Genomic DNA, 57,135 nt, shown 5'->3' with positions numbered 1-57,135 from the left:
TTTGTTGAATACCTTGGGCGTGACCAAGCAATCGCTTAATCGTGTGTTGCGCACCATGATCGACGATGGTCTTGTCGAAAGCAAAGTTGGGCGCAACGACCGGCGCGAACGGCATTTGTATCTCACTGAAGAGGGGGCGGCATTGGAGCGGCAACTGTCTGATGCCCAACGTGCGCGAATGCGGGCCGCCTACAAGCAAGCCGGTCCCGAAGCCGTTGCCGGATTTCGAAAAGTGCTTGAGTCGATGATGGACCCTGAGATGCGCAGGCAGTATCACCGTCTGAGGGAGGGCCGGTCATGAGCGAACTAGACGCGCATTTGTTGATCGTTGACGACGATGAACGTATCCGCATACTTTTGCAGAAGTTTCTGATTAGAAATGGCTTTTTGGTCAGCGCAGCCCGTGATGCCGCCCATGCTAGGCGTATTTTGTCAGGTCTCGACTTTGACCTGATCGTTTTGGATGTGATGATGCCCGGCGAAGACGGTGTGAGCTTGACACGCGGTATTCGTGAAACCTCTGGCACGCCAATTCTACTTCTCACCGCGCGGGCAGAGACCGAGGATCGCATCAAAGGGCTAGAGGCGGGGGCCGATGACTATCTCGCGAAACCGTTTGAACCCAAAGAGTTGCTCTTGCGGATCAACGCTATCTTGCGCCGTATGCCGGAAACAACGTCTGATGATGCGGTTCCCAAGCTTCTGAATTTAGGCGATATTCGTTACGACATCGAACGCGGTGAAATGTGGCGTGGCGAGGACCTTGTTCGCCTAACCGCTACAGAAAGCCAGCTGATGCGGATTTTTTCCGCCCGTCCCGGAGAAGCAGTGAGCCGCGCCAACTTGGTCGAAGAGCTTGGCCGCGACAAAGGCCAGGCCCAAGAACGTGCGGTCGACGTTCAAATCACACGTTTGCGTCGCAAGCTTGAGGCAGACCCAAAACAGCCGCGTTACCTGCAAACAGTACGCGGCGCTGGCTACATGCTGGCACCGGATTGAACTCAAAACACCTAGGGGAACGTCATGACGACAGCACTCATCACGCATGCCGATTGTCTTGAACATGTGACGCCAGATGGCCACCCGGAACAGGTGGCCCGGTTAGAGCACATATTGCACGCTTTGGCGGGGCTTGATTTGGAACGGGTCGGGGCACCTTTGGCCGAAGATGGCGACATTTTGCGGGTTCATCCACAGTCTCATATTGATCGGATCAAGGCGGCGGTTCCCAGTACCGGACATCACCAATTGGATGCGGATACATGGTTGTCGCCGGGCTCAGTTACAGCGGCCTATCGTGGTGTTGGGGCTGTGGTCAAAGCCGTCGACATGGTTCTGGGCGGTGAGGTTCAAAACGCGTTCTGTGCTATTCGACCACCCGGGCACCACGCGGAAACGCAAACGCCGATGGGGTTTTGCCTGTTTGGCAATGCGGCTTTGGCGGCGAAATATGCTTTGGATCACCACGGCCTAACCCGCGTTGCGGTTGTTGATTTCGATGTGCATCACGGCAATGGCACTCAGGATTTGCTGTGGGATGAAGAGCGCGCCTTGGTTATCACCAGCCAACAGATGCCGCTTTGGCCGGGCTCAGGCGATCGCAAAGAACGAGGCAAACACGGTCAGGTCGTCAACATCCCTTTGCCGCCTGAAAGCACCGGCACCGAAATGTGGGCCGCCTATGAGGCCAAGGTTTTCCCGAAGCTGCGGGAATTTGCACCTGAGCTGATGATCATCTCTGCCGGTTTTGACGCCCATCAAGATGACCCTTTGGCCCAGTTGAATTGGTCTACCGAAGATTTCCGTCGCCTTACGCAAGAACTGTGCAAAATCGCCGGAGAATGTGCACAAGGACGCGTGGTATCGACTTTGGAAGGCGGGTATGATTTGCAGGCCCTCGCGGCGTCAACTAAGGCGCATGTTGAGGCATTGATGGAGGCAGGCACATGAGCGACGACGCGATTGCAGAGATGACATTTGAACAGGCCATGGCCGAGTTGGAACAGGTGGTTGGCCAATTAGAGCGCGGCGATGTGGCGCTTGAGGCGTCGATCAACCTCTATGATCGTGGGGCCAAATTGCGCGCCCATTGCGAGGCGAAGCTCAAAGAAGCCGAAGAAAAAGTTGCCGCGATCACACTGGATGGTGATGGCAACCCGGCGGGGTTGAAGCCGCTAGACGCGTCCTGATCCAGTGCAGAGTTTCACCGTGACCCGCACCCCTGACAAGGGCATCATGCCGTTTCCTGAGGCTTTGGCCCATGCGTCGGAATATGCCCAAGGTCAGATTTTGTTTCATCTGTCTGGGCTGGATAGCCCAATCGCGGATGCAATGCGCTATGCGGTGGATGGGGGCAAAGGGCTTCGGGCGTTTTTGTCTATTGAGAGCGCTCGTCTGTTTGGTTTTGATCGCTATGATGCGGCACCGGCTGCTGGCGCGATCGAAGCGTTGCATGCTTATTCGTTGATCCATGATGACATGCCTTGCATGGATGATGACGATCTGCGCCGTGGCAAACCAACCGTGCACAAAAAGTGGAACGAAAGCACCGCTGTTTTGGCGGGTGACGCATTGCAGGCTTTGGCGTTTCAGTTGGTGTTTCATGTTCAAGCCTCAGCAGAAAACCGGCTGATCTTGTCGCAGCAATTAGCTGTTGCGGCTGGCATCCGTGGCATGGTTGGCGGTCAGGAAATGGACATCTTGGCCGAAACCGCTGAAACACCTCTGTCTTTGGACCAGATCACGCAGTTGCAGGCCGGAAAGACCGGGGCTTTGCTCAAATGGTCCTGCAAGGTTGGTCCGACCATGGCAGGCGATGCCGGGCATCAGCTTGACGTCTATGGCGATGCTCTTGGCCTTGCCTTTCAAATCTGGGACGACGTCTTGGATGTCGAAGGCGATGCCGACGAGATGGGCAAGGCTGTCGGCAAGGATGCCGGTCGTGGCAAGGCGACATTTGTCTCCCACCTTGGTCTAGACGGGGCGAAACGCCGCGCTTCTGATCTGGTGACCGAGGCCTGTGATGCGCTATCTGTTTACGGTGATGATGCCGAATGCTTGCGAGAAGCGGCGCGCTTCGTTATCTCGCGACGTACCTAACGCCACCCCGGAGGCAGCCATGTCAACCAAGCCAGAAACCCCGCTTTTGGACCGCGTGCATGTGCCCGCCGACCTCAAAAAATTCTCTGATGCGGAGCTGACGCGGCTGGCGCATGAATTGCGGGCCGAGACAATTTCGACGGTCTCCGAAACCGGTGGCCATTTGGGCGCGGGGCTTGGAGTGGTCGAATTGACCGTCGCCTTGCACGCCGTGTTTGATACCCCACAGGACAAGATCATCTGGGATGTGTCGCACCAATGTTATCCGCATAAAATCCTGACTGGGCGACGCGATCGGATGAAAACCATCCGCCAAGAGGGCGGCATTTCCGGCTTTACCAAGCGGAGCGAAAGCCCCTATGACCCGTTCGGCGCGGCGCATAGTTCCACCTCGATCAGCGCGGCTTTGGGCTTCAAGGTTGCCGCCGATTTGGGCGGGCATAGCGCCACGGGACATGGTGACGCGATTGCGGTGATCGGCGATGGCGCGATGACCGGCGGCATGGCCTTTGAGGCGATGAACAACGCCGGGCACCTGAAAAAGCGGATGTTTGTGGTGCTGAACGACAATGAAATGTCGATTGGCCAACCCACCGGCGCGCTGTCGTCCTACCTGACACGGCTCTATTCCGAAGCACCCTTGCAAGATTTCAAAGCCGCTGCCAAAGGTGCGGTAAGCTTGCTGCCGGAACCCTTCCGGGAAGGGGCGAAACGGGCCAAGGAAATGCTCAAAGGCATGGCCCTTGGCGGGACTTTGTTCGAAGAGCTAGGCTTTAGCTACGTCGGGCCGATTGATGGCCACGATATGGATCAGCTTTTGCCGGTTCTGAGGACCCTGCGCGCCCGCGCCACCGGGCCGATCTTGCTGCATATCGTCACCAAAAAGGGCAAGGGTTATGCCCATGCGGAACACGCGCCCGACAAGGGACATGCCCGTGCTAAATTTGATGTGGTGTCCGGAAAACAGCACAAGTCACCGTCAAATGCACCAAGCTACACCAAGGTTTTTGCCGACCAGCTGATCAAGCAGGCCGCTGATGATCAACGTATTTGTGCGATCACGGCGGCGATGCCGGATGGCACCGGGCTTGATTTGTTTGCTGAACGCTACCCCAGCCGAACCTTTGATGTTGGCATTGCCGAACAGCACGGCGTGACCTTTTGCGCGGCCCTCGCGGCGGGTGGGATGAAGCCGTTTTGTGCGATGTATTCGACGTTTTTGCAGCGTGGATATGATCAAGTTGTGCATGATGTCGCGATCCAACGTTTGCCCGTGCGCTTTGCGATTGATCGCGCCGGATTGGTTGGGGCCGATGGGGCCACACATGCGGGATCTTATGACATTGCCTATATGGCCAACCTGCCGGGCATGGTGGTGATGGCGGCGGCGGATGAGGCCGAGTTGTGCCACATGGTGGCGACGGCGGCGGCCCATGATGACGGGCCAATTGCCTTCCGCTATCCGCGTGGCGAAGGCGAAGGCGTGGACATGCCCGAACGCGGCGAAGTCTTGGAGATCGGCAAGGGCCGGATGATCCAAGAAGGTGCGCGCGTTGCGCTCCTTAGCTTTGGAACGCGATTGGGTGAAACCCTTAAGGCCTGCGAGGCGCTTGAGGCGCGCGGGATCAAACCCACCGTTGCCGATGCCCGCTTTGCCAAACCACTAGATCGGGACATGATCCTGAGTTTGGCGCGCGAACATGAGGCGCTGATCACCATCGAAGAGGGCGCAGTTGGCGGCTTTGGCAGCCATGTGGCCCAACTTTTGGCGGACGAGGGCGTATTTGATCGCGGGCTGAAATATCGTTCGATGGTTTTGCCCGATACCTTCATCGACCAAGCCAGCCCCAAGGCGATGTATGATGTCGCTGCGATGAATGCCGAACATATCGAAGCCAAGGTGCTCAACGTGTTAGGTGTCGAGGTGTTGGACAAACGCGCCTAAGAGCGCAGGCTCATAACGGCAACGCCGAGCATTGCATAGATCGCTAGAGTAAAACTGCTACGCAGGCGTTTGACCCTTTTGATCACAAAATCATCCCCAAGGATGTAGACGGGGAGCCGTTGAGGTGCCGTGATGCTGAGCCATTGGATGTGGCTCATTTCATTGAACCAGTTCGGAAATGGCCATCCACCAAGGCGTTCGCCGAGACTTTGTTCCTGCATGATTGTGTCGATAGCGTTCGGGTATGTTTTGCGAATATGCCGACGCAGTCGCCAAAGCGTGAATATGTGGAACAAGGACAGAAGCGAGTTGATAAAACTCATGGTGTTTCGGATCGAAGCAGCGCCGTCAGACCGCTTTTGTAACCCGGATAAAGCAAATCGACACCCAGCTCTTCTTTGATCCGGGTGTTTGAGACTTTCTTGTTTTCCGCGTAAAAGCTTCGCGCCATGGGCGACAGATTAGCAGTTTCAAAGTCGACCTGTTCGGGGAGCGGCAGGCCCAATAGTTCGGCGGCATAGGCGATGACGTCTTGCGGCGGGGCCGGATCATTGTCGCAGACGTTGTAGATTGCGCCGGGGTTTGGGGCGTTGATCGAAGCCGCAAGAACCTGGGCAATGTCATCCACATGGATGCGGGAAAACACCTGATCCTTTTTGATAATGCGCCGTGCCGTTCCTGCGCGCACCTTGGCGAACGGTCCGCGACCGGGGCCGTAAATCCCGGCGAGGCGAAAGATATGGAGCGGCAGGTCGGGGATGGATTGCCATGCGGCCTCGGCGGCGACCCGGATGTCACCTCGATGCGTCGACGGGGTGAGGGGGGTGGTTTCATCCACCCAGGCCCCATCGTGATCGCCGTAGACGCCGGTTGTTGAGAGATAACCGACCCAAGTCAGCGCCTTTGCGTGGGTTTCTATGTCGGTCCCAATTGTGTTGAGCGTTGGATCGCCCGCGTCATCCGCCCCGGCAGAAATCAACATATGGCTGGCTTGGTCCAAAGCCGCGGTCATGTCTTTGGGCGTCCAAAGAACCGGCTCGACGCCTTGGGCGCGGACAGAATCAGCTTTGTTTGGGTCGCGTATCGTTCCGAGCACGCGCCAGCCTTGTGGGATCAACCGGCAGGCGAGAGCGCTGGCAGTGTAGCCATGGCCCAAAGAAAAAAGTGTTTTGGTCATGGGACATAGGTGGCCTGAAACAGGTTTCGTTGCAAGTGTTACGAAAAATGCTTTTCAGATTAGACTTCGTAACATATCCTATTGAAGAAGGTTTAGGAGGAAAGCCGCATGTACTCCCAGGGATTGATCGGTGCAGACGGATCTACTGAGGAAACTCAAGAGTTTCTGGATGCGTTTCAAAAACGTATTGATGCAGAAGAGAAAATTGAACCCAATGATCCGATGCCGGAAGGGTATCGGCGGACATTGGTGCGCCAGATTGGCCAGCACGCGCATTCCGAGATTGTTGGCATGTTGCCCGAGGGCAATTGGATCACCCGCGCGCCGTCACTGCGCCGCAAGGCCGCTCTGCTGGCTAAGGTGCAAGACGAGGGCGGGCATGGGCTTTACCTCTATTCAGCGGCTGAAACCCTTGGCGTGAGCCGGGAACAGATGACCGAGGAGTTGTTGAGCGGAAAGGCGAAATATTCGTCGATCTTCAACTACCCGACGCTAAGTTGGGCGGACATGGGCACCATTGGGTGGCTTGTGGATGGCGCGGCGATCATGAACCAAATCCCGCTGTGCCGGTGTTCCTTTGGCCCCTATGCGCGGGCGATGATCCGGGTGTGTAAGGAAGAAAGTTTCCACCAACGTCAGGGCTATGAGATTGTCATGTATTTGGCGCGGGGCACAAAAGAGCAGCGCGACATGGCGCAGGATTCATTGAACCGCTGGTGGTGGCCATCCTTGATGATGTTTGGCCCACATGATGCCGATAGCGCCCATTCCGAACAGTCGATGGAATGGAAAATCAAACGTTTCTCGAATGATGCACTGCGTCAGAAGTTCATTGACGCCACCGTTCCACAAGCAGAGTTCCTTGGCCTGACGCTGCCTGATCCGGACCTGAAATGGAACGATGAAAAAGGTGGCTATGATCACGGCCCGATTGATTGGGATGAATTTTGGCGCGTCGTCAAAGGCGACGGTGTGATGAACCGTGACCGGGTCAAAGCGCGCAAGAAAGCTTGGGATGACGGTGCTTGGGTCCGTGAGGCCGCATTGGCGCATGCCGCCAAGCGCGAGGCCCGCAAGCAGGCGGCTGAGTGAATTTGAGATGGCTGGGTGACGTGCGTGTAAACACGACACCCCACCCGCCATCCCGCAGCGGCATCACACGCCGTCGATTATAGAATTTGGGAAGAGGATAGAGGTCATGGCAAACGAAACGCCACTCTGGGAAGTATTCATTCGGCCACGCAACGGGTTGAGCCACAAACATGTTGGGTCGCTTCATGCGGCGGATGAGGTTTTGGCGCTAAATGCCGCGCGTGACGTGTACACCCGTCGCAGCGAAGGCACGTCGATATGGGTTGTACGGTCGTCACAGATCGTTGCAAGCGACCCCGATCAGGCAGAAGAAAACTTTGAGCCAACAGGTGACAAGATTTACCGCCACCCAACGTTTTACGACATCCCCGAAGAAGTGGGGCATATGTAATGGCCCTGTTTGATGCGGTTTTAGAGCTGGCCGATGATCATCTGGTGCTTGGCCATCGGATTTCGGAATGGTGCGGTCATGCGCCGATGTTGGAAGAAGACCTTGCCATGCCGAACATGGCGCTGGACCTGATTGGGACTGCGCGGGTGTTGTACGACCATGCCGGCAAGCTTGAAGGGCAGGGCCGGGACGAAGACGTGTTGGCCTATACACGCGGCGAACGCGAGTATCGCAATTGCCTTTTGGTGGAACGCGAGAACGGTGATTTTGCGGTCACAATGTTGCGCCAATTCTATTTTGCCGCCTTCATGGAGCCCTATTGGCAAGCCGCTGCCAATAGTTCCGACGCGGTCATCGCCGGTGTCGCTGGCAAAGCCGTGAAGGAAATGGCCTATCACATCCGTCATACGGGTGAGTGGGTGATCCGCTTGGGCGACGGCACCGAAGAAAGTGCCGCCAAAATGCGCGATGCGGTTGATGAATTGCACCGCTATACCGGCGAGCTTTTCGAAGAGGGCGCCGCCGAGGGCGAGGACGCGTTGCCAAGCCGCGCGTCGATCCGCCCGGCGTGGGAGGCCACGGTTGCGGGTGTCTTTGCCGAAGCAAATCTGGAAATGCCCGAGGTGCGCTATGCGCAGACCGGTGGCCGAAACGGTATTCACGGCGAAGCCTTGGGTCATATGCTTGCCGAGATGCAGGTTTTGGCGCGGGCGCATCCGGGCGCGGTGTGGTGATCGCAACCGACACCAGGCAAGTGGCATGGGAGGCCGCCGCGGCGGTGCCCGACCCTGAGGTGCCCTGTGTGACCGTCGCCGATCTGGGCATTTTGCGCGATGTGCAGATGCACAACGGCGTGGCGGTGGCGCAAGTCACCCCGACCTATTCGGGCTGCCCGGCGACCTTGGCAATCGAGTTGTCGATCGAGGCCGCCTTGCGCGACGCTGGGTTTGAGGCGCGGATCGAGCGGGTGTTATCGCCCGCTTGGACCACCGATTGGATCACGTCCGAAGGCCGAGACAAGCTACGCAAGTTCGGAATTGCTCCGCCCCAAGACGGGCAGGGCAAGGCCGCGCTGTTTTCGGCCCCCGAGGTCACATGCCCACGCTGTGGAAGCCAAAACACCCAGCGTATCAGCGAATTTGGTTCGACTGCCTGCAAGGCACATTACCAGTGCAAAGCCTGCGCCGAACCTTTCGACTATTTCAAATGTATCTGAGGAGAGATGCATGTTTCATGATCTGAAAATTGCCGCCATCCGCCCAGAGGGTGAGAATGCGGTGGCCGTTTCTTTTGACGTGCCTGACACCGCCGCCGAGGCGTTTCAATTTGCACCCGGTCAATACCTGACCCTACGTGCCGATGTGGATGGGGCCGACACGCGCCGCAGCTATTCCATTGCCTCGGCCCCCGGTGCGCCGCTGACCGTTGGTATCAAGCGGGTCGATGGCGGGGTGTTTTCCACCTTTGCACAATCGCTTAAACCCGGCGATAGCCTTCAGGTTATGCAACCCGAAGGCCGGTTTACCTACAAAGGTGAGGGCAAGGTTGTGCTGATCGCTTCGGGATCTGGTATCACACCGATGGTCTCGATTGCTGCGCAGGCGCTCGAGCAGGGGGCAGAGGTCGCGCTGATCTATGGCAACCGCAACAGCGGCACAATTATGTTCCGCGATGCCTTGGATGATCTCAAAGATCGCTACGTTGACCGGTTAACCCTGATCCACGTACTTAGCCGCGAACCACAGGATGTGGCCTTGCTTAATGGGCGCATTGATGGCGACAAGGTGATGGCGCTGTCGAAGGCTGGGGCCATTGATCTGGCCGGTGCGGATGGCGTGTTCCTTTGTGGTCCGGGGGAGATGATTGAAAACGTCACCGCCGCGCTGGGCGATACCGTGGCGTCGGACAAGGTCCATCACGAGCTGTTCTACACCGAAGAGGGGCCGCGCCCCGAACGCTCAGCTGCGGCCCAAGCCGCCGCCGAAGCCGGAGTAACGGTTGAGGTGGTTTTGGATGGCGCCCGCCGCGCCTTTCAGGTCGAGGCACAGGATGATGACGTTGTCTCTGCCGCCGCTCGCCAAGGGTTGGAACTGCCCTTTAGCTGCAAGGGCGGCATGTGCTGTACCTGCCGCTGCAAGGTTATCGAAGGTTCCGCGGAAATGGCCACCAACTATTCGTTGGAACCATGGGAAATGGAGGCGGGCTTTACGCTTGCCTGCCAAGCACGCCCAACGACTGACAAGCTGGTTTTGGATTTCGACGCCGCCTAAGAGCGACCGTTTGCCCTGCCATCTTGCCGGTTAAACACTGGCGGGATGTCTTGGGGCAAGCGGGTCGTTCCGGTGCAATCGGCAAGGAACGGCTCAGCCAAAAACCGCTGACTGAAACAGGATCAAAGATGACCTATGGTCAGCTTATGTACCCTCACGTGTTCTTGGTCGGTGCCTTGGTTCTAACCGCATGTTCCAACGCATCGAGTATGTCCCAATCGGTGCCAGAGCCCGTCCCTGCTCTGGCACCAACCCCTTATAATCCCCCGCTTTATCCCAATGAAACGCCGGAATTGCGGGCGCAGATCAATACATGGGCGGATCACTATGATCTGCCGCGTAGCTTGGTTCACCGTCTTGCCATTCGTGAAAGCACCCATCGGCCTTGGGCGCGCAACGGTCCATACTACGGTTTGTTTCAAATCCTGCCGCAGACGGCCCGCACCATGGGTTATCAAGGCTCCGCCGACGGTTTGTTGAACGCGGAAACCAACCTTGAATTTGCTCTGAAATATCTCAAAGGGGCCTATATCGTTGCGGACGGTGATCCGGACGCGGCCATCATGTGGTATGCCAAAGGGTATTATTACGAGGCCAAGCGCAAAGGGCTTTTGGTGGAAACCGGGTTGCGCCCGGGGTGACATAGGCCCGGCAATTTTGATTGCTGACACCTGATCATTTCGCGTCAGGCAGCCACCAATTTACGTCTTTTGAAGGTCGGCCGCCAAAACATAACCCTCGCCGCGAATAGATTGGATCAATGACGTCTGACCTGCACCGCCGTCGATTTTGCGCCGCAAGCGCGACACATGGGCGTCAACGGCGCGGTCGGTGATGGCCACGGAATGTCCATAAAGCTCTGCCATGAGCCGATCACGGCTGATGATCTGACCCGCCTTTAGGGTCAGCATTTTGAGCAGCGAAAATTCGGTGCTGGTGAGGGTGATGGTGCGGTCTTCGGCGATATGGCGCAACCCGCGTTTGGTCAGGTCAAATTCCAACCCGGCAAAGATTGCTGTGCGAAATTCGGCCACTTCTTCGGGCTGAGATGGGGTTTCAAGACGCCGTAGTACCGCCTTGATACGGGCCAATAGTTCGCGTGGTTCACAGGGCTTTGTGATGTAATCATCGGCCCCGATTTCCAGCCCAAAAATACGGTCAAACACCTCATCGCGCGCCGAGAGCATGATGATCGGCGTTTGGGCCGTTGCGCGAAATTCCTTCGCAAGGTCGAACCCATCCGCATCGGGTAGATTGAGATCAAGAACAATCAGGCTGGTATGATTTTCGTCAAAAAGCGCGCGGGCTTGGGCCCCGGAACTGGCGGTTTGTGTCTGATAACCGTGCTTTTTCAGGAACCTCGCCAAAAACGAGGTTAGCTGCATATCATCGTCCACTATGAGAATTGTTTGACCCATCTCATATCCCTTGCGGCCCCCAGCGCTAACATGGCGCAAGTTTTCAGGATCAGCAAGGCATCGCCCATGACATCGCAAGCCCAGTCGTCGCACCGGTTTTACCTTGTCGGGTTTTTGGCCGGCTTCTTGCTTTTGGTCACGGTTCTCCTTGGCGTGTTCCTCGGGACAGAGACACGCCGCCAGTTTCACGAGATCGAGGCCAGCTGGACGACCTATGATGGGGATGTCGGGCAAAAGGGCGTCTGGATTAGTTCCATTCGCGGCTATCTTGGTTATGGCGGGATCATCCACAACTTTAAGAACTATGTGCTGCGGCAGGATGAAACCTATCTCAAACGCGCCGAGGTGCAGGTCAGCCAGTTTCGTGATGTTGTTGACACCTATTTGGGGCAAACCACCGATCTGGTCGAAAGGCGGGCATTGCGCACCGTGCGCAGCACAATTGACGCCTATTCGGACAAATTTGACGTCGCGCGGAAAGGCGTTGCGCAAGGGATGAGCATTTCGGACATTGATGCCCTGGTGCGCATTGATGACAGTGCGGCCAAACTGGCCTTGGTCGATCTTGAAGCGGTTTGGACCGAGTCGCGGGTTGTGTCGACCCGACGGATTTTCGCGGCGGTCGGGCAAGGGCAGACGCTTATCGGTATCGGGTTTGTGTCTATCATTGCTCTGGTTTTCGCGGCTTTCGCCATTGGTCTCATGCTGTTCTTGATGTTTCGCGACATGGGCCACACCTTGCAACGCCTGTCCGGTGAACTCACCGCGCGCCGCGAGGCAGAGGCGAGCGAAAAGCGTCTGGCCAGCGTGGTGGAGCAAAGCCCGGCGACGATTGTGATCACCGACACAGACGCCCATATTCTATATGCAAACCAACGGTTTCGGGAATTGACCGGTTGGCGTAGCGATGAAATTGAAGGCAAGACGCCCAAGATTTTGCAATCGGGCGACACCAACGAAACCACCTATGCCGATATGCGCGCCGCCTTGGCCAAAGGGTTGGAATGGCAGGGCGTTTTTCGCAACCGCAAGAAGGATGGCACCAGCTATTGGGCCGACACGCGGATTTTGCCACTGGTTGGGCCGGATGGCACGGTACAAAATTTCATTGGGATCGGCGAGGACATCACCGAGCGCCGCGAGGCCCGTGAACAGGTGGCTCGGGCGCAAAAGCTTGAGGCGGTGGGCCTTTTGGCGGGGGGGATTGCGCATGATTTCAACAATGTTCTGACCACCATTGTTGGTGCGGCGCATCTGGCGGCATTGGATGCGCCCGAGGGCAGCGACATTGCCGGAGAAATCGAACAGATCGAGATTGCCGCGAAACGGGCGCAAAGCCTTGTGCGTGGGTTGTTGTCGTTTGCGCGTCGTGAACCGGGGCAACCACAGCCGGTGAACATCTGTGGCGTTGTTCAGGAGGTGTCGAAATTGTTGCGCGCGTCATTGCCGCCTACGGTGCGGATCAGCTCGTGTGGGGCCGAGGACGCCGTGATGGTTCTGGCCGATCATACCCATCTGCACCAAATCGTCATGAATCTGACCCGCAATGCGGCCGAGGCGATTGGGGCCGCCGAGGGCACTGTCACCATTGCTGCTCACCCGGTTGAGGATATGCCAGAGGGGGTGATTTCCCGCCGAGACGGATGGGTGTGTCTGAGCATTTCCGACAATGGGCCGGGCATGTCATCAGAAACGCGCGCCCGTTTGTTTGACCCGTTCTTCACCACCAAACCATTGGGCAAAGGCTCGGGCCTTGGGCTGGTTGTGGTGGCGGGTTTGGTCGAGGAAATGGGCGGGCGGATTGAGGTTGATAGCGCTCCGGGAGAGGGCGCGCGCTTCTCAATTTACCTTCCGGCGACAGATCAACCCGAAGCGGTTGGTATCCTGCGCGATGGGTCGCCAACGCCACGCGGGCATGAACGGATCATGGTGGTTGATGACGAAACCGAGATCGCTGCGACCTGGCGACGTATGTTGATGCGGCTGGGGTATCGGGTTGAGGCCTATACATCACCGGTCATTGCGGCGGAAAAGCTATTGGCCGATCCCGGGCGTGTTGATCTCTTGGTCACCGATTTGGTCATGCCGGATTTGAGCGGCGAAGCGCTGAGCGAAAAGGCGCGATCGGTACGCCCCGACTTGCCGATTATTGTCTGCACGGGGTATGCGCCATCCACCGTCAAGATCACCGGACCGGCCCCACGCGTTTTGGACAAACCCATTGATCCCGACCACTTGGCCCGCCGGATCAGGGACTCCTTAGACGGTAAATGATGCACATCAATACACCCAAAGTCACAAACCGTCACAACTGGTCACAGACAGTCACCCTGTACGCAACACTTGTCGCAAACATCCGCGTTAAAATTGTGCTGGAACACCCCGATTTGCCTTGCGTGATCGGGCTGCGAGCAAGGGCGACACGCTTTGGCCAGCAAAACCGCCGCTCTTGTTTTACCGAAACCGTCGTCCGACCAAGGGGCACTTTGGGCATGGCGACACCAAGAGGAGGCCCATGATGATCCGAACTCTTACCGTCATAGGGGCGTTGCTTGCCGGTTCGGCAGTGATGGCCCAAGACAGCGTTCCCATCCCGCCTATGGATGTGAATGCCGCGCGCGCCGAGCTGGGCAAGCGCATGTTCTATGACCCGCGCCTATCCGGTGACACCAGTCTGGCCTGCGCCAGTTGTCACCAACCCGACAAGGCCTTTACCGATGGTGAGGCGCTGTCGCTGGCCTATTCCGGAGCGGGCCATTTTCGCAATGCACCCACGCTCGCCAATGTCGGGTATCGCGATGCTTGGCTACATGATGGCCGCTTGGGTACCAACCTGAACGATGTTGCGCGTGAGATGATCACCGAGACCTATCTGATGAATATGGACATGCGGATCATGCAGGAACGCATGAAGCAAGATCCGAAATATGTGGCAATGTTCGCCGCGGCGGGCATGTCCGAGCCGTCCAATGGCGGAGCCCGCAATGCTTTGATGGATTTTATGAAAACCATCGTGTCGCGCGGCGCACCCATTGATAGCGGCGACCTTAGTAGCAGCGCCGAACGCGGGCGCCTTATTTTTGAGGGCAAGGGGCAGTGTTCAAGCTGTCATTCCGGGCCGCGCTATACCGACGATCAGCCCCATAACACCGGTGTGCCAAGCAATCCTGACATCTGGGCGGACCCGGAGCGTCATTCGGCCTTTGTCACCTATGGCAAATTCATGGGTGTCGAAAATTACATGAACCTGCGCGAGGATTTGGGGGCCTATATCCGCACCCACACGCCCGACACCAAGCGCACGTTCCTAACGCCGACCCTGCGCGAACTGACCTACACCGCACCCTATATGCACAACGGCGTGTTCGACACGCTCGAAGAGGTGGTGGAATTCTACAACGCCGGGGGTGGGGATGATCCGCTTAAGGATAGCCGCCTGAAACCGCTTGGGCTTGCAGCTTCTGAGAAAACCGATCTGGTCGCGTTCCTCAAATCCATGTCGGGCGAAACCTATGATGTCGACGAGTATGTCTGGCGCGAAGATGACTTCGGCTACCAGCTTATCGACGACTGGCGCAACGTCGCAAACTGAGGGGCGAGACCATGTTGAAAACCGCAACCGCAATCGCCGTCGGTCTGGCCATTTTGGCCGCACCTTTGGCCGCTGAAAAACCGCGCCCCGACGGGCTGTCTGCGCTGGGCGAGGTGCCGATCCCGGCCTCGAACCCGCAAAGTAACGCCAAGGTCGAGCTGGGCAAAATGCTGTTCTTTGAACCGCTCTTGTCGGGCAATGGCAATATGCCGTGCTCGGCCTGTCACCTGCCCGATGCCGGTTGGGCCATCCAGGCCCCAATAAGCTTTGGCTATCCCGGCACAACCCATTGGCGCAACTCACAAACCATCGTCAATTCGGGCCATTACAAAAAGCTGTTCTGGGCCGGTTCTTCTGGCTCGCTTGAGCATCAGGCGCGCTCGGCCGCGCGGGGTGGTGTGGCTGGCAATGGCGAAGATGACATGATGGAAAGCCGTCTGGCTTTTGTTCCGGAATACCGGGAACGCTTTGCGGATGTCTTTGGCGATGATTGGCCCAATATCCGTCACGCCTATGATGCCATCGCCGCCTTTGAACGTACGATCAACCAAACTGACACACCGTTTGACAACTACATGCGTGGTGACGATACGGCGCTTTCCGATCAACAGGTGCGTGGCTTGGAGCTCTTTGCCGGCAAGGCCAACTGTATCTCCTGTCACAACGGCCCGCTGCTCTCGGATGAGAAATACTACAACACCGGTGTGCCGCCTTATTCGGGTTGGGACGATGATGAGATCGCGCAGATCACCTTTCGGTTTGAGATTTTCGCCAAGGGCGCAACCGAAGAGATGTACCGCGAGATCAAGGATGATCCGGGGCTGTATTTCCGCACCAAGGAAAAATCCGACAAGGGCAAATTCCGCACGCCGAGCCTGCGCTACACCAAATACACCTATCCCTACATGCACAACGGCATGATCGAGACCCTCTCGGATGTGGTGGATTTCTACAATGCCGGGGGTGGCGAGAATGAGTTCGCCGCCAACAAATCTGCGCTCATTGAACCGCTTGACCTATCCGACGACGAAAAGGCCGATCTGGTCGCTTTCCTTGAAAGCCTGTCGGGGGATGAAATCCTGATTGAAGAGCCGGATTATCTGGAAATGCAACCGCTGCCTGCGGTCGCCAATTGAGGGAGACAGGATATGAATGACCTAGACCCAAAACTAAGAGCTGCCATCAACGGCGAGAACGGCGAAGCCGCCAAAGCAGGCACGCGCAAATGCCTGATGAACCGTCGCCAGTTCTTGTTGTCCTCGGGCCTGACCACCACCGTTGTGATGGTGGGTATTCCGGGGCTAAGCGAGGCCGAAACCCCGGCGGTTGTTTCGACCTATCCGCGCAAGCTTGTCGGGAAACTGTCCGAACTGAAGGTCGATGAGCCCATGTCGTTCGAATATCCGGACGAGGGCCAATATGCCGAAAGCATTCTGGTCAAACTGGGGACCAAAGCCGGTGGCGGGATTGGCCCTGATGACGATGTTGTGGCCTTTAACTACACCTGCACCCACCAGGGCGGGCCGCTTCAGGGCACTTACAAAGCTGCCGACAAGGCGCTTGGCCCCTGTCCCTTGCATCTGACCACCTTTGATCTGACCCGCCACGGCATTTTCATCGCCGGGCAGGCCTATCAATCGCTGCCGCAGGTGCTTCTCGAGGTTGAGGGCGATGACATCTACGCCGTCGGCATGTTTGGCCTGATTTATGGCCGTTACGACAATCTTCAGGGCTAAGGAGGGAACCCCATGTCTACACCATATTATGTCCCCGAAGAATCCGTGCCCCTGCCACCGCCGGATGCGGATGTGCTCACCACGGCGTGTGATTACTGCATCGTTGCCTGTGGCTACAAAGTCTACCGCTGGCCGGTACGTGGCGGTCGCAATGGCGGCCCCGCCGCGGATCAAAACGCCTTTGGCGAAGATTTCCCGGTCTCGCCGCTTGGCCCATGGGTCGCGCCGAACCAGCACAATATCGTGCTTCATAAAGGGGAACCGCATCACGTTGTCATCATCCCCGACAAAGACGCCGAACATGTAAACCCGCAAGGTGACAGTTCGATTCGTGGTGGGGCTTTGGCGCAAAAAGTCTATAACCCTCAGACACCTACGCGGGATCGCCTGCAGTCGCCAATGGTGCGGATGTTTGGCGTTTTGATGCCGGTGACCTGGGATTTCGCTCTCGAAATTGCCGCCGAAGTTGGCAAACATGTGCTAGAGAAACACGGAACCAATTCCTATGCGGTCAAGACGTTTTCCTATGGCTACATGGAAAACACCTACGCGATTACCAAATACGCGCTGGGCAATGTGCGGACCGCGAATTTCACCTTCCACGATACGCCTTCGGACGTCTCCTCGACCCCTGGTTTCCGCGATGCGGGCTTTGACAATTTCGGCCCGGCCTATGAAGATTGGGCCAATGCTGACACGTTGTTGATGTGTGGCACCGACCCCTATGAGACCAAGACGATCCTCTTTACCGATTGGATCAAACCGGCGATTGAAAGCGGTCAAAAGGCGATCTTTATGCTGCCTCGTCGGAGCACCGGCACCGCCTTTGCCGAGGCCAATGGCGGTCTTGTTCTTGATATCCAGCCCGGCACCGACCTTCCCGTCGTCTTGGCGATTGCCCGCGTCATCGTTGAAAACGGTTGGCAGGACAAAGAGTGGATTGAGAAGTGGGTGAACAACAAATGGGAAAGCTCTTCGGGCTTTGGCCAAGGGACGCGCAACACCCCATGGCAGTGGCGCACAACTTGGGGCAAGTTTCAGACCGACGGCTTTGAGGATTGGACAGACTGGTTAATGGCGCAAGAGGAATCTGTGCCAGAAAAAGCCGCTGAAATCGCCCAGATTGATGTGGCCAAGATCTACACCGCCGCCGAATGGATGGCGAAACCGCGCGAAGATGGCACGCGGCCCAAAACCTCGATCATGATCGAAAAAGGGTTTTATTGGTCCAATAACACCGGCAACACCCAAGCGATCTCGGCGCTGGGCATCACGGTTGGGGCCGGTGGCCGCCCCGGTCAGGTCATTGGCCGCGCCGGTGGGCACCAACGCGGTGGGCTTCGCGGTGGGGGCTATCCGCGCAACAAGTCGCCCGAAAAACTCCCCGGTCGTCGCCGTCGAGCTATGGATTGTGACCGCTATTTCATGTCCGGTCACACCCGGTTGGCGCATGTTATCGGCAACACCTGGGTTCAGGCGATGTGCGGTTCGCAAAGCCTGCAGGCGAAGTTCGAGGAACTCACCGTGCGCAACCCGCATCAGGTCATGTCGTTTGACAAGCAAGAGATCATCGACACCCTAAAAGCCCGCGCCGATAGCGGTGGTACCGTGGTTTGGGATCAAGACATCTATCTGGTCGATCCCATTGGCGCGCGTTATGCCGACATCGTTTTCCCGGCTGCGGGCTGGGGTGAAGACACCTTTACCCGTGCCAATGGTGAACGACGTCTTCGTGTCTATCCCAAGTTCTACGACAGCCCCGGCGAAGCGAAACCCGATTGGTGGATCATTGCGCAACTGTCCAAGAAAATGGGCTACGAGGGCTTTGATTGGCAAAACTCCAACGATGTTATCGAAGAAGGGGCGCGCCATTCACGCGGGTCGCGCAAAGACTTTAACATGGTCTTGGTCGCGGCGCGGCGCGAAGGGAAAACCTTGCATGAAAAGCTAGGTGAATTCGGCACTGCCGGTATTCAAGGCCCGGTACTGATGCACGATGATGGCACGCTCGAAGGCACCAAACGCCTTCATGATACCACCCGAAAATTGCCGGAAACCGGGCCTGCCGGTGCGAATATGTTCAACAAGAAACTGACGCATTTCAATTCGCAAACCGGCAAGTGCAACATCCAAAAAGCGCCGTGGAACCTATTTTCATCCTATTGGGAGTGGCTCAAACCGCGCGAAGAGGATGATGAAATCTGGATCACCTCAGGCCGGATCAACGAGCGGTGGCAATCGGGCTATGATGACCGTCGTCGCCCCTATATTGTCCAGCGTTGGCCGGAAAACTGGATCGAAATTCACCCGGACTTTGCCGAGAAACACGGCATTGAAAGCGGTGATTACGTTCAGGTTTACTCCGACCGTATTCCGGTTCAGAAAGACACCATTGTCGGTGTCGAGGGTGATGATTTCGACTTTGCTAGCCTGATGAAAAATGGCCATATCGAGCTTACCAAGGCTTCGATCACCGCTGTTGCCATCGTCACCCCGGCGGTCAAGTCGAACATGGGCTACATGGATTTCTTGCACACCTCGCAACCCGCCAATGCTTTGGCAGGTCGTGTGGTCGATTGGATCAGCGGCAACTACAACTACAAGATGGGTGTGGGGAACGTGCGGAAAATGGGCGAAAGCCCCTACAAGCACCAATTCCGGTCGATGTCTTTTGCCCGGCGTGACATCGCCTAACTCGACCTAAAATGCCCGGCTGTGATGGTCGGGCATTCCCCGAACTTGAAATTCTCTGAGGTCCAAGATGTTGAAACGCATGGTTTTTGAAACTGATGGCTTTGATCCTGCCCCTACGCTTTTGCACCATCTTGAGACTGGAAATGACGTTATTCGCACCGATGCTGTCCGCGCCATGGCCGGGCTGGTTCCCGGTGATGACCGGGTGCGGCGCGCCTTGTTGGCTGCTTTGCGCGACGATGACCCCGATGTACGCTCCGATGCGATGGATGCGCTGAGCGGTTTTGCCCAACCCGAAGATGCGCCCACAATTCGCGAGAGCCTGATTGGTGATCCGGTCCGAGAAATCAAACTAGCGGCGATTGCTTTGCTGGTGCAATTGCAAGATCGCGACGCGATTCCGGTGTTGCACAAATTGGCGCTTGATCGTTGCGAAGATGAAATCGCCTGGGAAGACGGTCTCGGCTTGTGGGATGAATGGTTGGACATCCAAACCGCCTGCATTCGGGCATTGGGTGATTTGCAAGCCACTGACACTGTGCGTGATATTCTAGCGGCACGGGATGATGAATATGGCCAAAACCTTGACCTTCCGGTCTGTGACGCCCTGTCCCAGATGGGGTCCGACGGGATGGTTTGGCTGCTGAGTATCGCCCAAACCGAAACGGGGCTGGCGCGCAAGCGTGTATTGGAAACGCTGGCCCGCATGGACAGTGATGCCTTGGAACCGCATCTTGATTTCCTGCTCAAGGATGACAATTTTGATGTGCGGAAATTGGCTTTGCCGCACATGCCGGTCGATGACCCAAAGCTTGCTGAACTGGCGTTGAATGATCCGCATCACGAGGTGCGTTTGGCGGCCCTTTTACGCGGCGCGGCGGCATTGCCGGACATCGCTGTGGCCGGGGTGTCAGATACATCACCCGCCGTGCAAGCTGCGGCTCTCGACCATTTGACCACCCCAGTTGATGACACGTTGATGGAGGCGTTGGAACCAAATCTTCAGGCATGGCTTGTGACCGATGACGGGGTGCTGTCCACCGCCGTGGCGCGCAACTGGCTGCGCTTGGGAATGGAGAGCACCGATCCCTTGGAGATGTTGATCCGCAATCCGGCCCGCCCGCTTGGTGCGCGTTTGGCAGCGGTGGATTCGCTTGCTGGACTTGAGGATGTGGCGGCCACCGACCGTCTGATCGCAATGTTGCCCAACCCCGCGCAACAGGTGCGTACCAAGATTTTGACCCATCTGCTCACCCGCGCCGCAACGGGGGACAGCGCGGCGCTGGATGCTCTTTCGGCAGCGGCCGAAGGGCTATTGTTGAGCCAAGACCTTCCCGGTGAGCTGGAAAAAACCGAAGCACTGCGCCTACATGTCACCAAAGACGGCGAGATTGCCGAAGTCTCCAAAGCACCCGAAACGCATGGTAATATGTCGACACTAGAGGCGATCCAAATCAATCGTACCGCCCCCAAAGAACGCAAGGGAAAAGGCAAGAAAACCCGCAAGCGGCAACCCATCGAAGGGCCCGCGGATGTGGCGCATGACCTATCCCGTCAGGCGCTGGGGCTTATCGGGCAATTGTCTGGCGACCAGATCGGCGAGGCGATCCGCGTCATGATGGGCAACGGTCATGACGACCTGCGCCTTGGGGCGTATCGGGCGGTGGAGGCGCGTGCCGCGCAAGGGGTGCTCAGCCAAGAGGATACCGCCCGCATTGCCACCGGGATGATGGATCGCACCCAGATCATTCGCAGCATTGCCGCCCATTTGGCCGGGGGCATTCCTGAACTTCACCAGCAATTATCGGCCCTGATGTCCGATCCGGATGCCTTGGTACGGGTCGCGGCGGTCCCTGCGATTTCAGACCCGGCCGTTCTCTTCGATTGCCTCAACGACCCGGATACACGCGTGCGTCAGGCCGCGTTTGAGCGCCTATTGCAAGGGGGGGAATATGGCAATGCGGCTTTGCTATCGCAACTGATGGCCGTCGAAGCCATTGGTGTCATTGGATATGGTGGCGGGCAATCGGCCTCTTTCTTACGAGAAGTTCTTGCCCGATTGGGTCAAGACGACCTACCTGCAAAAGATGTACATGTCCTGCTGATGTCTTTGGCCTGATCCCAACGATGATCTTCGGCCTATTGTTCGGATGATGCGTGACTCTGGTGACGGCGGTGCCCTTGTCAAATCGGGTGGACGAAACCGGATTGTCATGCAGATTTCAAATCGGGCATTTCGGCTTTACTGGAATGTGCACTTGACTAGAGCGGCAAAGATAGCTGTGCCTTTTTCCGCGTTTGCGCAATGGCTTCAAAGGGTTGGCCAAGCCTCTCTTCGGCAAGCAATACAACTTCGGCTGAGGCCCGCGCATCCTCTCCGGCGTCGTGGTGGCTGAACTCAAGGTCAAGCGCGGTCTTTAAATGGCCAAGCCCATGTCCGCCGTTTCCTTTAAATTCAGGCCAGGCGGTTCGCGCAATCCGCACACTATCGCTCCAACTGAGGTCTGGACTAGGCATTCGATATTGGCGACAGGAGGCGGCAATCGCTTTGCTGTCGAATTTGCTATGCTGGACAAGGTGATAAGGCGTTAGGAAAGGTAATAAAACCGTCCAAATCTGTGGAAATGTCGGGGCTCCGGCGACGGTTTCGGGGTCAATGCCATGCAGTTGGACGTTGAACGCATCAAAGCGTGTTTCAGGGTCAACATAGGTAACATAGCTGTGCACTTGATTGCTATGATCCACACAGGCCAACCCGATCTGACAAATGCTGGCGGCTTGGCCACAGGCGGTTTCGACATCCAAGGCAATGAACCGAAAAGGGCCAGAGGGCAGGGGGGCGATCATGAGCGGGTCTTTCTGTATCTGCGCCTAGCCATATCACAGAGTGGCGAAAAAGCAGCCCGTTGAGTGACCAAAACCACAACAGCACAGCTCAGATCAAAACCCCGTTGCGCACGCGGCGTTTTGACACTTGACCTTCCTGTCACTGGAAGCCCTACCTTCCAGTCAAAGGAAGCCCATATTCGGGCTATAGTCCAAGGTGCATCATGACCAAATCACTCACAATCACCCTGCCGGTGTCCGGCATGTCCTGCGCCTCATGTGCGGGTCGGGTCGAACGCGTCTTGTCGACGTCTGACGGCGTGACCACCGCCTCGGTCAACCTTGCCTCTCAAAACGTGTATGTGACGTATCAGGCCCCTGCGGACCTTGCGGCCTTGACCAAAACGCTGGACACCGCCGGATACCCCGTCCGTTTGCCCGAAACCACTCTGGCGATTTCGTCCATGTCCTGCGCCTCATGCTCGGGGCGGGTGGCGCGCGGGCTCAGCTCGGCACCGGGCGTGGTGGATGCGCATGTTAATCTGGCGACGGAAACCGCGACGGTGCGTTTTGTTCCCGGTGCAACAAGTCCAACAGAACTGGCCAAACAGGTCACTGACATGGGCTACCCGGCAGAGGTCAAATCCGATGAGATGCCCGATGTTAGCGACGGTGCTAAAGACGGCATCGCGCGGTTGGCGCAGCTCACACTGATCGCGGCGCTTTTGGCCTTGCCGGTCTTTGTGATCGAAATGGGCGGCCACATGGTTCCGGCGATGCATCACTGGATCAATCAAACCATCGGTGCGCAAACCAGCCGTTTGATCCAGTTTGCCTTAACAAGCGCCGTTCTCTTTGGCCCCGGTTTGGGCTTTTACCGCACCGGTCTTCCGCAATTGCTCAAAGGAACGCCCGACATGAATTCCCTGGTCGCGCTGGGAACGGCGGCGGCCTATGGGTTTTCTGTGCTGGCAACCTTCGCGCCGGGTCTTCTCCCGGCGGGGGCCAATCATGTCTATTTCGAAGCGGCTGCCGTGATTGTGGTTTTGATCCTATTGGGCCGGTGGCTCGAAGCCCGCGCCAAGGGGCGCACTGGCGCGGCGATCCGCAAACTTATCGGCTTGCGGGCGAAAACGGCGCGGGTATCGCGCGGTGCCACCGTTATTGAATTGCCAATCGACGAGATTGTCGTTGGCGACGAAATCCACACCCGTCCGGGCGAAAAAATTGCCACCGATGGCAGGGTTTTGAACGGTGCCTCCTTTGTCGATGAAAGCATGATCAGCGGCGAAGCCATCCCGGTTGAAAAGACCGCTGGTGACAAACTTGTCGGCGGAACAATCAACGGCACGGGTGCGTTGGTTTTTGAGGCCACCGAGGTCGGCAAGGACACCATGCTGGCGCAGATCATATCCATGGTCGAACAGGCGCAGGGGACCAAGCTTCCGATTCAGGGCGCGGTGGATCGCATCACCATGTGGTTTGTACCAGCGGTCATGGCGGCGGCGGTTGCAACCGTTTTGGTGTGGCTCGTTTTCGGCCCATCCCCGGCGCTAAGCCACGCTCTGGTTGCCGGGGTTGCGGTTTTGATCATCGCCTGCCCCTGCGCCATGGGTCTGGCAACGCCAACCTCGATCATGGTCGGAACCGGGCGTGCCGCCGAAATGGGGGTGTTGTTTCGCAAAGGCGATGCGCTGCAATCCTTGCAAGAGGTGACAACCGTGGCTTTTGACAAGACCGGTACCCTGACCGCAGGCCGACCCGAACTTGTCCAAATCACGCCTGCGCCGGGGTTTGACGCCGAACGTGTCTTGGCGTTGACGGCCTCGGTCGAAACACTGTCCGAACATCCCATCGCCGGGGCAATCACCCGCGCCGCTCATGCGCAATCTCTGCCCATGTTCGAGGTGTCCGAGTTTATCTCAGAGACTGGATACGGCGTGTCTGCTCGCGTTGATGGCCATCATGTTTTAATCGGGGCGGATCGGTTTTTGCAAAACAAAGGCATAGAGTTGGGCGCGCTTCGGGATGAGGCAACCACGCTTGGCCAGCAAGGGCAAAGCCCGCTTTTCGCGGCCGTTGATGGTGCGGTCGCCGCTCTTTTTGCTGTGGCTGACCCAATCAAACCAAGCACACCGCAGGCGATCCAAACCTTGCAAGCTTTGGGGCTTCGCGTCGCGATGATCACCGGTGACAATCAGGGGACTGCCGATGCGATCGCCGCCGATCTTGGGATTGACACCGTGGTGGCCGAGGTGCGGCCGGATGGTAAAATTGAGGCGCTTAACGGGCTGCGCAAACACGGTAAATTGGCCTTTGTCGGGGATGGCATCAATGATGCCCCGGCCTTGGCCAGTGCGGACATCGGCATAGCTATCGGCACCGGCACCGACATCGCGATCGAGGCCGCTGATGTGGTTTTGATCTCGGGTGATCTGTCGGGGGTGGTCAATGCCTTTGATCTGTCGGCGCGGGTCATGCGCAACATCCGGCAAAACCTGTTCTGGGCCTTTGGATACAACACCGTGTTGATCCCCGTGGCCGCCGGGGCGTTGTACCCGGCCTTTGGGCTTATGTTGTCGCCGGTCTTGGCGGCTGGGGCGATGGCGCTTAGCTCGGTCTTTGTGCTGTCCAACGCTCTGCGCCTGCGCTGGGTTCCCTCCGCGACATCGGATCGCAGCGTTCCCAAAGGTGAACTGACCCCTTTGCCGCCCACGGGTGGTGCCAAGACGGAGGCGCAGGTATGACGCTAACAATCGGAGAGGTCGCCAAGCGCATTGGCCTGCCCGCCAAAACCATTCGCTACTACGAAGACATCGGCTTGGTTGATCCGCTGCGAGATAGCAATGGCTACCGGGTGTTTCGCGATAGCGATTTGCACAAGCTGACCTTTCTGGGTCGGGCGCGGGCCTTGGGCTTCACGATTAGCGATTGCCGCACGCTTCTGGCGCTATACGAAGACGAAACCCGCGCCAGTGCAGATGTCAAAGCGGTTGCTCAAAAACATTTGGACGAGATCGAGGCCAAGATCACCGACCTGCAAGCCATGCACGCCACCCTAAGTCATTTGGCAAAAGAATGCTCAGGCGATGGCCGCCCCGATTGCCCAATTTTGAACGGGTTAAGCGGCGATTGATCCCTACAAAGGGCGCTGTTTTGAACGGTCTTGGTTCGCGACAAGGTGACAAAGGCGTGGTTGCTCGGCCCGATGGCGTAACAGAGAAAGACCGCTCATTCCGCCAATGCCGATTGTAGGAGCGCCCGTAATACTGCCCGTTGTGGGGCGGACAACCCACTCAATAAACGTATTTCGACTTGCGTCACAAGGGTTTGCCCTTCGCGTAGCCGTTCCTCCCCTTTTGGGAGCAAGTACAATGCCTTGCTGCGCCGATCCGCGGGCATATCACGCCGCTCGATCAACCCATGGGCAACCATACGATCCACCATCCGACCGAAGGTGCTAACGTCAAAGCCCAAACGCGCTGCACAGGCCTTTTGACTATGTCCCGGTTCCACCGAAATTCGGATAAGGGTCGAGAATTCTCTGAGCGGCAAGTCAATATCACATAACGCGGCACCTGTTTCACTTTCGAACCGACGGGCCAAATGATGGAGCAGGCTTCCCATCGGGAGTTGGGCCTTGGATGCGGCTTTGGCCATTGTTTTGAACCCTCTGCATTTTCGCACGCTTTTGGCGCAAACATGATCAATTGATATAATATCACTTGATACTAACTTGGAGCGGAGACAAGATCAATAAAAGGGGCAGACGCGCCTCGGGAGAAATCACATGTTTCAGATTAGATATGCCAATGACCGGGGGCATGCCGATTTTGGCTGGCTCAAAAGCCGTCACAGCTTTTCCTTTGGTCAATACTATGACCGAAATCACATGGGGTTTGGCCCATTGCGCGTGATAAACGACGACCGGGTTGCCGCCGCGCGTGGCTTTGACACGCATCCACATGACAATATGGAAATCCTCACCTGGGTTGTGTCCGGCGCGCTGGAGCATCGCGATTCAATGGGGGAAAGTTCGATCATTCGCCCCGGTGATTTGCAACGGATGAGCGCCGGAACCGGGGTCACCCATAGCGAATTTAACGCATCTCAGACCGATCCGGTGCATTTCTTGCAAATCTGGATTTCGCCCGAGGCACAAGGTCTAAAACCTAGCTATGAACAGCGTCATTTTGATGATCTCGACGGGCAATTGCGCCTCATCGCGGCGCGGAATGGGCGGGACGGCGCTTTGACGGTCCATCGAGATGTTGACCTCTATGCCGGTCAACTCGGCGCTGGGCAAAACGTACAGCTACCGCTGCGCGATGGGCGGGGCATGTGGCTTCAGATGATCTCGGGCAAGGTGACCGCCCATGGTCAGAATTTAACGACAGGCGACGGGCTGGCATTAATACAAGAGCCGGAGTTGACCCTATCCGCCGATGAGGACGCGGCCTTCCTCCTCTTTGACCTCGCCGCGTAGGAGACGACACATGAGCTGGAACCCCGCAATTGAACCCCATCACCCCGATGCTGGTCAGGTGGACGACATCGAAACCCTCATCATTCCCCGTGCGCGTGACTTGGGCGGGTTTGAGGTCCGTCGTGCGCTGCCTTCGGCCCGTCGTCAAATGGTTGGCCCCTTTATCTTTTTTGATCAAATGGGCCCCGCCGAATTCATCACCGAGGGCGGTATCGACGTGCGCCCGCACCCCCATATCGGCATTTCGACGGTTACCTATCTTTACCAAGGTGAGTTCGAACATCGCGACAGCACCGGCGCGCATCAGATGATCTATCCCGGCGAGGTCAATCTGATGACGGCGGGGCGCGGCGTCACCCATTCGGAACGCACAAGTGCCGCCACCCGCAACACCCGCCATTCGCTGTTTGGCATTCAAACTTGGATCGCTCTTCCCGATGAACACGAAGACACCGACGCGGCGTTTGAACACCATGGAAAAGACGCGCTGCCCTTTCTGGAAGGGGAGGGCAAAGAGGTGCGTTTGATCCTTGGCAATGCGTGGGGTGAAAAGGCCCCCGCGCGCAGCTATTCCGAGATGTTTTATGCCGATGCAACGCTGTTGCCCGGCGCGAAACTTCCGCTTCCGGAGGATCACGAAGATCGCGGGATTTACGTGACCCAAGGGGCCATTTCCGTGGCGGGGCAACGGTTTGAGGCCGGGCAAATGATGGTTTTTCGCCCCGGTGACGCCATCACGGTCACCGCCGGAGATCAGGGCGCGCGGCTCATGCTGCTTGGCGGTGCGACGCTCAATGGCCCGCGCCACATTTGGTGGAATTTCGTTGCCTCAAGTCAAGAGCGCATCGAAGAGGCAAAACAGGCGTGGGCCAAGGGGGATTGGCAAGACAGCCGCTTTCACCTGCCCCCCGGCGATGATCAAGAGTTCATCCCGCTGCCCTAAAGTCTGGAAAGCCTGTCTTGTTTTCCGGGCATTGGCTCCATAGCGTTGAAAGGGCGGGGTTGTCCCGCCCTTTTGCGTCGAGGCACAAAGTGACCCAAATCCCTGCCGCCCCCACGTTGGGCCATCACATGTTGGTCGATTTCTGGGGGGCCAATTATCTCCAAGATCCCGCGCCGGTCCAAACCGTTCTTCATCGCGCCGCCACGGCTGCGGGGGCGGTGGTGCTTGACATCAATCTTCATGATTTTGGCGATCGGGCCGGGTTTACCGGCGTTGCGCTTTTGGCGGAATCCCATATTTCAATCCACACATGGCCCGAACACGGTTTTGCCGCCATCGACATTTTCATGTGTGGCGACTGTGATCCCGAGGCCAGCCTTGCGGTTCTGCGCAGCTATTTCGCCCCAACCTCGGAAAACGTCCAATCCTGCCACCGTGGCCAAATGCGCCCCGCGCCCCAAAAATATCCCGCCTAAATCACAACCACAGGCCCCACAGCTTCTTCTTTCCCCAAAATTTCCGGGGTAAATTGCCGCTTGCGGCAAGAGGGCTAGCCCCTCCCGCATCAACCTATCTCTGCTCTAGGGAACTCTCCCAGTTGCGCAGGAAACTGGCGCGCTTTAGTTGATCCAAAAACACCAAAAGCCCCGGTCCAAACCGAATGGGACGCAGCGCAGTGTTGGATTGAAACGAGGCACTGTCGATGGCGGGCAACCCGGTGGCCGCGATCAGATCAGGGCGCTGGTTGTAGCTGAGCAGGAAATCTATCATCGCCCGTGCGCCGTCGTGGTTTTGAACCGTTGCCGGGATCAAAGCCGTGCGCGACATGACATTGGTGAAATCGCTCATTTCCACAATGTGGAACCCCGGCATATCGACCGCCTGAGCCTCCGCATAGCTCCCCAGCACGTTATACGCCAAGGCGAGCCGCCCCTCGGCCACATCGCGGATCATGTCGCTCGAACAACAATAAAGCCGTGCATTCAAACGCCCCATCACTTCCATCAGACGCCAAAACGCCTCGGAATTGCGGCTGTCTTGGGTGGCCATCAAGTATCCAAACCCGGATCGACGTACATCATAGGTGCCGATTTTGCCATCAAACCGCTCTGGGCTGCCTCGCAGCATCGCAATAAGGTCGTCGCGGTTGCGTGGGGCCTCGCCTTTGCCAAAAAACGCGTCCGACACCACCAAAACAGCCGGCTCTTGGGTAAAGGCAAACAGCTGATCGCGCCATGTCGCCCAATCCGGAAGGTCAAGAACCGTCGGTTTGTAAGGCACCGCATAGCCGTCATTGGCCAGCTTGGTTTGCAAATCCATCGCCGATGAAATTGCCACGTCAAACCCCGCGCCCTCTTCATAGATTGCTTGCATCACATCCGATGTTCCAGTGACGGTATAATCAATGCTGACACCCGGATAGGCGGTTTGAAAGGCCTGTAACACCGGCTCAAACACCGCTAAATCCGCGGTGGAAATCACCCGCAAAACCGATGTTTCAGGCTCCGCATGATAAAACCGTTGATCCTCGATTTCAAAGGCCTGAACCGCGGTGGCAATCAGGGCCGCGGTTAGAAAACCAATGATACGCATGCGCCGCCTCCTTCTTGGTTTTCCGCAATCTCAAGCCGTCCGCCATGCACCCTCGCCACCTCATCGGCGATGGTCAACCCAAGGCCGGAACCGACCACATCGCCAACATTGCCGCCGCGTGTGTAGCGCTTGGTGATGTGCTCTGGATCGGCCCCGCCAAAGCCGCGCCCCTGATCCCGGATCGTCAGGCGAATGTCATCGCTTTGGGTCAGTTCAACCGAAATGTCGCTTTCGATCGGTGAATATTTGATCGCATTATCAAGGATGTTCTGCATCGCGGCCTGTAACAAAATCCCGTCGCCCTGCAGTGTGACAGGCACATCAGGCACGTCGCGCGTCACCGAAATATCCTTAAGGTCCGCGGTCGGCCCCAAACGGTCACAGGTTTCGGTGACCAGCGCGCACAGGTCTAAAACATCGCGCGCCAGACTATCGGCGCGAAAAGTCACCATCGCGTGGTCAAGCATCTGCCCCGCCGAGCGCGAGCTTTCGTCGATGGCGCGGATCATCTCGCGGATCGCTTGTTTGTGCTCTGGTTTGTTAAGCTTTCGGTGCGTGATTTCCGCCTGTGCGCGCACCGTGGCCAGTGGCGTGCGCACCCGGTGCGCGGCTTCGGTGATGAAATCTTCGGTCCGTGAAAGCGACGCGCGCAACCGCCCCATGAATGAATTCAACGCTTCGACCAATGGCACCAATTCTTCGGGGGTTTGTGCCCGCACCGGGCGCAAATCACCCGGGCCGCGCCGGGTCATCGACCCGGTCATCCGGCTGATCGGGGCAAGGGCGGAATTGGCGGCCCAAAGGCTAAGTGCCGTTGCTAAAAGCAAAAATACAATGCCAACGCCTGTTGCGGTTAAGGTGATTTGCCGTGAAATCGCCTCAAGCCCAAGCCGAGTTTGTGCCACCGTGATGACGGCTGTTGTGGCATTCGCGGCGGGGCCAACGCGGCGCGACACCGAAACCAATCGGACCGTCTCACCGCGATAGGTCAGTGTCGTCAGCACCCGCGCACCCAGCATCGGCACCAAATCAGGAAGGGGCAAATCCTCATACCCGGTGAGGGTCTCAGCGGCGACGCTGACCCGATAAAACACCCGATCTTGGTTAATGGTGCCGAGCATCGACAGCGCCGAATAAGGAAGATCCAACGTCACTCCCTCTCCCTCGCTGCGCAGGCTGTCGGCGATGGCGGTGGCTGAGGCGGTCAAAATATCGTCCTGCGTGCCCTCGGCGGCGCGTTCCGCCACGCCGCGCACCACCAAAATGAACACCAGCGACAAAATCGCCGCCACTCCGGCAAGCTGGAAAAACAACCGTCTGCGGATCGAACCGTGCGCCGTCACGCGGGCACCATCCGATACCCCAATCCGCGCACGGTTTCGATTCTCGTTCCCGATCCTTCAAGCCGTTTACGCAGCCGTCCGACATAGACCTCGATCGCGTTTTCAGAGGCCTCATCCGAGAGCGAAAACAGCCGATCCATCAGGTGCGATTTGGCAAAAACCTGTCCGGGGGCGTTGAAAAACACCTCGAGCAACCGCAACTCTCGGTTGCGTAGGGCAATCACCTTGGTGCCGAATCGCAACTCGGCACTGGCCGAATCAAGCACCGTCCCTTCAAAGGTCTTTTGGTTGTCAGCGGCCCCGCCCTGACGTCGCAAAACCGCCCGGCACCGCGCCTCAAGCTCGGAGAAATCGAAGGGTTTGGTGATATAATCATCCGCCCCAAGGTCGAGCAATCCAACCCGATCCGACACCGCAGAGCGCGCCGTGACTACGATCACCGGCACCCGTTCCTTGGCCTGACGGTGGCGTTCTAAAAACGTGCGCCCATCGCCATCTGGCAACATAATATCCAGCAATATCAAATCAAAAGACGCCACCGCCATCAAATCATCCGCCGCCTCAAGCGTGTCAGCATGATCCACCGCATGACCGTCTAGCTGCAAACGCTCGACGATGTTGGCCGCCAGCTGCATGTTGTCTTCGATCAGCAGAAATCGCATTTGGGGGCCTTTTTCGTCGTGATCTGAGAATATGACAGGTTGATGTCAGGTTCACAGGATTTCTTCAAAGCATGGGCGGTGAAAACCGCCATGTCAAACGGGAGGAAACCATGACAAAACGTCTTTTTAAGGCGCTGATGACCAGTGCGGTCCTGACAGCAACTGCAACCACAGCTTTTGCAGCTGAGTGCATCGCGCCTGCTAACCCCGGCGGTGGCTGGGATTTCACATGCCGTCAAATCGGCAAAATCATGCATGACATCGGTGCCGTCGACAAACCTGTTCAGGTCACCAATATGGCCGGTGCCGGTGGTGGTCTTGCCTTCAACCATGTTGTGTCTGAGCGTGCCGATGATGCCGATCTGATCGTGGCTGCCTCTTCCGCGACCTCGACCCGTCTGGCCCAAAACGCCTATGCTGGCATGACCGCCGATCAGGTGCGTTTTGTGGGTGCCATTGGTGCCGATCCCGGCGTGATCGTTGTGGCTGCCGATAGCCCCTACCAGTCGCTGACCGATCTGGTTGACGCGATCAAAGCCGAGCCGGGCAAAATCGCCTTTGCCGGTGGTTCCGCCGTTGGTGGCTTTGACCACATCAAACCTTTGATGGTTCTCCAGCGCGCTGGCGTGACCGACGTCAAAGCGATCAAATACATCGGTGTTGACGGTGGCGCGGATGCGATCACCCAAACCGTGGGTGGTTTCACCGCGGCAATGACTGGCGATATGTCTGAAATCGTTGGCTTCCTCAAATCCGGTGACGTGCGCGCCATCGCGGTTCTGACCGAAGAGCGTGTGCCCGGTTTCGAAGATATCCCAACCGCCAAAGAGCAAGGTTTGGACGTTGTCGCCGTGAACTGGCGTGGTCTCTATGTGCCAAAAGACATCTCGGATGATGACTTCAATATGTGGGCCGAGCGTCTGCAAAAAGTGGCCGATTCCGCCGAGTGGCAAGAAGCCATGGCCGCCAATGGCCTTGCGCCCTTCACCAAAGTTGGTGGGGATTTCCAATCTTACGTTGACGGTGTTGTCGAAGAAATTCGCACCCTGTCCAAAGAGATCGGGGTGATCCAGTAATGGCCTCTGACCGCATCTTCGGAGCGGTCGTGACACTGATTGCACTGGCGTATATCGCCAGTGCAACACAGATCCAGACCAGCTTCATGGCCGACCCGGTTGGCCCGAAAACCTTTCCGATCCTCGTGGGCGCAGTGGCCGCCATTTGCGGGATCATCATGTGCCTCAAACCTGACGAAGACCCAGAATGGCCAGAACTGGCAACGCTCGGATCGCTTTTGATCGCCGTTGTTGTGTTGATTGGCTATGCCTATGCGCTCAAACCTTTGGGGTTTATCCTTCCGACCGCGGTGACCGCCGCGATCCTGAGTTATCAGATCAACCCGCGCCCGGCTCATGCCGCGATGGCCGGGGTTGGCCTTTCGCTAGGCCTGTTCGTGATCTTCAAATTCGCACTTGGTCTTAGTCTGTTTGGCTTGCCCAAGTTCGTGACTGGCTAGGGGCCAAAACCATGGAATTGCTATCTAATCTGGCGATCGGTTTCGACATCGCCCTGTCTCCCTTTACCCTGATGTTGGCCGTTTTCGGCTGTTTCATCGGCACAATTATCGGCGCGTTGCCGGGCCTTGGCCCCTCTAACGGCGTCGCCATTCTGATCCCGCTGACCTTTTCGATGGGGCTTGATGCCACCTCGGCCCTCGTCCTCATGACGGCTGTTTATTACGGCGCGATGTATGGCGGGCGGATCAGCTCGATCTTGCTCAACATCCCCGGTGATGAACCGGCGCTGATGACCACGCTGGATGGCTATCCAATGGCCAAACAAGGCCGCGCCGGTGATGCGCTGGTGATCTCGGGTGTGGCGTCTTTTGTCGGTGCCTTTCTGTCGACCATCGGCTTGATGCTTCTGGCGCCGATCTTGGCGGGCATCGCCTTTCTCTTTGGGCCTGCTGAATATTTCGCGCTCTACTTACTGGCCTTTGCCACGCTGGGCGGCATCGGATCGAACAACCAAGCCAAGGCGGCGATTGCCTCTTGTATCGGTCTTGGCATTGCGATGATCGGCGTTGACAACAACTCCGGCATGCCGCGTCTGACCGGGGGCAATCTGCACCTGTATGACGGCATCGACTTCCTTGTTGCCATCGTCGGATTGTTCGCCATCGCCGAAGTCTTCTTCTTCATCGAAAGCCACGGCAAGAACACCTCAATCGGTGTGAAGCTTGAAAAAGTCACCATTCCGGTCAAGGACATCATCGGCTCCTCTGTCACTATGGTCCGCGCCTCGGTTGTCGGTTTTGTCGCCGGTGTTTTGCCGGGGGCAGGGGCCTCGCTTGGCTCTTTCCTCGCCTATATGTCCGAGAAATCCATCGCCGGTGAAAAGGGTGGTTTCGGCACTGGGGTCGCCAAAGGCGTCGCCGCGCCCGAGGCCGGGAATAACGCCGCCGCCGGTGGCGCGCTGGTGCCGATGTTGACGCTGGGTGTGCCCGGCTCTGGCACCACGGCCGTTCTGCTTGCGCTGTTGATGACGCTCAATATCACGCCGGGGCCGACCCTGTTCACCGACCGTCCCGAAGTCGTTTGGGGCCTCATCGCCTCGCTCCTGATCGCGAACTTTGTGCTGCTGTTGATGAACGTGCCGATGGTCAAAATCTTCGTCAAAATCCTGATGGTTCCGCCATGGGTCTTGCTTCCGGGGGTCACAATGGTGTCCTTCGTCGGCATCTACTCTCTCTCAGGAAGCTACTTTGACTTGGTGTTGATGGTCGCCTTTGGCTTGCTCGGCTGGATACTGCGCAAACTCGACGTGCCCACCGTGCCGATCATCCTTGGCATCCTGCTCGGCGGCAACATGGAAGACGCCCTGCGCCGCGCCATGGTTCTGTCGGACGGGGATTGGACCTATCTGTTCAGCTCTGGCATCTCAATCGGGTTGTGGACTGTTGCTGTGCTTGGCTTTGTTGCGCCAATGTTCCTGCGCCGTTTCCTCACCAAACCACAAAGGGTCTCTGACTGATGGTCAAAGTTCTCATCCCCTCTGGGGCGCTTGGCCTAGGCTATGACCGCGCGGCACTGTCGCGCGGGATTGCTGCCAAACCTGACATCATCGCCATTGATGGGGGGTCCACGGATAGTGGGCCCCATTACCTAGGTACGGGCACCTCGAAATATTCGCGCAATTCGACCCGCGCCGAATGGGCCGAATTGATGGAGGCCCGCGCCCAAGCCGGTGTGCCACTTATCATCGGCACCGCTGGCACCTGCGGGGCGGATTCAGCCGTCGATTGGCTCGTCGACATCACCCGTGAAATCGCCGCCGACCGGGGTGAAAAGCTCAACCTCGCCGTGCTCAAAAGCGGCCAATCCGCCGACATGTTGGTCGAGGCGCTCGAAAAGGGCCGCATCTCCGATCTCCCTGCTGCGCCAGAGATCAGCGCCGACATCCTGCGCAACTGCACCAATATTGTCGCCCTCGCCGGGGCTGAACAGATCCAAGCGGCGCTCGACACCGGGGCCGATATTGTCATCGCCGGGCGCACCACCGACACCGCAATCATCTCGGCGCTCCCACTTGCGCGCGGCTGTCACGCCGGGGGCGCATGGCATGGGGCCAAGATCGGCGAATGTGGGGCGCTGGCCACCACCAGCCCGAATTCCGGCACCATCCTGATCGACTTTGACGCCGACGGTTTTACCATGACACCCATGGGCGACGAGGCCCGCGCCACGCCGCACACGGTCTCAGCCCACATGCTCTACGAAAACTCTGACCCCTATATATTGTACGAACCCGGCGGGCATCTGGATGTGCGCGGTGCCACCTATACCGCCCTTGATGATCGCTCTGTGCGCGTCACCGGAAGCACATGGGTCCCCTCTGACACCTATACTGTCAAACTCGAAGGGGCCCGTCAGGCCGGTTTCCAAACTGTCTCGCTCGCCCTTGTCCGTGATGCCCGCTATGTTGAACACATCAACGCTTGGTGTGACGATATCGTCGACAAATGCACCGCCAAAGCGCATGCTCGTGTCGGCGGCGAGTTCAACATCGAATTGCGGGTGATCGGCCAAAACGCCACGCTCGGCGCGCTCGACACCCACGCGGTCAATGGCACCGAATTGGGCGTCATGGGCATTGTCACCGCCGAAACCGAGACGCTCAGCCGCGAAGTTGCCAAGATGCTCAACCCCTATCTCTTGCACCATCCGCTGACCGAACAAGAGGAAATGCCAACCTTCGCTTTTCCCTTTTCACCGCCCGAAATGCCGCGCGGGGCGATCCACGAATTCTGTCTCAACCACGTGCTTGAACTCGACGATCCGATGCAAGCTTTCCGCCTGACAATCGAGGAGATCGGCGCATGACCCGGCTTGCTGACATCGTTCCCAAAATCCGCTCCAAGAACGCGGGACCCTTTTGGCTGACCATCGACATCTTCTGCGGTAGCGCTAACGTGTTTGATCACGTCAGCGCTGCAATTCGTAGCGAAAAGGTTGCCGAACTGTTTCAAATGCAACAGGACCAGTTGAAACGTTTTGACATCTCTGACCTTCATGTCGTCAAATTCAGTCTGCCGCGCCCTCAGGTGCAAGGGGTTCAGGCTGACCGTGATATGCATGGGGCGTCGTTTGCTAACCTATTGGCCGAATTGGACATCTGACACAAAGTCGTTAGACCGTCATTTTGACAAAACTACCAGACTAACATATCAGTTCCCCTGCGCTTACTTCTGCGACAGGACTGTCCCGCCATGCCATTGAACGACCCCGACCGTCTTTTCCCTTATGACGATGTGTTGCGCGGGCTTGCCCGCATGATCTACGGATCGATAAAAGATTTGCCGATCCTAAGCCCACACGGCCACTGCGATCCGCGTTGGTTTGCTGAGAACAAACGTTTTCCCAACCCGGCTGAACTCTTTGTGACGCCCGATCACTATGTGTTTCGGATGTTGGTGTCCCAGGGCGTTTCAATGGATGATCTGGGCATTCCGCGCATTGATGGTGGGGCCATTGAACAGGACCCTCGCAAGGTTTGGCGACTCTTTGCCAAGCATATTAACCTGTTTCGCGGCACCCCGTCGGGGATATGGCTCAACCATTCCTTTGAACATGTCTTTGGCTTTCTCGAACCGCTGACCGCCGACAATGCCGATGAATATTACGATCACATCGACAGCACCTTGGCGATGGATCAATTCCGCCCGCGTGCGATGTTTGACCGGTTCAATATCGACTGCCTCGCCACCACCGAAGGGGCGTTGGACGACCTGCGGTGGCACAAGCACATCATCGCAAGCGATTGGTCGGGGCGGGTGATCACCACCTATCGCCCGGACGCGGTTGTTGATCCTGAGTTCGAAGGGTTCGCCGCCAATATCGACGCCTTCGGGGCCTTGACCGACGAAGACATTGCCACTTGGGCGGGGTATCTCAACGCGCACCGTATCCGCCGCGCCTACTTCCGCGATCATGGGGCCACCGCCACCGATCACGGCCACCCAACCGCTCGGACCGAAGACCTTCCCCAAGATGAAGCCGCCGCGCTTTATGCGAAAATTCTCACCGGCGACTTCACCGCCGACGAGGCCGATGCCTTTCGTGGCCAGATGCTCACCGAAATGGCGCGGATGAGCGTTGAAGACGGCATGACCATGCAGATTCACGCCGGCTCAACCCGCAACCATAGCGCGCAGGTGTTTGCCAGCCATGGCCGCGACAAAGGGTTTGATATTCCGCGTCGCTGTGATTTCGTTGATGCGCTGAAACCGATGCTTGATGCGGTTGGGATGGAACCTGATCTCACCATCCTGTTGTTTACGCTGGATGAAACCACCTATGGCCGCGAACTTGCCCCGCTTGCCGGGGCTTATCCGGCGCTTAAACTCGGCCCGGCTTGGTGGTTCTTTGATAGCGCCGAAGGCATTCGCCGTTATCGGGAAATCACCACCGAAACCTGTGGGTTTTACAACACCGCTGGGTTCAACGACGACACCCGCGCCTTTTGTTCGATTCCGGCGCGCCATGATGTATCGCGCCGCGTAGATGCCAGCTATCTGGCGGAACTGGTCGCCACTGGTCGTTTGACCGAGGAAGAGGCGCTTGATCTGGCGCGTCTGCTGACAACTGATCTGGTCAAATCGGCTTACAAACTCTGACGGTCCGCGGCACGGCCGCCGACTGACCCGCCTAACGACGGTGCGAAAGCTGGGGGGATATGGGGACGGGGCGTTTTCCCCGGTGTTTTCCCCGGTGTTTTTCGGGCGCTCACAACGATTAAGCCCGCCGATGCCACAACCGCCCTTGGGGACGCTTGAGGTGTTTTGAGGTGTTGATCGGCCTGGCAAATGCCGTCGCGGTGATCGAAATGCGTCTCTGTGACGGTACAGCCACGTTTTCAAACGGCTGTCTTGGCAATCTGTGCGTGTCTAGTTAATCAGGTACCACAAAACGCTTCCCCAAAAGCCACTTGCAAACAAGGTTCCAAAAGGCACCCACCAACCGTATGGCAACTCTTGTGTGTTGCCCGATGACGCTTTGGAGCCGCCGGAAAACGGCGCGTACAGGGTTATCGCAGTGTTGAAAAGGCTGTTTTGCACGGTGTCCCCCTATGATTGCTTTTAAAGGTTAGCAACCATAGGGTGAATTTTGTGTTAACATCAAATCATGAATTGGTCATCACCTGATGCCAGTTGGCGTCAATTCATTAACGCCCCATCCAGCCGCCATCGACCACCAGAATCTCACCATTCACATAGTCCGATGCCTTTGAGGCGAGGAAGACAGCCGGGCCGCCAAAGTCCTCGGGAGTGCCCCAACGCCCTTGGGGAATACGCCCCAAAATCGCCTCGGACCGCTCCGGATCATCTTGCAATGCTTGGGTATTATCGGTGGCGATATAGCCCGGAGCGATGGCGTTCACGTTCACGCCTTTACCGGCCCATTCATTGGCCAATGCTTTGGTCAACTGGCCAATGCCGCCCTTAGAGGCTGCATAACCCGGCACGGTGATCCCGCCTTGAAAGGTTAACAGTGAGGCGGTGAAAATGATCTTGCCGTGTCCACGCTCAACCATGCCGCGGCCAATTTCGCGACTCAGCACAAATTGCGCCGACAGGTTGACCTCAATCACCTCGTCCCACCATTCATCGGGATGCTCAGCCGCCGGTTTGCGTTTGATCGTCCCGGCGTTGTTCACCAAAATATCCGCCGCGACGCCATCTGCTTCCAGTTGAGCCGCCAAACCGCGCACCGCAGCCCGATCACTAAAATCGCATTGATAGGATTTGAACGACCGGCCCATCGCCGTCACGGCCTGTTCCACCTCGGAACCTGGCTGCAACGAGGCCGAGACCCCAACAATATCCGCCCCAGCAGCGGCCAAAGCTTCGGCCATGCCACGGCCAATGCCGCGCTTTGCTCCGGTGACAACTGCGGTCTGGCCGCTTAGATCAAACATCTGGCTCATACGTCTTTTCCTACTTTGATCAGGCTTTTCATCGCCGTTGGGCTGCGATCGAGCGCTTCGAACGCGGTTTGGATGTCGTCCAACGGCGCAACATCGGTGATAAAGGTTTCGGCATCGACGCCGCCCGAGGCGATGATCGCAATCGCCTTTTCATAATCTTCGGGTTCGTAGACCCGCACGCCAACCAGTTTCAGTTCGCGCCAGAAGAATTGGAACATATCCACGGTCGGCTTTTGGGCGTGGATCGCCACCATGACAATGCGTCCGCGCGTTGCTGCCACGGTGGTCATCGCATCCACACCCGGCTGGCTTCCGGACACTTCAAACACCACCTCGGCGCCTTTGCCGCCGGTGCGGGCGTTCACAAACGCGACAAGATCGGTTTCGGCCGGGTTCACCGTGTCAAAACCCATCTTTTGCGCAATGGCGAGACGGTTTGGATTGACCTCAGAGATCAACACCTTGCCCCCGGCGTCGCGCGCCACCATGGCGACCAAAACGCCAATCGGGCCGCCGCCAATGACAACAACGTCTTCGCCTTCGGTCAAATCCGATAGGCGCACATCATGACAGGCCACCGCCACCGGTTCGATCAGCGCGGCGTGATCCAGACGCATGTCATCGGGCAGGCCGTGCACCGTATGCGCCGGCACAACCCAGATTTCCTGCATCGCGCCATCTGTATCAATGCCAAGGAATTTCAGCTTGTGACAGATATGGGTGTGACCGGCCTCGCAGGCGGGGCAGTCGCCGCAATGATCTAGCGGACGCACCACAACCTTTTGACCAAGGTCAAATCCGTCGACACCTTCGCCAACCGCTTCGACGACGCCAGACATCTCGTGGCCGATGATCCGGCTTTCACCGACGCGGGCGTCCATATTGCCGTGATAGATATGCATATCGGTGCCGCAGATGCCGCAATAGGCGATGCGGATTGCAACTTCGCCGTCCCCCGGCAGGGGCGAGGGCGCAGGTTCAACCACAAAGCTTTTGTTGCGGCGGTAATAGGCGGCGGTGATTTGGTTGCTCATGCGTGATGCTCCTGATGGGCGGCGTTCAGTTTGTCCCAGTCAAACGTGACCCCAATACCGGGGACGTTGGGGGCGACGGCCAGATGGTTTTCCACCACCAGCGGCCGGGTTGTGTATTGGTCAATCGGAAAACTATGCACCTCGAGCCAGCCGCCATTGGGTTGGCTTGAGATAAGGCTGACGTGCAATTCCTGCATCCCGTGGCTACAGACCGGGATATTGTGTTTGCGGCTCAGTGCAGCGACCTGAAGCCAGCCGGTGATCCCGCCGCAATTGCTCGCGTCTGGTTGGATGTAGCTTAGATTGGCGTCGTCAAAGGCGTATTCGTATTCATGGATGGTATGAAGGTTTTCCCCCATTGCAAGGGGCATGCCCGTGGCATCGGCGATCCGGCCAAACCCTTTATAGTCATCCGGGATGGTCGGCTCTTCGAACCATGTGATGTCCTGATCCTTGACGGCCGTTGCTAATGCGATGGCCTCGGTGACGGTGAGCGCATAGTTCGCGTCAATCATAAATGCCACGTCTGGCCCGATCAAGGCACGCACCGCTTTGATCCGCTCAATGTCCTCGGCCATCTCTGGTTTGCCAATCTTGATTTTGACGGCGTTAAATCCGGCGTCGAGATAGCCTTGAATATTCTTGAGCAACTTGGGCAGAGGGAAGTTTAGATCAATGCCCCCCGCATAGGCCTTGCAGCGATCCGAAGCGCCGCCCGCCATTTGCACCAAAGACTGGCCTGTGGCCTTGCCGCACAGATCCCAGAGCGCGATATCCACAGCCGAAATGGCGAAACTGGCGATGCCGCCGCGACCAACATAGTGAACGTGCCATTGCATGGCTTCATACAATCGTTCGATGTCACCAGCGTCCTGACCGATCAAAAACGGCGTAAGATCATGGTCAATCATCGCGGCAATCGCGCGCCCGCCTTTGCCACCAGTATAGGTGTAGCCGGTGCCAATCTCTCCGTCATCGGTGCGAATCGTTGCCGTAATAAGCTCAAAATGCGTGTGATCGCCGTGTTTTGCGTCGCTTAGAACCTCTTCAAGCGGCACATCAAACACCTGAACATCAATAGATTTGATCCGCGCCATGGCGACTCCCCCGAAATTCCCCTTCAAATCTGGTATACCATTTTTTAAGGGGGCGCAATTCTGGTATACCATTTAACGGAAATTTTCGGTTTTGGTAAGGTTTGGCGCGGTTTATGTTAATAATCGACCAAATTAGATCGCATTTTCACGGTCTTCGATGTGGTTTAACGCAATATTGGTTTTTTTCTACAAATCTCCGTTCGAACGATCACAGGCGGAGAAAGATATGAGCATTCATTCGTCCATGGAAAACGGCTCCAATCAGGGCTTCATGGCGAGCTATCTAGATGCACTCGGGCTGGTGGAACGACTCCACCGACTATTGCTCGATGTCATCAAGGATGAGTTCGAACGACTTGGCATTATTGATGTGAACGCGGTGCAAGCGCTGCTGTTGTTTAACATCGGTGAAAACGAAGTAACGGCGGGCGAGCTTAAATCGCGCGGCTACTATCAGGGGAGCAATGTAAGCTACAACCTGAAGAAGCTGGTCGAGATGGGCTATATGCATCACCAACGCTGCGAAATTGATCGCCGCTCGGTGCGTGTGCGTCTGACCCAGCGCGGCCGCGATATTTGCGGCATCGTAGAAGAGCTGTTCTTGCGTCATGCAGACGGCCTTCAGAGTAAAGCGGTCCTAAGCTCGGACGGAATTGACGAAATCACCACGGCGCTGCGCCGCGTTGAGCGTTACTGGACAGACCAGATCCGTTACATTTACTAGCGACTGCCACACGCCCTATTACATGCGTCACAGAACCGGACGTGTCGGGGCGGGTTAAGGATTGCGAGACAGGACCAGAATGGTCAGCTCGCGTTTCAATTTGCGGCTCATGGCGGACTGATAGTCGTCAAATCCGGTCGCAACTTCGACAAAGGCATCTGCACCTTGAATAACATATGTCCGAAAATATGCGCTTAGCGCTGAGACTTCGGTTTCCTGACTATCCCCCCCAATCACCAACCCATTTATTGTGACACCTTGCGGGGTCACGTCCTGAGGTCGTGGACCGGTATTGGATTCCCCGTCTCCGGAAATGTCGAGAACGTGGCGCCAGCATGTGGGGTGTTGCGCCAATAGGGTTGCGCCAAATTCTTTGGACCGCCCCAACGCTGTGGACGGCTCTCTCAAAGCCCGACCGGTTTTTGTCAATCGCATTGCGATGTTCGCCAAATCGTCGCGGCTGCGAATCTCTGTCCAGCGCTGCACGATCCGTTGCGATGTTGGGCCGCTCCATTCGTAAATCGCCAGACGGGCAGGGGCGTCGGGCAGGCTCAGAAAAGCCGCGACCACCTCTGAATCCATCAAGGCACCGGCCAACCCATCCAGCTGCAACCGATATTCGCGCTCATCAACGGAGCCCGACACATCAAGACCAAGGGCCAAGGCCTGCCGACATTCGGCCTGTGCCATCCCGGCCCAAAGACTAATCGCGATCCAGAGCCAGCGCCGCATCCCCAACCACCCGTGTTTCAATTTCACGATAAAGCTTGCGTGTCATCGCCCGCTCATACCCCGCATAGCCCTGCGCGGTTTCGATAAACGCGCCGGGGCCGTACAACACCTCATAGGTGAAATGATCGACCACATCCGGATCGGCCCCAAGAACCGCCAGCGCATTCACCGTGATACCCTCAAAGGGGAAATGCTTATATGCTAGCTCGGGCCAAAACCCGTCATTGGTGATCCCGTCACCAGAGAGGTCAATCACTTTGCGATCACACTCGGGCGCACGGGCCATGATCCCGGCCCCATAGCCAAGCGCATAGCCCAATGCCGTTGGAAACTTGTGGTTTGACCGCGTGGCCTGCATCACATGCGCGGCGGCTGCGTCAACATCCGCCTCCGAGCGCAACATCACCCAATCCAAGACGATCTTGGATTGGCGCCGTCCGCTCCATTCATAGATTGCCAGAGCAATCCCGCCGCCCTGAACAATCGCACCTTTGACATCATCAGATCGCAGCGCCGCGGCAAGGCCATTGCGCTGCAAAACATATTCGTCTGCATCCACGGACGAGGACACATCCTGCGCCAAAACCAACGCCAGAGGACAGGCCTGCGCCAAGGTCCCAAGGGACCAAAGCGCCAAGGCTGCCGCTGTGCGGATCACCAGTGACCCACGTTTTCCATGCTGGTCCAAGGCTCGGCTGGTTCTAGCGCCTCGCCTTCTTGCAACAGCTCAATCGACACGTTGTCGGGGGATCGCACAAACGCCATGCGGCCATCGCGAGGCGGGCGGTTGATCACCACGCCGTTGTCCATAAGATTCTGACACGCCTCATAAATATTGGGAACAGAGTAAGCCAGATGACCAAAGTGACGCGAATCTGATGGCAAGTCATCATCCCCGTCCCAGTTATAAGTGAGCTCAACCGGGCAATCTTCTTGGCCTTCGGGGGCCATGAAAATCAGCGAAAAACGCGCCTCTTCCACGTCGTGACGGCGGGTCTCTTTCAACCCAAGCAGCTTGTAAAACGCCATCGAGGCTTCAAGGTCTTTGACCCGAACCATAGTGTGCAAGTAACGGATGCCCATTGGAAATTCCCCTCATTTGCTACGACTCACACAGTGTGAGCGCAAACAATCCGGCCTCAGAATACCGATTTGATGCCAAGCCGCAAATCGGTACTTTCGGTTTCGTAAATCCCGTAGTTTGAGCCGCGATCGCGGTAGGTCAGCCCGATTTCCGGGGCAAACCCGTAAAAATCGACCTTGGGCAAAAGCACATCAATCGAGGCGCTCCATTCCTGATCGTGGCGGGTCATGTCGGTTAGGAAGGAAAACGGCGCATTGTCATAACCAATGTCGCGATAGCTTAGCGCGACGCGGGGCAACATGCCCTTGATGGGCCGCGCTTTGGAAAAGCTCAGCCGCGCGCCTTTGGTTTCATTCGCGACCATATAAAGGTCGGAATTTGTGTCACTAAACCAAGTGTCCAACCGCAACTGACCGCTGTTGAATTGCTTGCCAAGCGCCAGTCCAAATTCGCTGGTATGTAGATCACGATCCTTGGCCTGGACCAATGTTTCGTGACGCCATTCGGCGCGCGTGCTCATGGTGAGGCCGGGGGCCAGCATCCGACCATAAAACAGCCGCAGCGCCGCGACATTGGAAAAGCCTTCGCCGCGCCGCATGTTGTGTTTCAAATCAACGCCGGCACTGGCCAGCCAACCGGATTTCCCGCGCGCTTCGTAATCCAACGACACGCCAAAACTGTCTTCGCGGTAGTCGTTGTTTTCCGCATCCGGGTCAATCTTGCGGGAGTCATCGCTTAGCTCGGCGCGGGTGACTTCCACATCCGCCCCAAATTTCAATCGGCTGGTCCGGCTTAGCGGCACGCGATAGCTAAAATCGGCCTTAAGTCCATAGCGCAGCCCGCTAAGTGGCCGGGTGCCGGGAAACACGGTGATGCCGTTGATGTCGGTGCTCTCGTTCTTGGCTCCGCCATTTAAGTTGTCCGATGGTTCAAACGTCAGAGCAAGGTTGAGCCGCCATGGGGTCGCCCGGCGGACCCGGCGCAAATCCTGGACTGCGGCACCGCGCATCTGATCTTCGGGGGCGATATGGGCGGCACGACGCAACCAATACTGCGCGACGCCTTTTTGCCCGTTCGACGCCGAGGTCCCGGCCTGAACCATCGCGGCAAAAAACTTGTCCCGCTCTGTTTCCGATGTCCGCCAGGCCAGTTTCGCCGATCGGCGCGCATCTTGATGTTTGCCCAATTCCTGCTGCGCCCGCGCCTTGAGCAAAAGCCCCCGAACATCGCCCGGCGCACCCAAAAGCACCCCTTCGGACAAGATCAGCGCCGCTTCGGGTTCTCCGATCTGCAACATCTTGGCCGCAGCCGCACGCGCCTCGTCCAAAGACAGGCGCACTTCTTGGGCATAGGAAATATGGCTGCTCGCGGCGACAAAGGCGCAGGTCAGCGCCAGCCGCCGCAGCAAGGGGAGGAGCATGCGCATCACTCTACCGTGTGGCAATAAAGCCGCCGGTTTCGCGGACTTGCACCTCTACATAACTGCCGGTGTCGGGGTCGATGCCGATCGGACCGGTCCCCTCGACAACAACAACTCCGGCAATTTCTTCGCCATTTGGTCCGGCAAACAAACCATCCCAAGAGCCGCTGGCACCCGCCGTTGTGCCATTGTCGGTGTAAACCGTCGCATCGGCCGAGGCGATCGTCCAGTTGTCAAAGTTGATGTCAGTGTCGGTCAGGGTGATAAAATCGCCCACCCCATCAAGGTCGTTGATCTGTACGCCATTGGCATCAAAGAACGTCCGATCCGCGATAAAGCCGCCAACAACACCGGTATCATCAAAGTCTTCGGTGTCGACGCGCAAGGTGGCCGTGCCCGATACATATTGCATGATCGATCCATCATCGGGGTCGATGACCGTCCGCACAGCCGCATATTCTCCAGTGAAAACATAAGTCTGCTGATCATCGGGGAGCGCGCCAGAACCACTCAAACGCTGGGCCGCCGCGGCGCCGTACCCAAAGCTAACATAGCTTTCGGTGCCTGCGGTTCCGACTTGGCTATAGCCGTTGTCCGAAACCCGGAAGACGGCGAAATAGCTCGCTGGGCCGCTGGCATTTCGGTAGACGTTAAAGTTCGACGACCCGAAATTGTCCGAGATTGTCTTGTCTCGTTCATAGATATTGTCGTCGCCGTCAAACGGCATGTTGTTCAGCACCAGCTCGCCGGTGTCTGCATCAAACGACATTTCATTCGCGGTCAGCCGATCATTGTTCAGGCTATCCCCGAACACATTTGAGCTGTCCTCGCCATCCCCATCGCCGGTGGTCGACTCATCGGGGATGGTGTTTTCGTCGATAAGGGTGGTGTCATCGGGATCCAGATCGTTGATCGGATTCGATCCTTCCCCACTTGCACAAGCGGCAAGGACGCCCGCACACGCGAGCGCTACTAAATTGCGATACATCTGACTGCCTCAGGTCTTGCCCGTTTTATATTTTGTAAACAGCCTGCCTGCCCAAACCCCCGTTAGTCAATCATCTTTGCCGCCTTAGGGCCATGATTTCGCCGCAACTGAGGCAAATCTGTCGCCCATATATCGCGTTCCCCCATCCGCTCCCCCAATATATAGTGCCACTCGACTCATCTCGTGGGAAAGGAATCGCCATGCCCCTCTCGTCCGAACAGCAGGCCGAAATCGCAGCGCAACGCGCCGAAACGCACACCACCATGCGCGCCACGGCGCCGGGTATGGAGAAACACCTCTACACCGCCTATCCGGTTTTGGATCATGGTTTTATCCGCGTTGTCGACTATATGGGCGACGACGAAGCCATCTGTCAGGCCGCCCGCGTCTCATACGGTCGGGGCACCAAATCTGTTCAAAACGACGAGGGCCTGATCCGCTATCTCATGCGCCATTGGCATTCGACTCCGTTTGAAATGTGCGAAATCAAATTGCACGTCAAACTGCCGGTCTTTGTGGCGCGGCAATGGATTCGCCACCGCACCGCCAACGTCAACGAATACTCGGCGCGTTATTCGATCCTTGATCGCGAATTCTACATCCCGGCGCCCGATGCGTTGAACGCGCAATCGGTTGTCAACAATCAGGGGCGTGGCGAGGTCCTCGCCGGGGATGAAGCGCAGCGCGTTTTGAAATATCTGACCGAAGACGCCATGCGCGCCTATGACCACTACGAAGAGATGATTTCACAAGATGGCCAACAGGGGCTGGCGCGCGAATTGGCCCGCATGAACCTGCCTGCCAACATCTATACGCAATGGTATTGGAAGGTTGATCTGCACAACCTGCTGCACTTCTTGCGCCTGCGCGCCGACGCCCACGCCCAATACGAAATTCGCGTTTACGCCGACGAAATCTGCAAAGTCGTCGCTGACTGGGTGCCCTTTGCCTACAAAGCCTTCGAAGACTACCGCATGGGTGGCGCAACCCTCTCTGCCGGAGCCTTGGACGTCGTCCGCCGGATGCTCAAAGGCGAAGAGGTCACACAGGAAAACTCTGGCATGTCCAAAGGCGAATGGCGCGAGTTTGAGAAGGTATTGAACGACCCTGCCTAGGCTGGGTCAATTCATTCCATTAGAGCGACTTGAGTGAGGAAAGAGTCGTTTGTGCCTCTATGTACGGTTTTGCAGAAAGTGATCAACTGGACGAAATAATTGAGGATAAAGATCTCGGTTCTACGCTTGGAAGCCTAAAAACAGTAAAACCAAAAAGAGTTGGTTTCTACGAGGTCAATCCCAGTGTCTGACCCGAGGGAGGGGCATCACGCCGGCCCAATGGGCAGGCGCGCCTGACATCGGCGGGCTGATGTCTGTGTCTCAAACGATCTTCGGCGCGGTCCATTCGTGGGCTGCAAAACGGGCCGCCTCCCAATCTGTTGACGGCGTTTCGACCCAAACGGACTGTGCTTGCGGTTTTGGTCTCAGGGTGCGAGCCTAGCGCAAAGACTATTGGACCAGAGCGAGCCGCAAATGATCAGACCCACCGCACTTTTCACCAGCCCTTTCCTCATGTTGGCCCTTGCCGCCTGTGAGCCGGTGCCGACCGCCGATGGTGCCAAGCCACAGGGGCTCATCACTGTGCCAGAGGCCGTGTCGTCCATTGCCGCCACGCATCAGGACCTTTCGACAGCGCGGGTGCGGCCCCAAGATGGCTGCTACTGGTACACCCATGTTGGCCCGGTCGAGACAACCGAACTGCCGCTGCGCACCAAGAACGGCAGCCCGATCTGCACACGACCGTCAAGCTAAGGCTGCCAAGCCAAAGCGTTCAAGCCACCGCCGCGCCAAAGTTGGCAAGCTTGTGCTAAAGCTTGCCGCCGTCGGTTGGATAGAGATAGGCGGTGACGCCGGTGTCGACCTGATCGTAAAGCGCGTTGATATGCGCCATCACCATGCGCACACAGCCAGAGCTAGCGCGCGTTCCAATTGACCGTGGGGCCGGTGTGCCATGAACGCGCAGATAGGTGTCGCGATTGCCGACATAGAGGTACAGGGCCCGCGATCCGAGCGCGTTGCCGGGGCCGGGGTCCATGCCATCTACCCATTGGGCGTATTTGTCCGGCTCGCGGGCGATCATCGCGGGCGTTGGGGTCCAGCTTGGCCATTTTGACTTGCGTTTGATGGTGTATACACCCGGCTCGTATAGCCCGTCGCGCCCGATGGCCGCGCCATAGCGCATCGCCGTCCCGTCATCCTGAATGTGATACAAATAGCGCGCGACCGCATCGACATGGATGTCGCCGGGTTTCAGGCCCGGATTGGCCTTGACGCGAACCGGAAGGAACCGAGAAGGAAGGCCCCAGGGGTTGCTGGTCTCAAGGTCAAACCCCTCTGGCGTGATCTGCTGGTCCCATGCGTCCCAGTCGCTGGGCGCGGCGAAAGCGGGGCGGATGATCCCGGGCGTCGCCAGCGCGGCAAGTGATGCAATCATGGTGCGTCTGCTAAACATGGGAGACCTTTCGAACGTGTCAGACTGTTGCCGCCAATGAAACCGTGAAACGCAAGGTGGCTGCAACCACAATATGACCTCGTTCGGGCTTTTGGGCGGAACATGTCGCCGATCGCCGAAAAAGGTGGGCGCGAGGGGGCGGTGTTTGCGCGCAATCCGGGGGCGCGTTAACGAAAAAATTGTCTTTTCCCTGAGATGGGCCAAGCGGAAGGCTTTCGCGCCGGCAATCACCCCCAATTTCACATAGAATCGGACAGATTGCTATTTTTGCCCCGCTCTGGTGCCACAGAAATGCGACGCCAATCTCCCCTAGATGCGGGCGGTTTTGTACCAATTTCCCGTTGCGTCGCGTGCGACCGGCGTCATTAACGCCACCGTCCTGACCGCTAACCCCCTCTTTCACGCGCCGTGCAGGTCTGTCATACTGCCTGCCAAGCAACAGCAAAAATGAGCAGCGTTTATGGCCGAAGATCTCCTGTCTGGTGGTGACACTCCTGAATATGACGCCTCCTCCATTGAGGTTTTGGAGGGGCTGGAGCCGGTCCGCAAACGCCCCGGCATGTATATCGGTGGCACCGACGAACGCGCGCTCCACCACCTTGTGGCCGAGGTGCTCGACAACTCGATGGACGAAGCGGTTGCCGGTCACGCCAACCGGATCGAAGTCACCCTATTGGCTGACTATGCTGTTGAAATTAAAGACAATGGTCGCGGCATCCCGATTGATCCACACCCCAAGTTTCCGGGCAAATCTGCGCTCGAAGTCATTCTCTGTACCCTGCACGCCGGTGGTAAATTTGGCGGCGATGCCTATGAAACCTCGGGTGGTTTGCACGGGGTTGGCGCCTCGGTTGTGAATGCCTTGTCCGACAGTATGGTCGTCCAGGTTGCGCGCAACAAAGAGCTTTTTGAACAACGGTTTTCGCGCGGTATTCCCCTTGGTGGTGTTGAGAAAATCGGTGCTGCGCCCAACCGTCGCGGCACCACCGTCACCTTCCACGCTGACGAAGAAATCTTTGGTTCTCATAGGTTTAAGCCTGCTCGCCTGATGCAAATGGTGCGTTCCAAAGCCTATCTTTTCTCTGGTGTTGAGATCCGTTGGAAAACCGAAATTGACGATGGCACCACACCGGCGGAAAAAGTGTTTCACTTTCCCGGTGGGTTGGCGGACTACCTCACCGAAACACTCGGTAAATCAATGACACATGCCGAGAAACCATTTGCTGGCGTTGTGGATTTCAAAGAAAAGTTCAACACGCCGGGCAAGGTGGAGTGGGCGATCAACTGGACCCCATCGCGCGACGGGTTTATCCAATCTTATTGTAACACCGTCCCGACCCCCGAAGGTGGCACCCACGAGGCCGGTTTCTGGGCTGCGATCCTCAAGGGGATTCGCGCCTATGGCGAACTGGTGAACAATAAAAAAGCCAGTCAAATCAATAGGGATGACCTGATCACCGGCGGCTGTGCCCTTGTGTCCTGTTTTATCCGTGAACCGGAATTTGTTGGCCAAACCAAAGACCGCCTTGCCACGGTCGAGGCCCAGCGTCTGGTGGAAAACTCAGTGCGCGACCATTTCGATAACTGGTTGGCATCAGATACAAAATCCGCTGGTGCGATCCTTGATTTCCTTGTTCTGCGCGCCGAGGAGCGCCTGCGACGGCGTCAGGAAAAAGAGACCGCCCGCAAGTCGGCCACCAAAAAACTGCGCCTTCCCGGTAAACTAACAGATTGTTCCTCCAAGACGCGTGACGGGACCGAGTTGTTCATCGTCGAGGGCGACTCGGCCGGTGGCTCCGCTAAAGGGGCCCGAAACCGTGAGACCCAAGCGCTTTTGCCGCTCAAGGGCAAAATCCTCAACGTGCTTGGCGCGGCGTCAAACAAGATCGGGTCAAATGCCGAAATTCGTGATTTATGTGAAGCACTTGGCGTCAGTATCGGAACCAAATTCAACGTGGATGATCTGCGCTATGACAAGATCATCATCATGACGGATGCGGATGTTGACGGGGCCCACATCGCTGCACTTTTGATGACGTTTTTCTACACTCAGATGCGGCCGATGATTGATGCCGGGCATCTGTATTTGGCCTGCCCGCCGCTCTATCGTCTGACCCAAGGGGCCAAACGTATTTACGTGCCGGACGACGCTGAAAAAGAACGGGTTCTGGAAAAAGGTCTTGGTGGCAAAGGGAAAATTGACGTTCAGCGGTTTAAGGGCCTTGGGGAAATGGATGCCAAGGACCTTAAGGAAACCACGATGGACCCAAAAACCCGGACGCTTATCCGGGTCACGATTGATGAGGATGAACCGGGTGAAACCGGCGATCTTGTGGAACGCTTGATGGGCAAAAAGCCAGAGTTGCGGTTCCAGTACATTCAGGAAAACGCCCGCTTTGTTGAGGAATTGGACGTTTAGGCGCGCGGTTGCATTGAACCGCTTGCCATTGTGCCTGGCTTAGGGGAACGTTGCGCCATGCGGTATGTGTTGCTTTTCCTTTTGGTGCTGACGGCGTGTGGGCGGCCTCTCACCCCGAATGAAACCGCGTATTTGCGCGCGATTCAGGGCGATCAGCTCGACACAAAACCGATCCGGATCACCAATGGCCATTTTGCCGGGTCGGTCACCTATCAAATTCCGGTCCGCCCGCGCACGACCTGTCAGGAACGCATATGGCCGCCGCAGGACAAGGCGAAAACGGTGACCGTATCTCCAGCGGCGTCGGTGGTGTTCAACAAAATCCTTTATCGCAAAGATCTGTTTGCGGAGGATTTCATGCCCGGGTGGCCAGAAAAGATTGATCTGTTTTATGCGATGCTTTTCGCCCATGAGGCCACGCATGTCTGGCAATGGCAAAACCGGGATCGAACCGGGTATCACCCGGTCAAGGCTTTGAAAGAGCACGCAAATAGTTCTGACCCTTACTTGTTCGATCCTGACAATACCAAGGGGTTTCTTGACTATGGATATGAGCAGCAAGGTTCAATCGTCGAGGAATATGTGTGCTGTCGGTTGCTTGACCCGTCTGCCCCGCGCACAGCCCGGCTGCGCGCGATGATTTCCAAGGAAATGCCGATTGATGGTCTTGATCGCGCCTTGGGGCAGGGGGTTGTTAGACTCCCTTGGGACGGTGTTCAAACCGATGGAATTTGCCGTCAAACGCCTCAGAAATGATCACTCAACATGTTGTATTTCCTTGATATAGGCAACCAAGTCGACCACCGGCTGTGACGTCAATACCGGCTGCCCGCTTGGGGCTTTCATCGGCACGTCAAAACGACCTTCAAAGTAGTCACCATAGACCGGCATGGGCGAGCCGTGGCTCACCAAGGGGTCACGCCCATCAATGCGTTTCACAACGCGTTCCAGCGGAAAGACCCCGCCGTTCGCCGCCGTTAATTCACGCAAATTCACCGGTTTGATCATCAAAACCCCGGCCATTGGCCCGTCACCGCGGCCTTCGAGGCCATGACAGGTGGCGCAATGAGTATGGTAATGTGCCCGCCCGATGTCGGCATCCTGCGCGATTGCAGGTGTCGCCAGGGCTAATGCAGATAGTGCCAGTTCGAGTAAAATGCGCATGGGTCATCCTCCTGTTCTACAACCTACTGTGGAGGGACCGGACAAAATATGCCTTGATCGGAGTCAAACGTTGCATCCTATCCCCCTTAGAAATCGGCAGCATTTTAGGCAATTCATTAACCTATTTTGGCAACCAGCCGGGGCTGGGATGGCCCCGGCTTACTCGTCAAAAGCAGCCAATTGATTGGCTACGGCTACCCCGCACTGCGCTCGTTACTCGGTGCGTTCCCCCCATAATTGGGGGCCGCAGCCGCACAAGATGGAACCGTAAACGTCCCAAGGGCAAACCCCCGGCAAAACCGAACCAGCCATCATGGGGACAGATAAGCAGGCAAGTGTTGAAATCTTCCTTACGCGGGTCTTGCAAAGGCGACCCAGATCACGAGGAGTGTTTACGTGAAAATGGCGCTGGGCGTTTGAAAACAAGTGTTTAAATGGCGGTTTGCGCCAAATTGCCCCAAGGCTCCCGCTGTCCACTTTTTAGAAACAATGGCCGGAATGAGGCATCTTAGGTCACAAATACCACTATCTTTGCTCAGCTATTCCGCATTCGTGCCGGAATCAGGGCGTTTCTAACACCTAAGCAAAACCGTTTTCAGAACGGTTGGCCACGCAATGTGGTGTGTATTGAGGTTAGGAGCGCTGATATGGCGACGTATACGGTCACAACATCGAACTGGAATTCCACGGCTTTTTGGTCGGGGATCAACGAAGCCTCTGGTGGGCACACGTTGGACTTTTCCGGTTTGGGCTCGGGCTATGCGGTCGAATTCGATGTGTTCAACGGTGAAATCACGCTATCGGATGGCACCGATACCTTTGTTGTTGGCGATGCGATATCTAGCTCGGCCGACGCCTTTATGGGCGGCTCAACGGTACTGACCAATTTCTCGACCGTTCTGGGGAGCGAGGGCGAAGATACCCTGATCTCTGGCACTGGAAGCGACACGCTCATTGGTGGCGGAGGGTCAGATACCTTTGTTGTTGGGGCTGGCAATGAAACCATCACTGGCGGTGAAACCGGCACTGATATGGACGTTGTCGATATCAGCGGTGCCGACGATGCTTTGAGCGTGACCTTTACCGGTAACGAAGCCGGGACATATAGCGATTCCGATGGTGACAGTGGTAGCTTTTCCGAGGTCGAAGGCTTTTTCCTCAGCTCTGGTGATGACACTATTGATGCATCCGCGGCGACAACGGATGGCGTCTTTGCGGTTGGACGTGATGGCGAGGATAGCCTGACCGGTGGCGGCGGCGACGACACTTTTGTTGGTGGGGCCGGGGCCGATAATCTAACCGGCAATGACGGTGCCGATAGCCTTTCGGGCGGTTTGAACGGCGACACGATTAGCGCAGGTGATGGTGCCGATAGCGTTGATGGCGGCTCTGGGAGCGACGAAATCACCTTGGGCGCAGGCGATGACATCGCTGCGGGTGGGTCTGGGCGCGACACCATTTCCGGCGGTGAAGGCAACGACACCATCTATGGTGACGATGCAGATGTTGGGGTTGATGCCGGCACATTGGCCAGCTTTGATTTCTCGACCATTTCCGACAGCGGCAACACCGGGACCGGTGTGATTGGCGAATACGCCGTCTATGACAATATCGGCACAACCAGTGACGGTACTGTTGTGCAGGCGCGCATGACAGTGCTGGATGCCGACGATCCCAATATCCAAATAGATTTCGGAACAAATTCGGTTTACCTGAACGGGGACGCCGAAAGTGCCGAAGGCAGCGGCGTGACCTTGGGCTTTGAGTTCTTTGATCAGGCAACCGGCGAACCGATCCAGATCAGCGGCGGCTTTACCTTCCACGATGTGGACACCACGGCGGAAAGCGTCACCGCTTTGTCGGCCGATGTGACCTCGGTCACTTTGTCGGACTCGCCGGTGTCCAATCTATCTCCAAGCGATAGCGGTGAACAATTGGCGGCGGCATCGGACAGCACAAGCTCCGGAAATGCCGACGAAAATCACTGGGCGCAATTCACCTATGAAGGTCAGCAACAGCTGGTGTTCGAAGTCACGTCGCGCGGGGCAGGTACGAACTATGCCTTTTCCACCGATGGGTTTTCTAATCCCGGTACCACCACCTATGCGACCCCTGAAAACCAAGACGACAGCATTGATGGCGGGGCCGGTGATGACCTCATTTATGGCATGGCGGGCAATGACACGTTGAACGGCGATGACGGTCAGGACACGCTGAATGGCGGTGTCGGTGACGATGAGATTGATGGCGGTGCCGACGAGGATGCCATCACCTTCGAAGACGGGTTTGGCAATGATACCGTGGCCGGTGGCGAAGCCGTGACCACGGGCACAGATTTTGACCGCCTCGACCTAAGCGGTATCACCGAAAATGGTGTGAGCGTCACCTATAGCGGCGGCGAAGCAGGGGCGGTGACCTCGGGCACGGATAGCATTGATTTCACCGAAATCGAGGCCATGACCTTGACCGATCAGGATGATGTCGTGACCGGAGCGGCCGGGTCTGAAGTGATTGATGCGGGTGCAGGTGATGATAGCCTAAGCGGCGCGGCCGGGGCCGATGACCTAAGCGGTGGCGCGGGTGATGACAGCCTTGATGGCGGTCTGGACGGCGACACATTGGACGGCGGTGCCGGTCAGGATACGTTGATTGGCGGCGGTGGTGACGACGTCATGACCGGCGGTGACGATCAGGATACGTTCCGCATCGAAGATGGTTTTGGCAATGACACCGTAACCGGTGGCGAAGGCGGCACGGACGATGACACCCTTGATCTTTCGGCGCTCACTTCCGGTGCGACCGTCGACATGAGCGGTTCCGAAAGCGGCAGTGTCACCAGCGGCGCAGACACTATTGGCTTTGCGGAAATCGAACGCGTCGATCTTGGCGCGGGGCGTGACACGGTTGTTCTTGCCGATGGATCAGGCAGCGACACGGTTGGCGCCTTTGACCTGACCGATAGCGGCGATGGCAGCACCAATGATCAGCTGGATGTCTCTGGCCTGACAAGCGACGGCGGCACAACGCCCGTCAATGTCGGCGATGTTGTGGTGAGCGATGATGGCAGCGGCAACGCGGTTCTAACCTTCCCCGGTGGTGAGGCGATTACCTTGATGGGCGTCGCCCCGACGGATGTGGATAGCACCGACGAATTGGAAAGCATCGGCATTCCAGCGGTTCCCTCGGCCTATGATTATGTGGTCGAAGGCACCGCAGCCGACGACACCATCGACAGCACCTATACCGGTGATCCGCAGGGCGACATGATCGACGCGGGCGATCATTCCGATAGCTCCGACGCCGATCTGGTCTATGGCTATGGCGGCGATGATCTGATCCAGTCCGGCGCAGATGCGGATACGGTTTATGGCGGCACCGGTAGCGACACGATCGAAGGCGGCCTAGGCGCGGATGACCTGCACGGCGATGCGGGGGACGACAGCATCAATATTGGTGGCGGCGACACGATCATCGGCGACGATGGCGACGATTTCTTTGCCGCTGATAGCGCGCTTTTGGATGGCACAAGTGCCACGGTCACCGGCGGTGAAAATGCCGAAACCGGTGGCGATACGCTGACCTCGGGCGATTACACCGGGTCGGTCACGGTCAACCTTGCGGCGGGTGATCCCGAGGCGGGCACCATGCAGCTTGGCACAACCACGGTGAATTTCTCCGAGATCGAACATATCGACACGGGTGATGCCGATGACAGTGTTGTTGGCGGTAGCGGTGATGACACCGTATCGACCGGCGACGGGGTGGATACTGTTGAGGGCGGCGCGGGTGATGATAGCTTTGATATCGGGGCCGGAGATGGTGAGGATGATCTGATCCGAATGAGCGACGGGGATGGCAATGATACCATCACCGGGTTCGAAGCGCCGACCTCGAATGGTGATGGCACCTATAGCCCCAATGATCAGTTGGACCTGAGCGGTTTGACCGACGACAGCGGCAATCCGATCTCGACCGAAGACATCGACGTCACCGACACAAATGGCGACGGTTCGGGTGACGCGATCCTGAATTTCCCGGATGGCACATCGCTTACGTTGGCGGGTGTTCCGGCGGCGGATGTCGAAGACAAGATCCAGCTTTTCGCCATGGGTGTGACCCTGTCACCCGGTGATTTCATTGTCGAAGGCACCGGAGCCGATGACCTGATTGATGTGGATTATTCCGGTGACCCGGAAGGGGATTACATCAACAACAACGACCATTCCGACGGCTCGAATGACGATGTGGTTTTTGCCGATAGCGGCAATGACACGGTGTTGTCGGGGGTCGGCGATGACAGCATCGAAGCCGAAGAAGGCGACGATAGCGTTGTGGCCGGGGATGGCGATGACACGGTGCGCGGTGGCGATGGGGCCGATACGGTTCTGGGCGGTGACGGCGATGACAGCGTGCGGGGCAATGATGGCGACGACAGCCTGATTGGTGGCGAGGGCAGCGACTCTCTCTATGGTGAGGTTGGCGAAGACTACGTCGAAGGCGGTGCAGGTGATGACACGCTCGAAGGCAATGAGGGCCAAGATACCCTTATTGGCGGCGCTGGCAATGACTGGATGCGCGGGTCCTATGACAATGACGTGCTCTATGGCGGCGAAGGTGACGATTTTCTTTGGGGCGGTTTTGGGGACGATACCTTCCACATCGAAAACAACTTTGGCAACGATACGGTGGATGCCGAAGGGGTCGCCGAAACCGATGGCGACACGCTTGACCTCTCGGCGGTGACGGACGCCCTTCGGATTGATCTCAGCCAAGCAAATGCCGAAGCGGGCACCGTCAGCGATGGCACCAGCACGCTCAACTTTGATGAAGTCGAAAACATCGTTCTAGGTTCGGGGACCGATACGCTTGTTCTCAAGGATTTGGGTGGGAGCGACACTGTCTCCGGTTTCGCCAGCCCAACCGACAACGGCGATGGCACCTATGGCGGTAATGACCTTTTGGATGTGACCGGCCTTCATGACGACGACGGCAATCTGGTGAACACCGATGATGTTGTGGTCAGCGATGATGGCAGCGGCAACGCGGTCCTGACCTTCCCCGGCATGGTGGTTTTGACGCTGGATGGCGTGGCCCCGGCCGATGTGGCCACTCCGGCTCAGCTGAACGCCATTGGCATTCCGATGGGTGCCGTTCCTAGCAACGACTATGTGGTGTCCGGCACCTCGGCGGGTGAGGTGATTGACACCGCCTAT

The 57,135-nt window shown here is 57.3% G+C and carries 53 protein-coding genes (1 of these 53 only partly in view); 35 read left to right on the top strand and 18 right to left on the bottom strand.

Annotated elements, in window-relative coordinates:
* The 6 genes in view from AC5EFR_RS19280 to dxs are tightly spaced (at most 46 nt apart) and all read left to right on the top strand, a layout consistent with a single transcriptional unit that may run on beyond the window.
* On the top strand, positions 1-301 hold the 3' portion of the coding sequence (locus AC5EFR_RS19280) for a MarR family winged helix-turn-helix transcriptional regulator (protein ID WP_493577365.1). It extends 203 nt beyond the left edge of the window; the window shows 301 of its 504 coding nt (coding positions 204-504); its start codon lies off the left edge, out of view; its stop codon occupies positions 299-301.
* Positions 298-999 carry a response regulator gene (locus tag AC5EFR_RS19275; protein WP_493577364.1) on the top strand — a complete coding sequence of 234 codons (702 nt, stop codon included), beginning with the start codon at positions 298-300 and terminating at the stop codon, positions 997-999. The genes AC5EFR_RS19280 and AC5EFR_RS19275 overlap by 4 nt, the downstream gene beginning before the upstream one ends.
* Before the next feature lie 24 nt (positions 1,000-1,023).
* Positions 1,024-1,950: a histone deacetylase family protein gene (locus AC5EFR_RS19270; protein ID WP_493577363.1), complete on the top strand. Its 927-nt coding sequence runs from the start codon at positions 1,024-1,026 to the stop codon at positions 1,948-1,950.
* Positions 1,947-2,189: an exodeoxyribonuclease VII small subunit gene (locus AC5EFR_RS19265; RefSeq protein WP_431374280.1), complete on the top strand. Its 243-nt coding sequence runs from the start codon at positions 1,947-1,949 to the stop codon at positions 2,187-2,189. The genes AC5EFR_RS19270 and AC5EFR_RS19265 overlap by 4 nt, the downstream gene beginning before the upstream one ends.
* A 46-nt stretch (positions 2,190-2,235) precedes the next feature.
* Positions 2,236-3,099: a polyprenyl synthetase family protein gene (locus AC5EFR_RS19260; protein WP_493577400.1), complete on the top strand. Its 864-nt coding sequence runs from the start codon at positions 2,236-2,238 to the stop codon at positions 3,097-3,099.
* Between the two features lie 19 nt (positions 3,100-3,118).
* Entirely contained in the window at positions 3,119-5,044 is a 1,926-nt protein-coding gene (dxs, locus tag AC5EFR_RS19255) for a 1-deoxy-D-xylulose-5-phosphate synthase (RefSeq protein WP_493577362.1), read from the top strand.
* Here dxs and AC5EFR_RS19250 read toward each other — a convergent pair.
* Complete coding sequence (locus AC5EFR_RS19250; protein WP_493577361.1) at positions 5,041-5,367, bottom strand: hypothetical protein; 327 nt, start codon at positions 5,365-5,367, stop codon at positions 5,041-5,043. The two genes, dxs and AC5EFR_RS19250, sit on opposite strands and share 4 nt — an antisense overlap.
* Complete coding sequence (locus tag AC5EFR_RS19245) at positions 5,364-6,221, bottom strand: SDR family oxidoreductase (protein ID WP_493577360.1); 858 nt, start codon at positions 6,219-6,221, stop codon at positions 5,364-5,366. Before AC5EFR_RS19245 ends, AC5EFR_RS19250 begins: the two co-directional genes overlap by 4 nt.
* Before the next feature lie 108 nt (positions 6,222-6,329).
* Between AC5EFR_RS19245 and paaA the strand changes: the two genes are divergently transcribed.
* The 6 genes from paaA to AC5EFR_RS19215 all read left to right on the top strand — a co-directional run bounded on the left by paaA (position 6,330) and on the right by AC5EFR_RS19215 (position 10,615).
* Positions 6,330-7,313: a 1,2-phenylacetyl-CoA epoxidase subunit PaaA gene (gene paaA, locus AC5EFR_RS19240; protein ID WP_299922647.1), complete on the top strand. Its 984-nt coding sequence runs from the start codon at positions 6,330-6,332 to the stop codon at positions 7,311-7,313.
* Positions 7,314-7,419: 106 nt separating this feature from the next.
* Positions 7,420-7,704 carry a 1,2-phenylacetyl-CoA epoxidase subunit PaaB gene (gene paaB, locus AC5EFR_RS19235; protein WP_299922649.1) on the top strand — a complete coding sequence of 95 codons (285 nt, stop codon included), beginning with the start codon at positions 7,420-7,422 and terminating at the stop codon, positions 7,702-7,704.
* Positions 7,704-8,438: a 1,2-phenylacetyl-CoA epoxidase subunit PaaC gene (paaC, locus tag AC5EFR_RS19230; RefSeq protein WP_493577359.1), complete on the top strand. Its 735-nt coding sequence runs from the start codon at positions 7,704-7,706 to the stop codon at positions 8,436-8,438. Before paaB ends, paaC begins: the two co-directional genes overlap by 1 nt.
* Entirely contained in the window at positions 8,435-8,920 is a 486-nt protein-coding gene (paaD, locus tag AC5EFR_RS19225) for a 1,2-phenylacetyl-CoA epoxidase subunit PaaD (RefSeq protein ID WP_493577358.1), read from the top strand. The genes paaC and paaD overlap by 4 nt, the downstream gene beginning before the upstream one ends.
* A 10-nt stretch (positions 8,921-8,930) precedes the next feature.
* On the top strand, positions 8,931-9,974 hold the full coding sequence (locus tag AC5EFR_RS19220) for a 2Fe-2S iron-sulfur cluster-binding protein (RefSeq protein ID WP_493577357.1): 1,044 nt from the start codon (positions 8,931-8,933) through the stop codon (positions 9,972-9,974).
* Between the two features lie 209 nt (positions 9,975-10,183).
* The gene (locus tag AC5EFR_RS19215; protein ID WP_493577399.1) at positions 10,184-10,615 is read left to right on the top strand and encodes a transglycosylase SLT domain-containing protein; all 432 of its coding nucleotides are present in this window, start codon (positions 10,184-10,186) and stop codon (positions 10,613-10,615) included.
* 60 nt (positions 10,616-10,675) lie between these two features.
* On the opposite strand, the gene AC5EFR_RS19210 is transcribed toward AC5EFR_RS19215, so the two are convergent.
* A complete protein-coding gene (locus tag AC5EFR_RS19210; RefSeq protein WP_493577356.1) occupies positions 10,676-11,392 on the bottom strand; it encodes a response regulator transcription factor in 717 nt (238 codons plus the stop codon).
* A 66-nt stretch (positions 11,393-11,458) separates the two neighbouring features.
* Here AC5EFR_RS19210 and AC5EFR_RS19205 point away from each other — a divergent pair, with 66 nt between their 5' ends.
* From AC5EFR_RS19205 to AC5EFR_RS19180, 6 genes are all read left to right on the top strand, one after another.
* A complete protein-coding gene (locus tag AC5EFR_RS19205; protein WP_493577355.1) occupies positions 11,459-13,666 on the top strand; it encodes an ATP-binding protein in 2,208 nt (735 codons plus the stop codon).
* A gap of 244 nt (positions 13,667-13,910) precedes the next feature.
* The gene (locus AC5EFR_RS19200; RefSeq protein WP_493577354.1) at positions 13,911-14,984 is read left to right on the top strand and encodes a cytochrome-c peroxidase; all 1,074 of its coding nucleotides are present in this window, start codon (positions 13,911-13,913) and stop codon (positions 14,982-14,984) included.
* Positions 14,985-14,995: 11 nt separating this feature from the next.
* Positions 14,996-16,120, top strand: a complete 1,125-nt coding sequence (locus AC5EFR_RS19195; protein ID WP_493577353.1) for a cytochrome-c peroxidase — start codon at positions 14,996-14,998, stop codon at positions 16,118-16,120.
* Between the two features lie 12 nt (positions 16,121-16,132).
* Entirely contained in the window at positions 16,133-16,720 is a 588-nt protein-coding gene (locus AC5EFR_RS19190; RefSeq protein ID WP_493577352.1) for an arsenate reductase (azurin) small subunit, read from the top strand.
* Between the two features lie 12 nt (positions 16,721-16,732).
* Complete coding sequence (locus tag AC5EFR_RS19185; protein ID WP_493577351.1) at positions 16,733-19,414, top strand: arsenate reductase (azurin) large subunit; 2,682 nt, start codon at positions 16,733-16,735, stop codon at positions 19,412-19,414.
* A gap of 79 nt (positions 19,415-19,493) precedes the next feature.
* The gene (locus tag AC5EFR_RS19180) at positions 19,494-21,533 is read left to right on the top strand and encodes a HEAT repeat domain-containing protein (protein ID WP_493577350.1); all 2,040 of its coding nucleotides are present in this window, start codon (positions 19,494-19,496) and stop codon (positions 21,531-21,533) included.
* 143 nt (positions 21,534-21,676) lie between these two features.
* Here AC5EFR_RS19180 and AC5EFR_RS19175 read toward each other — a convergent pair whose 3' ends face one another.
* Positions 21,677-22,261 carry a 3'-5' exonuclease gene (locus tag AC5EFR_RS19175; RefSeq protein ID WP_493577349.1) on the bottom strand — a complete coding sequence of 195 codons (585 nt, stop codon included), beginning with the start codon at positions 22,259-22,261 and terminating at the stop codon, positions 21,677-21,679.
* 203 nt (positions 22,262-22,464) lie between these two features.
* Here AC5EFR_RS19175 and AC5EFR_RS19170 point away from each other — a divergent pair, with 203 nt between their 5' ends.
* Both AC5EFR_RS19170 and cueR read left to right on the top strand, forming a co-directional pair.
* On the top strand, positions 22,465-24,987 hold the full coding sequence (locus AC5EFR_RS19170; protein ID WP_493577348.1) for a heavy metal translocating P-type ATPase: 2,523 nt from the start codon (positions 22,465-22,467) through the stop codon (positions 24,985-24,987).
* The gene (gene cueR / locus AC5EFR_RS19165; protein WP_493577347.1) at positions 24,984-25,376 is read left to right on the top strand and encodes a Cu(I)-responsive transcriptional regulator; all 393 of its coding nucleotides are present in this window, start codon (positions 24,984-24,986) and stop codon (positions 25,374-25,376) included. Before AC5EFR_RS19170 ends, cueR begins: the two co-directional genes overlap by 4 nt.
* Before the next feature lie 95 nt (positions 25,377-25,471).
* Here cueR and AC5EFR_RS19160 read toward each other — a convergent pair whose 3' ends face one another.
* The gene (locus AC5EFR_RS19160) at positions 25,472-25,900 is read right to left on the bottom strand and encodes a MarR family winged helix-turn-helix transcriptional regulator (protein ID WP_493577346.1); all 429 of its coding nucleotides are present in this window, start codon (positions 25,898-25,900) and stop codon (positions 25,472-25,474) included.
* A 130-nt stretch (positions 25,901-26,030) separates the two neighbouring features.
* Here AC5EFR_RS19160 and AC5EFR_RS19155 point away from each other — a divergent pair, with 130 nt between their 5' ends.
* The 3 genes from AC5EFR_RS19155 (at position 26,031) to speD (ending at position 28,145) form a co-directional block, all read left to right on the top strand.
* Positions 26,031-26,726, top strand: coding sequence for a pirin family protein (locus AC5EFR_RS19155; protein WP_493577345.1), 696 nt, complete (start codon positions 26,031-26,033; stop codon positions 26,724-26,726).
* Between the two features lie 10 nt (positions 26,727-26,736).
* A complete protein-coding gene (locus AC5EFR_RS19150; protein ID WP_493577344.1) occupies positions 26,737-27,669 on the top strand; it encodes a pirin family protein in 933 nt (310 codons plus the stop codon).
* 89 nt (positions 27,670-27,758) lie between these two features.
* Complete coding sequence (gene speD, locus AC5EFR_RS19145) at positions 27,759-28,145, top strand: adenosylmethionine decarboxylase (protein ID WP_493577343.1); 387 nt, start codon at positions 27,759-27,761, stop codon at positions 28,143-28,145.
* A 94-nt stretch (positions 28,146-28,239) separates the two neighbouring features.
* Here the strand turns inward: speD and AC5EFR_RS19140 are convergent, their stop codons facing one another.
* From AC5EFR_RS19140 to AC5EFR_RS19130, 3 genes are read right to left on the bottom strand one after another with little or no spacing between them, the layout of a single operon-like run.
* Positions 28,240-29,262: an ABC transporter substrate-binding protein gene (locus AC5EFR_RS19140; protein WP_493577342.1), complete on the bottom strand. Its 1,023-nt coding sequence runs from the start codon at positions 29,260-29,262 to the stop codon at positions 28,240-28,242.
* A complete protein-coding gene (locus AC5EFR_RS19135) occupies positions 29,241-30,605 on the bottom strand; it encodes a sensor histidine kinase (protein WP_493577341.1) in 1,365 nt (454 codons plus the stop codon). Before AC5EFR_RS19135 ends, AC5EFR_RS19140 begins: the two co-directional genes overlap by 22 nt.
* Positions 30,602-31,267 carry a response regulator transcription factor gene (locus AC5EFR_RS19130; RefSeq protein ID WP_493577340.1) on the bottom strand — a complete coding sequence of 222 codons (666 nt, stop codon included), beginning with the start codon at positions 31,265-31,267 and terminating at the stop codon, positions 30,602-30,604. Before AC5EFR_RS19130 ends, AC5EFR_RS19135 begins: the two co-directional genes overlap by 4 nt.
* A gap of 110 nt (positions 31,268-31,377) precedes the next feature.
* On the opposite strand from AC5EFR_RS19130, the gene AC5EFR_RS19125 reads away from it, so the two are divergent.
* The 6 genes from AC5EFR_RS19125 to uxaC all read left to right on the top strand — a co-directional run bounded on the left by AC5EFR_RS19125 (position 31,378) and on the right by uxaC (position 37,442).
* Positions 31,378-32,343 (top strand): Bug family tripartite tricarboxylate transporter substrate binding protein, encoded by a 966-nt coding sequence (locus AC5EFR_RS19125; protein ID WP_493577339.1) that lies wholly within the window; start codon positions 31,378-31,380, stop codon positions 32,341-32,343.
* A gap of 29 nt (positions 32,344-32,372) precedes the next feature.
* Positions 32,373-32,783 carry a tripartite tricarboxylate transporter TctB family protein gene (locus AC5EFR_RS19120; RefSeq protein ID WP_493577338.1) on the top strand — a complete coding sequence of 137 codons (411 nt, stop codon included), beginning with the start codon at positions 32,373-32,375 and terminating at the stop codon, positions 32,781-32,783.
* 11 nt (positions 32,784-32,794) lie between these two features.
* On the top strand, positions 32,795-34,300 hold the full coding sequence (locus AC5EFR_RS19115; protein ID WP_493577337.1) for a tripartite tricarboxylate transporter permease: 1,506 nt from the start codon (positions 32,795-32,797) through the stop codon (positions 34,298-34,300).
* Positions 34,300-35,649 (top strand): acyclic terpene utilization AtuA family protein, encoded by a 1,350-nt coding sequence (locus tag AC5EFR_RS19110; RefSeq protein ID WP_493577336.1) that lies wholly within the window; start codon positions 34,300-34,302, stop codon positions 35,647-35,649. Before AC5EFR_RS19115 ends, AC5EFR_RS19110 begins: the two co-directional genes overlap by 1 nt.
* A complete protein-coding gene (locus AC5EFR_RS19105) occupies positions 35,646-35,945 on the top strand; it encodes a DUF4387 family protein (protein ID WP_493577335.1) in 300 nt (99 codons plus the stop codon). Before AC5EFR_RS19110 ends, AC5EFR_RS19105 begins: the two co-directional genes overlap by 4 nt.
* A gap of 90 nt (positions 35,946-36,035) precedes the next feature.
* Positions 36,036-37,442: a glucuronate isomerase gene (gene uxaC, locus AC5EFR_RS19100; protein WP_493577334.1), complete on the top strand. Its 1,407-nt coding sequence runs from the start codon at positions 36,036-36,038 to the stop codon at positions 37,440-37,442.
* Positions 37,443-37,990: 548 nt separating this feature from the next.
* Here uxaC and AC5EFR_RS19095 read toward each other — a convergent pair.
* Genes AC5EFR_RS19095 through AC5EFR_RS19085 form a run of 3 tightly spaced genes read right to left on the bottom strand, consistent with a single transcriptional unit; the run spans position 37,991 to position 40,883 of the window.
* Positions 37,991-38,752 carry an SDR family oxidoreductase gene (locus tag AC5EFR_RS19095; RefSeq protein ID WP_493577333.1) on the bottom strand — a complete coding sequence of 254 codons (762 nt, stop codon included), beginning with the start codon at positions 38,750-38,752 and terminating at the stop codon, positions 37,991-37,993.
* Positions 38,749-39,786 (bottom strand): zinc-dependent alcohol dehydrogenase, encoded by a 1,038-nt coding sequence (locus tag AC5EFR_RS19090; protein ID WP_493577332.1) that lies wholly within the window; start codon positions 39,784-39,786, stop codon positions 38,749-38,751. The genes AC5EFR_RS19095 and AC5EFR_RS19090 overlap by 4 nt, the downstream gene beginning before the upstream one ends.
* The gene (locus tag AC5EFR_RS19085) at positions 39,783-40,883 is read right to left on the bottom strand and encodes a mandelate racemase/muconate lactonizing enzyme family protein (protein WP_493577331.1); all 1,101 of its coding nucleotides are present in this window, start codon (positions 40,881-40,883) and stop codon (positions 39,783-39,785) included. Before AC5EFR_RS19085 ends, AC5EFR_RS19090 begins: the two co-directional genes overlap by 4 nt.
* Before the next feature lie 226 nt (positions 40,884-41,109).
* Here AC5EFR_RS19085 and AC5EFR_RS19080 point away from each other — a divergent pair, with 226 nt between their 5' ends.
* The gene (locus AC5EFR_RS19080; protein WP_493577330.1) at positions 41,110-41,607 is read left to right on the top strand and encodes a MarR family winged helix-turn-helix transcriptional regulator; all 498 of its coding nucleotides are present in this window, start codon (positions 41,110-41,112) and stop codon (positions 41,605-41,607) included.
* Between the two features lie 54 nt (positions 41,608-41,661).
* Here AC5EFR_RS19080 and AC5EFR_RS19075 read toward each other — a convergent pair whose 3' ends face one another.
* The 5 genes from AC5EFR_RS19075 to AC5EFR_RS19055 are packed head-to-tail and all read right to left on the bottom strand — an operon-like array spanning position 41,662 to position 45,831.
* On the bottom strand, positions 41,662-42,339 hold the full coding sequence (locus AC5EFR_RS19075; protein ID WP_493577329.1) for a DUF1194 domain-containing protein: 678 nt from the start codon (positions 42,337-42,339) through the stop codon (positions 41,662-41,664).
* Positions 42,311-43,027: a DUF1194 domain-containing protein gene (locus AC5EFR_RS19070; protein WP_493577328.1), complete on the bottom strand. Its 717-nt coding sequence runs from the start codon at positions 43,025-43,027 to the stop codon at positions 42,311-42,313. The genes AC5EFR_RS19075 and AC5EFR_RS19070 overlap by 29 nt, the downstream gene beginning before the upstream one ends.
* Positions 42,994-43,422 carry a VOC family protein gene (locus AC5EFR_RS19065; protein ID WP_493577327.1) on the bottom strand — a complete coding sequence of 143 codons (429 nt, stop codon included), beginning with the start codon at positions 43,420-43,422 and terminating at the stop codon, positions 42,994-42,996. Before AC5EFR_RS19065 ends, AC5EFR_RS19070 begins: the two co-directional genes overlap by 34 nt.
* A 56-nt stretch (positions 43,423-43,478) precedes the next feature.
* Complete coding sequence (locus AC5EFR_RS19060; protein WP_493577326.1) at positions 43,479-44,849, bottom strand: surface lipoprotein assembly modifier; 1,371 nt, start codon at positions 44,847-44,849, stop codon at positions 43,479-43,481.
* A 4-nt stretch (positions 44,850-44,853) separates the two neighbouring features.
* Positions 44,854-45,831 carry a HupA family protein gene (locus AC5EFR_RS19055; RefSeq protein WP_493577325.1) on the bottom strand — a complete coding sequence of 326 codons (978 nt, stop codon included), beginning with the start codon at positions 45,829-45,831 and terminating at the stop codon, positions 44,854-44,856.
* A 200-nt stretch (positions 45,832-46,031) separates the two neighbouring features.
* Between AC5EFR_RS19055 and thyX the strand changes: the two genes are divergently transcribed.
* Both thyX and AC5EFR_RS19045 read left to right on the top strand, forming a co-directional pair.
* Positions 46,032-46,946 carry an FAD-dependent thymidylate synthase gene (gene thyX / locus AC5EFR_RS19050; RefSeq protein ID WP_493577324.1) on the top strand — a complete coding sequence of 305 codons (915 nt, stop codon included), beginning with the start codon at positions 46,032-46,034 and terminating at the stop codon, positions 46,944-46,946.
* Between the two features lie 414 nt (positions 46,947-47,360).
* Positions 47,361-47,639, top strand: coding sequence for a hypothetical protein (locus AC5EFR_RS19045; protein ID WP_493577323.1), 279 nt, complete (start codon positions 47,361-47,363; stop codon positions 47,637-47,639).
* Between the two features lie 55 nt (positions 47,640-47,694).
* Here the strand turns inward: AC5EFR_RS19045 and AC5EFR_RS19040 are convergent, their stop codons facing one another.
* Positions 47,695-48,339: a L,D-transpeptidase gene (locus AC5EFR_RS19040; RefSeq protein ID WP_493577322.1), complete on the bottom strand. Its 645-nt coding sequence runs from the start codon at positions 48,337-48,339 to the stop codon at positions 47,695-47,697.
* Positions 48,340-48,799: 460 nt separating this feature from the next.
* Here AC5EFR_RS19040 and parE point away from each other — a divergent pair, with 460 nt between their 5' ends.
* Both parE and AC5EFR_RS19030 read left to right on the top strand, forming a co-directional pair.
* The gene (parE, locus tag AC5EFR_RS19035; protein WP_493577321.1) at positions 48,800-50,758 is read left to right on the top strand and encodes a DNA topoisomerase IV subunit B; all 1,959 of its coding nucleotides are present in this window, start codon (positions 48,800-48,802) and stop codon (positions 50,756-50,758) included.
* Between the two features lie 57 nt (positions 50,759-50,815).
* On the top strand, positions 50,816-51,514 hold the full coding sequence (locus tag AC5EFR_RS19030; protein ID WP_493577320.1) for a hypothetical protein: 699 nt from the start codon (positions 50,816-50,818) through the stop codon (positions 51,512-51,514).
* Here the strand turns inward: AC5EFR_RS19030 and AC5EFR_RS19025 are convergent, their stop codons facing one another.
* Positions 51,515-51,922 carry a c-type cytochrome gene (locus tag AC5EFR_RS19025; protein WP_493577319.1) on the bottom strand — a complete coding sequence of 136 codons (408 nt, stop codon included), beginning with the start codon at positions 51,920-51,922 and terminating at the stop codon, positions 51,515-51,517.
* Between the two features lie 647 nt (positions 51,923-52,569).
* Between AC5EFR_RS19025 and AC5EFR_RS19020 the strand changes: the two genes are divergently transcribed.
* On the top strand, positions 52,570-57,135 hold a 4,566-nt coding region (locus AC5EFR_RS19020; RefSeq protein ID WP_493577318.1), incomplete at its 3' end, for a beta strand repeat-containing protein.

The organism is Pelagimonas sp., from assembly GCF_058892305.1.
This window is presented reverse-complemented; position numbering and strand designations above follow the sequence as displayed.

Excerpts from the sequence above, each read along its gene's own strand:
- AC5EFR_RS19275 (WP_493577364.1), top strand. The coding sequence starts at position 298 with ATGAGCGAACTAGACGCGCATTTGTTGATCGTTGACGACGATGAACGT.
- AC5EFR_RS19270 (WP_493577363.1), top strand. The coding sequence starts at position 1,024 with ATGACGACAGCACTCATCACGCATGCCGATTGTCTTGAACATGTGACG.
- AC5EFR_RS19265 (WP_431374280.1), top strand. The coding sequence starts at position 1,947 with ATGAGCGACGACGCGATTGCAGAGATGACATTTGAACAGGCCATGGCC.
- AC5EFR_RS19260 (WP_493577400.1), top strand. The coding sequence starts at position 2,236 with ATGCCGTTTCCTGAGGCTTTGGCCCATGCGTCGGAATATGCCCAAGGT.
- dxs (WP_493577362.1), top strand. The coding sequence starts at position 3,119 with ATGTCAACCAAGCCAGAAACCCCGCTTTTGGACCGCGTGCATGTGCCC.
- AC5EFR_RS19250 (WP_493577361.1), bottom strand. The coding sequence starts at position 5,367 with ATGAGTTTTATCAACTCGCTTCTGTCCTTGTTCCACATATTCACGCTT.
- AC5EFR_RS19245 (WP_493577360.1), bottom strand. The coding sequence starts at position 6,221 with ATGACCAAAACACTTTTTTCTTTGGGCCATGGCTACACTGCCAGCGCT.
- paaA (WP_299922647.1), top strand. The coding sequence starts at position 6,330 with ATGTACTCCCAGGGATTGATCGGTGCAGACGGATCTACTGAGGAAACT.
- paaB (WP_299922649.1), top strand. The coding sequence starts at position 7,420 with ATGGCAAACGAAACGCCACTCTGGGAAGTATTCATTCGGCCACGCAAC.
- paaC (WP_493577359.1), top strand. The coding sequence starts at position 7,704 with ATGGCCCTGTTTGATGCGGTTTTAGAGCTGGCCGATGATCATCTGGTG.
- AC5EFR_RS19220 (WP_493577357.1), top strand. The coding sequence starts at position 8,931 with ATGTTTCATGATCTGAAAATTGCCGCCATCCGCCCAGAGGGTGAGAAT.
- AC5EFR_RS19215 (WP_493577399.1), top strand. The coding sequence starts at position 10,184 with ATGTCCCAATCGGTGCCAGAGCCCGTCCCTGCTCTGGCACCAACCCCT.
- AC5EFR_RS19210 (WP_493577356.1), bottom strand. The coding sequence starts at position 11,392 with ATGGGTCAAACAATTCTCATAGTGGACGATGATATGCAGCTAACCTCG.
- AC5EFR_RS19205 (WP_493577355.1), top strand. The coding sequence starts at position 11,459 with ATGACATCGCAAGCCCAGTCGTCGCACCGGTTTTACCTTGTCGGGTTT.
- AC5EFR_RS19200 (WP_493577354.1), top strand. The coding sequence starts at position 13,911 with ATGATCCGAACTCTTACCGTCATAGGGGCGTTGCTTGCCGGTTCGGCA.
- AC5EFR_RS19195 (WP_493577353.1), top strand. The coding sequence starts at position 14,996 with ATGTTGAAAACCGCAACCGCAATCGCCGTCGGTCTGGCCATTTTGGCC.
- AC5EFR_RS19190 (WP_493577352.1), top strand. The coding sequence starts at position 16,133 with ATGAATGACCTAGACCCAAAACTAAGAGCTGCCATCAACGGCGAGAAC.
- AC5EFR_RS19185 (WP_493577351.1), top strand. The coding sequence starts at position 16,733 with ATGTCTACACCATATTATGTCCCCGAAGAATCCGTGCCCCTGCCACCG.
- AC5EFR_RS19180 (WP_493577350.1), top strand. The coding sequence starts at position 19,494 with ATGGTTTTTGAAACTGATGGCTTTGATCCTGCCCCTACGCTTTTGCAC.
- AC5EFR_RS19175 (WP_493577349.1), bottom strand. The coding sequence starts at position 22,261 with ATGATCGCCCCCCTGCCCTCTGGCCCTTTTCGGTTCATTGCCTTGGAT.
- AC5EFR_RS19170 (WP_493577348.1), top strand. The coding sequence starts at position 22,465 with ATGACCAAATCACTCACAATCACCCTGCCGGTGTCCGGCATGTCCTGC.
- cueR (WP_493577347.1), top strand. The coding sequence starts at position 24,984 with ATGACGCTAACAATCGGAGAGGTCGCCAAGCGCATTGGCCTGCCCGCC.
- AC5EFR_RS19160 (WP_493577346.1), bottom strand. The coding sequence starts at position 25,900 with ATGGCCAAAGCCGCATCCAAGGCCCAACTCCCGATGGGAAGCCTGCTC.
- AC5EFR_RS19155 (WP_493577345.1), top strand. The coding sequence starts at position 26,031 with ATGTTTCAGATTAGATATGCCAATGACCGGGGGCATGCCGATTTTGGC.
- AC5EFR_RS19150 (WP_493577344.1), top strand. The coding sequence starts at position 26,737 with ATGAGCTGGAACCCCGCAATTGAACCCCATCACCCCGATGCTGGTCAG.
- AC5EFR_RS19140 (WP_493577342.1), bottom strand. The coding sequence starts at position 29,262 with ATGCGTATCATTGGTTTTCTAACCGCGGCCCTGATTGCCACCGCGGTT.
- AC5EFR_RS19130 (WP_493577340.1), bottom strand. The coding sequence starts at position 31,267 with ATGCGATTTCTGCTGATCGAAGACAACATGCAGCTGGCGGCCAACATC.
- AC5EFR_RS19125 (WP_493577339.1), top strand. The coding sequence starts at position 31,378 with ATGACAAAACGTCTTTTTAAGGCGCTGATGACCAGTGCGGTCCTGACA.
- AC5EFR_RS19115 (WP_493577337.1), top strand. The coding sequence starts at position 32,795 with ATGGAATTGCTATCTAATCTGGCGATCGGTTTCGACATCGCCCTGTCT.
- AC5EFR_RS19110 (WP_493577336.1), top strand. The coding sequence starts at position 34,300 with ATGGTCAAAGTTCTCATCCCCTCTGGGGCGCTTGGCCTAGGCTATGAC.
- AC5EFR_RS19105 (WP_493577335.1), top strand. The coding sequence starts at position 35,646 with ATGACCCGGCTTGCTGACATCGTTCCCAAAATCCGCTCCAAGAACGCG.
- uxaC (WP_493577334.1), top strand. The coding sequence starts at position 36,036 with ATGCCATTGAACGACCCCGACCGTCTTTTCCCTTATGACGATGTGTTG.
- AC5EFR_RS19095 (WP_493577333.1), bottom strand. The coding sequence starts at position 38,752 with ATGAGCCAGATGTTTGATCTAAGCGGCCAGACCGCAGTTGTCACCGGA.
- AC5EFR_RS19090 (WP_493577332.1), bottom strand. The coding sequence starts at position 39,786 with ATGAGCAACCAAATCACCGCCGCCTATTACCGCCGCAACAAAAGCTTT.
- AC5EFR_RS19085 (WP_493577331.1), bottom strand. The coding sequence starts at position 40,883 with ATGGCGCGGATCAAATCTATTGATGTTCAGGTGTTTGATGTGCCGCTT.
- AC5EFR_RS19080 (WP_493577330.1), top strand. The coding sequence starts at position 41,110 with ATGAGCATTCATTCGTCCATGGAAAACGGCTCCAATCAGGGCTTCATG.
- AC5EFR_RS19075 (WP_493577329.1), bottom strand. The coding sequence starts at position 42,339 with ATGCGGCGCTGGCTCTGGATCGCGATTAGTCTTTGGGCCGGGATGGCA.
- AC5EFR_RS19065 (WP_493577327.1), bottom strand. The coding sequence starts at position 43,422 with ATGGGCATCCGTTACTTGCACACTATGGTTCGGGTCAAAGACCTTGAA.
- AC5EFR_RS19060 (WP_493577326.1), bottom strand. The coding sequence starts at position 44,849 with ATGCGCATGCTCCTCCCCTTGCTGCGGCGGCTGGCGCTGACCTGCGCC.
- AC5EFR_RS19055 (WP_493577325.1), bottom strand. The coding sequence starts at position 45,831 with ATGTATCGCAATTTAGTAGCGCTCGCGTGTGCGGGCGTCCTTGCCGCT.
- thyX (WP_493577324.1), top strand. The coding sequence starts at position 46,032 with ATGCCCCTCTCGTCCGAACAGCAGGCCGAAATCGCAGCGCAACGCGCC.
- AC5EFR_RS19045 (WP_493577323.1), top strand. The coding sequence starts at position 47,361 with ATGATCAGACCCACCGCACTTTTCACCAGCCCTTTCCTCATGTTGGCC.
- AC5EFR_RS19040 (WP_493577322.1), bottom strand. The coding sequence starts at position 48,339 with ATGTTTAGCAGACGCACCATGATTGCATCACTTGCCGCGCTGGCGACG.
- parE (WP_493577321.1), top strand. The coding sequence starts at position 48,800 with ATGGCCGAAGATCTCCTGTCTGGTGGTGACACTCCTGAATATGACGCC.
- AC5EFR_RS19030 (WP_493577320.1), top strand. The coding sequence starts at position 50,816 with ATGCGGTATGTGTTGCTTTTCCTTTTGGTGCTGACGGCGTGTGGGCGG.
- AC5EFR_RS19025 (WP_493577319.1), bottom strand. The coding sequence starts at position 51,922 with ATGCGCATTTTACTCGAACTGGCACTATCTGCATTAGCCCTGGCGACA.